General features: G+C 57.9%; 50 protein-coding genes, 3 tRNA genes and 1 other RNA gene (2 of these 54 cut by a window edge). 37 read left to right on the plus strand and 17 right to left on the minus strand.

The features are described 5' to 3' along the window. A protein-coding gene (locus ACYZTZ_RS00745) for a DUF2252 domain-containing protein (protein ID WP_461996923.1) crosses the window boundary here: on the minus strand, positions 1-511 show its 5' end (the start). The gene continues 896 nt to the left of window position 1, outside the view; only the first 511 of its 1,407 coding nucleotides appear in the window; it begins with the start codon at positions 509-511; its stop codon lies beyond the left edge, outside the window. A gap of 270 nt (positions 512-781) precedes the next feature. Between ACYZTZ_RS00745 and ACYZTZ_RS00750 the strand changes: the two genes are divergently transcribed. Continuing rightward, positions 782-1,906 (plus strand): M50 family metallopeptidase, encoded by a 1,125-nt coding sequence (locus ACYZTZ_RS00750; protein WP_461996924.1) that lies wholly within the window; start codon positions 782-784, stop codon positions 1,904-1,906. A gap of 152 nt (positions 1,907-2,058) precedes the next feature. On the opposite strand, the gene ACYZTZ_RS00755 is transcribed toward ACYZTZ_RS00750, so the two are convergent. The 9 genes from ACYZTZ_RS00755 to ACYZTZ_RS00795 all read right to left on the minus strand — a co-directional run bounded on the left by ACYZTZ_RS00755 (position 2,059) and on the right by ACYZTZ_RS00795 (position 12,375). Further along, positions 2,059-2,979, minus strand: a complete 921-nt coding sequence (locus tag ACYZTZ_RS00755; RefSeq protein WP_461996925.1) for a hypothetical protein — start codon at positions 2,977-2,979, stop codon at positions 2,059-2,061. A gap of 298 nt (positions 2,980-3,277) precedes the next feature. Then, positions 3,278-3,675: a transfer-messenger RNA gene (gene ssrA / locus ACYZTZ_RS00760) on the minus strand. Positions 3,676-3,770: 95 nt separating this feature from the next. Next, the gene (locus ACYZTZ_RS00765; protein ID WP_461996926.1) at positions 3,771-4,049 is read right to left on the minus strand and encodes a hypothetical protein; all 279 of its coding nucleotides are present in this window, start codon (positions 4,047-4,049) and stop codon (positions 3,771-3,773) included. Between the two features lie 328 nt (positions 4,050-4,377). Further along, positions 4,378-4,650, minus strand: a complete 273-nt coding sequence (locus ACYZTZ_RS00770) for a hypothetical protein (protein WP_461996927.1) — start codon at positions 4,648-4,650, stop codon at positions 4,378-4,380. A gap of 119 nt (positions 4,651-4,769) precedes the next feature. Beyond that, on the minus strand, positions 4,770-7,589 hold the full coding sequence (locus ACYZTZ_RS00775) for an FAD-binding and (Fe-S)-binding domain-containing protein (protein ID WP_461996928.1): 2,820 nt from the start codon (positions 7,587-7,589) through the stop codon (positions 4,770-4,772). Then, positions 7,586-8,257, minus strand: a complete 672-nt coding sequence (locus ACYZTZ_RS00780; RefSeq protein WP_461996929.1) for a LutC/YkgG family protein — start codon at positions 8,255-8,257, stop codon at positions 7,586-7,588. Before ACYZTZ_RS00780 ends, ACYZTZ_RS00775 begins: the two co-directional genes overlap by 4 nt. Then, entirely contained in the window at positions 8,257-9,711 is a 1,455-nt protein-coding gene (locus ACYZTZ_RS00785) for a LutB/LldF family L-lactate oxidation iron-sulfur protein (RefSeq protein ID WP_046045775.1), read from the minus strand. Before ACYZTZ_RS00785 ends, ACYZTZ_RS00780 begins: the two co-directional genes overlap by 1 nt. Continuing rightward, positions 9,708-10,532 (minus strand): (Fe-S)-binding protein, encoded by an 825-nt coding sequence (locus ACYZTZ_RS00790; protein WP_461996930.1) that lies wholly within the window; start codon positions 10,530-10,532, stop codon positions 9,708-9,710. Before ACYZTZ_RS00790 ends, ACYZTZ_RS00785 begins: the two co-directional genes overlap by 4 nt. A 151-nt stretch (positions 10,533-10,683) precedes the next feature. Continuing rightward, positions 10,684-12,375 carry a lactate permease LctP family transporter gene (locus tag ACYZTZ_RS00795; protein ID WP_461996931.1) on the minus strand — a complete coding sequence of 564 codons (1,692 nt, stop codon included), beginning with the start codon at positions 12,373-12,375 and terminating at the stop codon, positions 10,684-10,686. Between the two features lie 262 nt (positions 12,376-12,637). Between ACYZTZ_RS00795 and ACYZTZ_RS00800 the strand changes: the two genes are divergently transcribed. Further along, positions 12,638-13,405: a GntR family transcriptional regulator gene (locus ACYZTZ_RS00800; protein WP_008149047.1), complete on the plus strand. Its 768-nt coding sequence runs from the start codon at positions 12,638-12,640 to the stop codon at positions 13,403-13,405. A 115-nt stretch (positions 13,406-13,520) separates the two neighbouring features. Here ACYZTZ_RS00800 and smpB read toward each other — a convergent pair whose 3' ends face one another. Then, on the minus strand, positions 13,521-14,003 hold the full coding sequence (gene smpB, locus ACYZTZ_RS00805) for an SsrA-binding protein SmpB (protein WP_008149046.1): 483 nt from the start codon (positions 14,001-14,003) through the stop codon (positions 13,521-13,523). 118 nt (positions 14,004-14,121) lie between these two features. Between smpB and ACYZTZ_RS00810 the strand changes: the two genes are divergently transcribed. From ACYZTZ_RS00810 to ACYZTZ_RS00820, 3 genes are read left to right on the plus strand one after another with little or no spacing between them, the layout of a single operon-like run. Then, the gene (locus tag ACYZTZ_RS00810; protein ID WP_046045778.1) at positions 14,122-15,525 is read left to right on the plus strand and encodes a sodium-dependent transporter; all 1,404 of its coding nucleotides are present in this window, start codon (positions 14,122-14,124) and stop codon (positions 15,523-15,525) included. 7 nt (positions 15,526-15,532) lie between these two features. Then, positions 15,533-15,967, plus strand: a complete 435-nt coding sequence (locus ACYZTZ_RS00815) for a type II toxin-antitoxin system RatA family toxin (RefSeq protein ID WP_033058141.1) — start codon at positions 15,533-15,535, stop codon at positions 15,965-15,967. Further along, positions 15,960-16,274, plus strand: a complete 315-nt coding sequence (locus ACYZTZ_RS00820; protein ID WP_461996932.1) for an RnfH family protein — start codon at positions 15,960-15,962, stop codon at positions 16,272-16,274. The genes ACYZTZ_RS00815 and ACYZTZ_RS00820 overlap by 8 nt, the downstream gene beginning before the upstream one ends. Before the next feature lie 61 nt (positions 16,275-16,335). Here ACYZTZ_RS00820 and ACYZTZ_RS00825 read toward each other — a convergent pair whose 3' ends face one another. After that, complete coding sequence (locus ACYZTZ_RS00825; RefSeq protein ID WP_008149042.1) at positions 16,336-16,863, minus strand: outer membrane protein assembly factor BamE; 528 nt, start codon at positions 16,861-16,863, stop codon at positions 16,336-16,338. Between the two features lie 97 nt (positions 16,864-16,960). On the opposite strand from ACYZTZ_RS00825, the gene fur reads away from it, so the two are divergent. Beyond that, positions 16,961-17,365 (plus strand): ferric iron uptake transcriptional regulator, encoded by a 405-nt coding sequence (gene fur / locus ACYZTZ_RS00830; RefSeq protein ID WP_003197684.1) that lies wholly within the window; start codon positions 16,961-16,963, stop codon positions 17,363-17,365. Between the two features lie 75 nt (positions 17,366-17,440). Here fur and recN read toward each other — a convergent pair whose 3' ends face one another. Beyond that, positions 17,441-19,114 (minus strand): DNA repair protein RecN, encoded by a 1,674-nt coding sequence (gene recN, locus ACYZTZ_RS00835; RefSeq protein ID WP_461996933.1) that lies wholly within the window; start codon positions 19,112-19,114, stop codon positions 17,441-17,443. Between the two features lie 241 nt (positions 19,115-19,355). On the opposite strand from recN, the gene grpE reads away from it, so the two are divergent. The 8 genes from grpE to ACYZTZ_RS00875 all read left to right on the plus strand — a co-directional run bounded on the left by grpE (position 19,356) and on the right by ACYZTZ_RS00875 (position 29,823). Then, positions 19,356-19,922, plus strand: coding sequence for a nucleotide exchange factor GrpE (gene grpE, locus ACYZTZ_RS00840; RefSeq protein WP_046045781.1), 567 nt, complete (start codon positions 19,356-19,358; stop codon positions 19,920-19,922). Between the two features lie 102 nt (positions 19,923-20,024). Further along, positions 20,025-21,941: a molecular chaperone DnaK gene (gene dnaK, locus ACYZTZ_RS00845; RefSeq protein WP_008149038.1), complete on the plus strand. Its 1,917-nt coding sequence runs from the start codon at positions 20,025-20,027 to the stop codon at positions 21,939-21,941. 297 nt (positions 21,942-22,238) lie between these two features. Next, positions 22,239-23,363 carry a molecular chaperone DnaJ gene (gene dnaJ, locus ACYZTZ_RS00850; RefSeq protein WP_461996934.1) on the plus strand — a complete coding sequence of 375 codons (1,125 nt, stop codon included), beginning with the start codon at positions 22,239-22,241 and terminating at the stop codon, positions 23,361-23,363. A gap of 9 nt (positions 23,364-23,372) precedes the next feature. Beyond that, positions 23,373-24,179 (plus strand): 4-hydroxy-tetrahydrodipicolinate reductase, encoded by an 807-nt coding sequence (gene dapB / locus ACYZTZ_RS00855; RefSeq protein ID WP_046045783.1) that lies wholly within the window; start codon positions 23,373-23,375, stop codon positions 24,177-24,179. Positions 24,180-24,438: 259 nt separating this feature from the next. Continuing rightward, positions 24,439-25,575, plus strand: coding sequence for a glutamine-hydrolyzing carbamoyl-phosphate synthase small subunit (gene carA / locus ACYZTZ_RS00860; protein ID WP_046045784.1), 1,137 nt, complete (start codon positions 24,439-24,441; stop codon positions 25,573-25,575). Between the two features lie 120 nt (positions 25,576-25,695). Beyond that, positions 25,696-28,917: a carbamoyl-phosphate synthase large subunit gene (gene carB / locus ACYZTZ_RS00865; RefSeq protein WP_461996935.1), complete on the plus strand. Its 3,222-nt coding sequence runs from the start codon at positions 25,696-25,698 to the stop codon at positions 28,915-28,917. Next, a complete protein-coding gene (gene greA, locus ACYZTZ_RS00870; RefSeq protein ID WP_461996936.1) occupies positions 28,914-29,390 on the plus strand; it encodes a transcription elongation factor GreA in 477 nt (158 codons plus the stop codon). Before carB ends, greA begins: the two co-directional genes overlap by 4 nt. A 28-nt stretch (positions 29,391-29,418) precedes the next feature. Next, a complete protein-coding gene (locus tag ACYZTZ_RS00875) occupies positions 29,419-29,823 on the plus strand; it encodes a hypothetical protein (RefSeq protein WP_056741068.1) in 405 nt (134 codons plus the stop codon). A gap of 9 nt (positions 29,824-29,832) precedes the next feature. Here the strand turns inward: ACYZTZ_RS00875 and ACYZTZ_RS00880 are convergent, their stop codons facing one another. Further along, complete coding sequence (locus tag ACYZTZ_RS00880) at positions 29,833-30,141, minus strand: YhbY family RNA-binding protein (RefSeq protein ID WP_008005472.1); 309 nt, start codon at positions 30,139-30,141, stop codon at positions 29,833-29,835. Positions 30,142-30,246: 105 nt separating this feature from the next. Here ACYZTZ_RS00880 and rlmE point away from each other — a divergent pair, with 105 nt between their 5' ends. The 17 genes from rlmE to ACYZTZ_RS00965 all read left to right on the plus strand — a co-directional run bounded on the left by rlmE (position 30,247) and on the right by ACYZTZ_RS00965 (position 46,203). After that, complete coding sequence (gene rlmE, locus ACYZTZ_RS00885; protein WP_008005470.1) at positions 30,247-30,876, plus strand: 23S rRNA (uridine(2552)-2'-O)-methyltransferase RlmE; 630 nt, start codon at positions 30,247-30,249, stop codon at positions 30,874-30,876. Positions 30,877-31,078: 202 nt separating this feature from the next. Beyond that, complete coding sequence (ftsH, locus tag ACYZTZ_RS00890) at positions 31,079-32,989, plus strand: ATP-dependent zinc metalloprotease FtsH (RefSeq protein WP_033053619.1); 1,911 nt, start codon at positions 31,079-31,081, stop codon at positions 32,987-32,989. A gap of 8 nt (positions 32,990-32,997) precedes the next feature. After that, complete coding sequence (folP, locus tag ACYZTZ_RS00895; protein ID WP_056741071.1) at positions 32,998-33,849, plus strand: dihydropteroate synthase; 852 nt, start codon at positions 32,998-33,000, stop codon at positions 33,847-33,849. Positions 33,850-33,865: 16 nt separating this feature from the next. Then, positions 33,866-35,203 carry a phosphoglucosamine mutase gene (gene glmM / locus ACYZTZ_RS00900; RefSeq protein ID WP_461996937.1) on the plus strand — a complete coding sequence of 446 codons (1,338 nt, stop codon included), beginning with the start codon at positions 33,866-33,868 and terminating at the stop codon, positions 35,201-35,203. Positions 35,204-35,269: 66 nt separating this feature from the next. After that, the gene (gene tpiA, locus ACYZTZ_RS00905) at positions 35,270-36,025 is read left to right on the plus strand and encodes a triose-phosphate isomerase (RefSeq protein WP_461996938.1); all 756 of its coding nucleotides are present in this window, start codon (positions 35,270-35,272) and stop codon (positions 36,023-36,025) included. Positions 36,026-36,029: 4 nt separating this feature from the next. Beyond that, the gene (gene secG / locus ACYZTZ_RS00910; protein WP_017336473.1) at positions 36,030-36,413 is read left to right on the plus strand and encodes a preprotein translocase subunit SecG; all 384 of its coding nucleotides are present in this window, start codon (positions 36,030-36,032) and stop codon (positions 36,411-36,413) included. 22 nt (positions 36,414-36,435) lie between these two features. Beyond that, positions 36,436-36,521, plus strand: a tRNA-Leu gene (locus ACYZTZ_RS00915). A gap of 96 nt (positions 36,522-36,617) precedes the next feature. Continuing rightward, positions 36,618-36,694 (plus strand) — tRNA-Met (locus tag ACYZTZ_RS00920). Between the two features lie 138 nt (positions 36,695-36,832). Continuing rightward, positions 36,833-37,291: a ribosome maturation factor RimP gene (rimP, locus tag ACYZTZ_RS00925; RefSeq protein ID WP_010463487.1), complete on the plus strand. Its 459-nt coding sequence runs from the start codon at positions 36,833-36,835 to the stop codon at positions 37,289-37,291. Positions 37,292-37,338: 47 nt separating this feature from the next. Further along, positions 37,339-38,820, plus strand: coding sequence for a transcription termination factor NusA (gene nusA / locus ACYZTZ_RS00930; protein ID WP_008024459.1), 1,482 nt, complete (start codon positions 37,339-37,341; stop codon positions 38,818-38,820). A gap of 27 nt (positions 38,821-38,847) precedes the next feature. Next, the gene (infB, locus tag ACYZTZ_RS00935) at positions 38,848-41,376 is read left to right on the plus strand and encodes a translation initiation factor IF-2 (protein ID WP_056741077.1); all 2,529 of its coding nucleotides are present in this window, start codon (positions 38,848-38,850) and stop codon (positions 41,374-41,376) included. A 159-nt stretch (positions 41,377-41,535) separates the two neighbouring features. Further along, complete coding sequence (gene rbfA / locus ACYZTZ_RS00940) at positions 41,536-41,937, plus strand: 30S ribosome-binding factor RbfA (protein WP_008149016.1); 402 nt, start codon at positions 41,536-41,538, stop codon at positions 41,935-41,937. Positions 41,938-41,940: 3 nt separating this feature from the next. Continuing rightward, on the plus strand, positions 41,941-42,858 hold the full coding sequence (gene truB / locus ACYZTZ_RS00945; protein ID WP_008149014.1) for a tRNA pseudouridine(55) synthase TruB: 918 nt from the start codon (positions 41,941-41,943) through the stop codon (positions 42,856-42,858). 117 nt (positions 42,859-42,975) lie between these two features. Continuing rightward, positions 42,976-43,245 carry a 30S ribosomal protein S15 gene (rpsO, locus tag ACYZTZ_RS00950; protein WP_003177875.1) on the plus strand — a complete coding sequence of 90 codons (270 nt, stop codon included), beginning with the start codon at positions 42,976-42,978 and terminating at the stop codon, positions 43,243-43,245. Positions 43,246-43,442: 197 nt separating this feature from the next. Continuing rightward, on the plus strand, positions 43,443-45,548 hold the full coding sequence (gene pnp, locus ACYZTZ_RS00955) for a polyribonucleotide nucleotidyltransferase (protein ID WP_046045794.1): 2,106 nt from the start codon (positions 43,443-43,445) through the stop codon (positions 45,546-45,548). Between the two features lie 139 nt (positions 45,549-45,687). Further along, positions 45,688-45,760: transfer RNA gene (locus tag ACYZTZ_RS00960), tRNA-Thr, on the plus strand. A gap of 137 nt (positions 45,761-45,897) precedes the next feature. Then, positions 45,898-46,203, plus strand: coding sequence for a DUF6388 family protein (locus tag ACYZTZ_RS00965; RefSeq protein WP_046046051.1), 306 nt, complete (start codon positions 45,898-45,900; stop codon positions 46,201-46,203). A 100-nt stretch (positions 46,204-46,303) separates the two neighbouring features. Here ACYZTZ_RS00965 and nadC read toward each other — a convergent pair whose 3' ends face one another. Beyond that, on the minus strand, positions 46,304-47,152 hold the full coding sequence (gene nadC, locus ACYZTZ_RS00970; RefSeq protein WP_461996939.1) for a carboxylating nicotinate-nucleotide diphosphorylase: 849 nt from the start codon (positions 47,150-47,152) through the stop codon (positions 46,304-46,306). A gap of 283 nt (positions 47,153-47,435) precedes the next feature. Here nadC and ACYZTZ_RS00975 point away from each other — a divergent pair, with 283 nt between their 5' ends. The 5 genes from ACYZTZ_RS00975 to ACYZTZ_RS00995 all read left to right on the plus strand — a co-directional run bounded on the left by ACYZTZ_RS00975 (position 47,436) and on the right by ACYZTZ_RS00995 (position 53,870). Continuing rightward, positions 47,436-49,646, plus strand: coding sequence for a DUF1631 domain-containing protein (locus tag ACYZTZ_RS00975; RefSeq protein WP_461996940.1), 2,211 nt, complete (start codon positions 47,436-47,438; stop codon positions 49,644-49,646). Between the two features lie 64 nt (positions 49,647-49,710). Next, positions 49,711-50,271: a 1,6-anhydro-N-acetylmuramyl-L-alanine amidase AmpD gene (gene ampD / locus ACYZTZ_RS00980; RefSeq protein WP_056741082.1), complete on the plus strand. Its 561-nt coding sequence runs from the start codon at positions 49,711-49,713 to the stop codon at positions 50,269-50,271. Next, complete coding sequence (gene ampE, locus ACYZTZ_RS00985; RefSeq protein WP_461996941.1) at positions 50,268-51,104, plus strand: regulatory signaling modulator protein AmpE; 837 nt, start codon at positions 50,268-50,270, stop codon at positions 51,102-51,104. The genes ampD and ampE overlap by 4 nt, the downstream gene beginning before the upstream one ends. A gap of 229 nt (positions 51,105-51,333) precedes the next feature. Continuing rightward, on the plus strand, positions 51,334-53,364 hold the full coding sequence (locus tag ACYZTZ_RS00990) for a methyl-accepting chemotaxis protein (RefSeq protein ID WP_461996942.1): 2,031 nt from the start codon (positions 51,334-51,336) through the stop codon (positions 53,362-53,364). Between the two features lie 116 nt (positions 53,365-53,480). Then, positions 53,481-53,870: a hypothetical protein gene (locus ACYZTZ_RS00995; protein WP_461996943.1), complete on the plus strand. Its 390-nt coding sequence runs from the start codon at positions 53,481-53,483 to the stop codon at positions 53,868-53,870. Here the strand turns inward: ACYZTZ_RS00995 and ACYZTZ_RS01000 are convergent, their stop codons facing one another. Together ACYZTZ_RS01000 and cra are read right to left on the minus strand one after the other, a co-directional pair. Beyond that, entirely contained in the window at positions 53,871-54,647 is a 777-nt protein-coding gene (locus tag ACYZTZ_RS01000; protein ID WP_461996944.1) for a TatD family hydrolase, read from the minus strand. 3 nt (positions 54,648-54,650) lie between these two features. Continuing rightward, on the minus strand, positions 54,651-55,646 hold the full coding sequence (gene cra / locus ACYZTZ_RS01005) for a catabolite repressor/activator (protein WP_056742871.1): 996 nt from the start codon (positions 55,644-55,646) through the stop codon (positions 54,651-54,653). A gap of 301 nt (positions 55,647-55,947) precedes the next feature. Between cra and ptsP the strand changes: the two genes are divergently transcribed. Then, positions 55,948-57,671 carry the 5' portion of a phosphoenolpyruvate--protein phosphotransferase gene (ptsP, locus tag ACYZTZ_RS01010; protein ID WP_461996945.1) on the plus strand. 1,138 nt of this gene lie beyond the right edge of the window, so the window shows 1,724 of its 2,862 coding nt (coding positions 1-1,724); its start codon is at positions 55,948-55,950; the stop codon falls past the right edge of the window.

A 57,671-nucleotide genomic window follows, 5' to 3' on the forward strand; every position in this document is an offset into this window, starting at 1 on the left:
CCATGGCGCTTTGTTCGGCGCATTCGAGCATGGTCTGTTGGTAGGCGCCGACCACCTGGCGGCAGACCGTTTCTTCGACCGTGTCGCCATGGCGCAGGTCGCGCGCCGCCACCACGAAACTTGCCACCAGCCGTTTCAAGTCCCATTCCCAAGGGCCGGGATGGGCTTCGTCGAAATCGTTGACGCTGAACAGCAGATTGCGTTCCGGCGTTGCAAAACCGCCGAAGTTCATCAGGTGACTGTCGCCGCAGATGGGCGATACCAGACCCATGTTGGACGTTGCGGCCAAGTCGTGGGCTTGCAGCAGCGCGTTGCCGCGATAGAAGGTGAAGGGCGAGACCAGCATGCGGCCGTAGCGCAACTCGACCAGCGACTTGATGCGGCCTTCACTGGACGTTTTGATCAATGGCAGAGGGTCGCGAGTTATTTTCCCCATGGACGCCTGCGAACTGCGGGAGCAGTTCTTGCGAGCATCCTTGCCTTGCTTCAAGCGGTCGTTGAGGGTGGTCATGTGGGCTCGTTTGGTGAGTGTTTTAGACGTGTGAGAGATGAGTGTAGAAGGGCTTCGGGTCTTCATCCGAAGAATGGATGGCGATGGGGGTATTTGCTGGTGGGAGTATTGATGGCAATTGGTGCATCGAAATAGTTGGCTGAGGTAAGAACGCTGTAGGACGTGACCTGCATTTTTGCGAGCTGATTCCTACGAAGTGCGGCGGTTGAAGGCGAAGATCGACATCACCTAAAGTTTCAGGCCTACCTCAGTCAATACAGTACGGGTTCAATGATTGGCAACAAATTGGTAATAGGCGTACTTCGACTGCTCTCGGCGGTGCAGATGTTGATCTCCATGTGTGGGGTGCTCGCTGCCACTACTCTTCTCGCCATTGGCATCGACTCGGATCTTGCACCCTTTTTGGCGTTGCTCATGGCATCTGTGTTGACCATTTTGAGCATCTGCGTCCATGAAGGCGGCCATTATCTAGGGGCAAAGTGGAGCCACATGACTGTGCTGGCAATGCGTATTGCGGCCGTAGAATTACTACCGCTTCGACGTGGGTGGCGTATGCGTTGGTCGCCTCGGCTAAAGCGATTGAATGTGGGTGGTTATGTGATGGCCGCGTCCGACCCTTATCGATCGATGCGTAGGCAGACCATTATGTTTACTGCCATGGGGCCCGTATTGAACCTGTTCGTTGGAGTTCTTTGCATTGCAGCAGGTCTGCTGTCGCAGGAGTCCATACGAATGTTTGCGCTGGCCTTCGGTGCCAGCAACATTGCCATGGGCATCTCCAATCTGATTCCCACTTATCTAGGGGGCATCAGTGATGGTGCCGGACTGATCGCATGGTGCTTTCTTAAGGATGAGCGAACTCCGCTGCTTGCGAACGCTCGATTGCTGTCACTTTCTGTTGCCGGGGTTCCCAGTGAAGAATTACCCGCTGGCGACATTGCTCAACTCTCATCTGAGCCCATGCCTGCGCCGTTGTTGGCTGTTTGGTATCGCTTGAACGCTCTGCAGAGTCGGGGCGATTGGCATGGCGCTGTGCAAGAAGGCGAAACCTTACATGCATTGCTGGAGACGCCATCTCAAAGCCCGGACTCAATGGCATTGTTAATTGCAATCCTGCAAGTTGAGTTGGGTTTCTCTCGAGCAATGCTTCGAAGGGAGGCGGGTGAGATGCGAGATGACTTATTGAGCGATGAAGTTGACTGGTGTTGTCCCGTCTTGCGACCCCGTTGTCTTGCGTTGCACGAAATCCTCAAGGGAAATCATTCGGCCGCTGAGCAATACCTCGACCGGTCACTGAGTATTGCGCGCAATGCTCGGGACCTTTCCCTTGGCAAGAGCGAATTGAAGTTGGCAGCCTATGTGCGAGAGCTTGGTGGCGGGACGGTCGAGCCGTAGCGCGCAGAAGGTGGTGTCATTCGGGGGCATTGAAAGTGAGAGGGTGACGGTACATGGGAAAAGTCTATTGGCTTTTTGATTTACTCACCAGTAAGTCACATTAAGTGAAACCTTCTGTTGAGTTATTGAGCCACTTCGCCAACGAGCATCCTTCAATACTCAGCCACCCCAAAAGCCCTCAAAACCCACCCGGCCTCACCAGGCATCAACGTGTACTGAACCTGCCGCATTTTTCCCGTCCTGCCCGCATCGGCATCCGTGCTGTCATAAACCGGGAACCGCTGCACCAACGCATTTTCCACCACAGCAAACTCATCCTCGCCCTGGTAGCCCACCGCTGTTTTCGGGTTCTCGCTGACAGGTGGTAGATAAATTTCGCTCAGCGACTTCTTGCGGTTGGCAGCGTAAGCAATGAGCTCGCCCGGCATCCCGCGCCCCGGAGACCTGATGAAGACGTAAATCTCTGGAGAGCCATTGCGATCAAGGTCGGCGACCTCTGCTCGAACGATGGTGCCGGTGAGGGGGCGTACGATCTCTGAGTTATCGATTTCCAGACCTTGGGGAGCAATGCGTAGAGCACGATTTCCAGCGACCGACACGCTCGTCACATGAAAGCCAATGCCCTGCAATTCAAGTGTCTGGTCGAACGGCTGGTTGCTGTCCGTCGCATCACCCGAGAGGCTCAATGAAAGGCTGTAGTTGGCCACTTCATTGCGCCGAGCGGCGTTGCGCATCAGGTATACCTGAACCGTATATTCGCCATCGGCGGGCAATGGTCCCAGAAAGTGATTGCCCATGATTGATCCGTTAAACAACGCGTAGTCCGCACCTTTCGCGGTGATGTTGAAGTAGGCAGAGGCGCTGGAAGACTTGAAGTCCACGGTCATCATTTCGCCAGCCTTCGCGTTTAGACGGTACTGCGCGGTGAGCGGGCCTTTGATGGATCGGGCGAACCTGATGGTGTCTGAGCCCTTTTTGAAGGTGACCTGCTCGACATGAGGGGCGATCTCAATCGCGGCGTGTACAGGCACAGAAACCATGGCGGCCAGGACGGCTGCGATCCATACGTTCATGTTGATCTTCCTGAGTGCGTTGGTTGCTCAAGCAGTTGCAGGTGCACCCGCAGCATAGGAGCTATTGAGGTGGGGCGCAGCTGGGCTGGACGTCTATGATGAGGAGGGCTTGGCGCATGGGCGTCTCCGTGGGGGGCGCGACGATGATGGCTTGGCCGCGGGGTTTTTTGTGGTGGTCTTGCGAGCCTTATCGCGGGCAGGCCTGCTTTTGCGGGGGATGGTGATGCTGCCTACAGAAATGACCAAACCCCAGATGCAACAAAACCCGCACTTGGCGGGTTTTGTTTTGCTTCGTATTTGGTGGAGCCGGGGGGATTTGAACCCCCGTCCGCCAGTACTCCGCTGTCGGTACTACATGCGTAGCCGTGTCTATTAAGTTAACCCTCAGCGACCCGACGGGCAGGGTGCTTTGGGCGAGTTGTGTAAGTTTTAGCCGCTTCGTCCACAACGTACTGCACGGCGATTCTGTTCTATATGACAATCACTTCGGGTTTACAGACATCCCCTAGTGATTGCTGGACCCGAAGGTACCAGAAGCTCAGGAGCTAAGGCTGCTTACGCAGCGAGAGCGAATTCCTGGCCGTAGGTTTCGTCATTGGCAACTATAAGTAGTTGCAACAGTGGATTTACGAGTTCTGTTACCAACTCGGCATGCACCTAAAGTTTCGCAACCGGCGTCGAATCCTAAACGGCCCCGAGCCTGTTGCTCTGTGAATCAAAGTGAGCAACAAGCCTGCGCAGTGTACGCCAACGTGGCTCAGAAGGCCAACCCGAAGGTTGGCCACCGCAGATTATGGGTTGGCCTGGTTGCTCTGATTGTTCGCGAGTGCCAATGCCTGGGTGGCCTCGGTGACGCATTTTTTGTCGTCCCCGGAGGCTTTTGACGCTTCGGCGCTGGACAGCAGCCTTTTGATCTCCATTGTGGTGTTTGTGGAGGTCGTTGGCAGTGAAGTCACTTTGTTTTTGAGCTCTTGTAGCTTGCTCGTACAAAGGTCGTTGTCCGCAGCAAATACGGGAGAGGCCAACATTGCAGCAGAAATGAAAAGACCAGCGAGTGCGGTACGTTTCATGGATATCTCCTTGAGCTGATGGTCTCGGTGCTGCCGTATGAGCAGGCGGCTCGGCCGAGGTCGAAAATAAGCCACGATTGATGGGGCCTACTTAAAAGACTACGGCGCGGCGAAGGAATTCGGTTTTAGCAGAGAGGCTATGAAAAAATTGTTTGATAGAAGCAATGGCATTAAAAGCGGGCGCAATCGCTTCTTTTCGCTGGTGACCTCTTCCACATGACCAACCCCAGATGCAACAAAACCCGCAATTGGCGGGTTTTGGTTTGCTTCATATTGGGTGGCACCGGGGGGGCCACAAGCCCAACTCGAAGGTTGGCATTGTGCGGGGTTACTTCCCGCCTTTGTTCGCGTTCTTGATTTCTTGGATAGTTTGGGTGGTCTCGGCGATGCAATCATCAGTCCCTTTCTTGGTGCCTTTTGCCTGATCGGCTTTGGCTTGCTTGACGCTGTCCATTACCTGATCAGTCATCTCCGGAGAAATCTGTGCTTTGGCATTTTCGATGGTTTTCAAGTTGACCGAACATAGGTCTTCGGCGGCAAACGAGGTGGACGCCATCAGCGAGACAGTAACGAACAGACCTAACAGTACAGAACGTTTCATGAGTATCTCCTTGAACTGAGGGTCCAGGCATCGCTGGCCATCAGGACGGGCTGCCGAGTTTGGGTAAAGCCCGGTAACGCCCGGGCTTATTCTGTGGACTATGGCAGCGCATCAGGGTTCTACTTTTCTTGCATAACCCTCGCCTGCGTTACCCGATCCACCAAATAGACTAGCCCGTGATAATCAATTCCGCCGTGCTGTGTCAGACCGATCTCACAAGTGCGGCTGGTCGAAATCCCCTCGCTACACTGCTGAACCGCATCCTTGAGCGTGCGCAATGAATGTGCGTTCAGTTCCGGCGTAGTAAAGCCCTTATCCCCCGCAAACCCGCAGCAATGAATGCCTTCAGGAATAACCACGTTTTTGCTGCACTTGCGCGCCAGATCGATCAACGCCTGGCTTTCCCCAAGGTGCTGGGTGCTACAGGTGACGTGCACTGCGATTGGCGCTTCCTGCGGCGTGAAATCCAGACGATCCATCAGATGCGTACGAATGAAACGCACCGGGTCGTACAGGTCCAGACGCACATCGCCCAGGTCCGGGGCCAGGCGCAAGGTGCAGGGGCTGGTGTCGCAATAGATCGGGTCGAGCCCGCCGCGACTGGCGTGCAGCAAGGCGCCGATCAGTTCCTGGCGTTTGTGTTCGGCCTGTTCGGCGTAGCCCTTGGAGGCGAACGGTTGCCCGCAGCAGAGGTTGTCCAGGTTGTCCGGGAAGACCACTTGGTAACCGGCCTTTTCCAGCAGCCCACGGGTTTTGTCGTACAGCGACATTTGCTCTTTATCACCCGCCGCCGGGCCCATTGCCCGCGACACGCAGGCCGCGAGGTACACCACTCGAGGGCGTTCGTCCGACACTGTCGGGCTGAAGCGAATGGCTTTTTCCGGTTGCGGCATGGCGTTGGTCCACTGTGGGACCTGACCTTTGGATAGGCGCGTCAATGTTGCCGAAAGCTTTGCCAATCGTGGCGCCCCCAGCAGCATCCGTGCACCGTTGGCCACGTGCAGGGTGAAGCGTGCACCTTGCAGTGCGGTGGCGAAATTGCCTTCCAGCCAATTGGCGGTTTTTGTATGAGTTGCCTTCCGGCTGCGGAGCTTTTTCACCAGCTCGCCGGTGTTGATTCCTACAGGGCAACGCTGCGCGCAGAGTCCCGTGGCGGCGCAGGTGTCGATGCCTTGGTATTCGTAAGCGGCTTCGAGTTCGCTGGTGTCCACGCCAGCGCGTCTCTTCGCCTGAATGTCACGCCAGATCACGATGCGCTGGCGCGGGCTCAGGGTCAGGCCTTTTGACGGGCAGACCGGTTCGCAAAAACCGCACTCAATGCACTTATCCACAATCTCATCGGCGGCCGGCAACGGCTTCAGGTGCTTGAGGTGGATCTGCGGATCTTCGCTGAGCACCACGTCCGGGTTGAGAATGCCGTTGGGGTCGAGCAGACGTTTTAGCTGCCACATCAACTGGTAGGCATCGCTGCCCCATTCCAGTTCGACAAAGGGCGCCATGTTGCGACCGGTGCCGTGTTCGGCTTTCAGCGAACCGCCGAATTCCACCGCTACCAGTTGCGCCACGTCGTCCATGAACGCCTGATAGCGTGCGACTTCTTCCGGGTTGTTGAAGCCTTGGGTGAAGACGAAGTGCAGATTCCCTTCCAGCGCGTGTCCGAAAAGGATCGCTTCGTCGTAGTGATGTTTGTCGAACAGTTCGATCAAGCGGTTTACGCCGATGGCCAGTTGTTCAACCGGGAAGGTCACGTCTTCGATGATCACCGTGGTACCGGTTTTGCGCACCGCGCCGACGGCAGGGAAGGTGTCTTTACGGATCGCCCAGAGCCGAGCGTTTTCCACCGGGTCTTCGGTGAAGTCGACCTGTTTTTCCACCGGGAACGAGGTCAACGACGCCATGATGTGCGCCAATTGTTCCTGTAGCAAAGTGGACGACGCGGCGCGGGATTCGATCAGCAAGGCGCAGGCATTGTTCGACAGTTGCTGTACGAAAGCGGGCATGCCGGGTTTGTCCTGCACCGAGCGCAGACTGCGCCGGTCCAGCAGTTCCACGGCTGACACCGGTTGGCTTTTCAGCACGGTGACGGCGTTGCAGCAGGTCTCCACGTCCGGAAACACGATCAGCGCCGAGGCCTTGTTCGGATGATCGATCACCGTGTCGTAAGTCACCGCGCTGATGAAACCGAGGGTGCCTTCGGAGCCCACCAGCAAGTGGCTCAAGATATCCACAGGCTCGTCGAAATCCACCAGCGCATTGAGTGACAGCCCGGTGGTATTTTTCAGACGGTATTTGTGGCGAATTCTCGCCGCCAGTTCGGCGTTGGCGCGGGTTTCGCGGCCCAACGTTGCCAGGCGTTCAAGCAGCGAAGCGTGGCTCTCATGAAACGCCGCAACACTCGCCGCATCTTCGGTATCGAGACGGCTGCCGTCGGCCAGCACCAGACGAATGCCAGCCAACGTGTGATAGGTGTTTTGCGCCGTGCCGCAGCACATGCCGCTGGCATTGTTGGCGACGATGCCGCCGATCTTGCAGGCATTGATCGACGCCGGGTCCGGGCCGATCTTGCGTCCGAACGGCGCTAGCCACGCGTTGGCCTGCGCGCCGATCACGCCGGGTTGCAGACGGATTTGCGTACCTTGCCCGCGAATCTCGCGACCGTTCCAGTTATCCCCCAGGACGATCAACACCGAGTCACTGATGGCCTGGCCGGACAGGCTGGTCCCGGCGGCGCGGAAGGTCACCGGGACGAGATCCCGTTGCGCCAGTTTCAGCAGCGCGACTACTTCATCTTCCGACTCGACACGAATCACCAGTTTCGGAATCAGTCGGTAGAAACTGGCGTCGGTGCCGAAGGCCAAGGTCGACAGCGGGTCGTCGAAACGTCGGTCCTGGGGAATCAGTTGCTGCGCATCACGCAGGAAAGCCGCGGGTAGATTCATTGGTCCTCCAGGATCAAAACCACCAGGTCTTTCGGACCGTGAGCGCCGTAAGCCAGAACTTGTTCGATGTCGGCGGTTTTCGACGGGCCGGACACCAGCAGGGCGTTGGTCGGCATGCCTTGGGCCCACTCGAATTCCTGCTGCACTTGATAGAAGTTGTCGCGGATTTCACTGGCCTTGAGCAGGGCGAAGTGCACCGGCGGCACCAGACTCATCAAGCGCGGTTCTTCCTTCGTAGGCCAGAGAATCAGACTACCTGTCGCAGCGATTGCACCGAGGGTGGTGGTCAGGCTGGCCGGCGTCTCGTTGAACAATTCGGTCTTCCATTCTTCAACCGGACGGTCGTAGGATTTGAGCGTTGGCAGATCAGGATTTTCCACCCAGTGCTGAGTGACACGTTGACCGTGAGGTGTAGTTGGTGCGATCAACAGACTCGGCAACTGGCGGTCCCGCAACAACTGAGCAAGCAACGAAGGCCAACCTTCGCCGGACGTCAGATGGATTTCGGTGTGCACCGCTTCCATCAGTTTGCGCAGCTGCGGGATGCGTTGCTCGGCGGTGTATGTGTAGGGCGCTGTCACCAGTTCGACGTCAAAATCGTCAGGCACCGGCGTGGTGCCGGTCAGACTTTTCCGTAACTTGGCGAGGATGTTTTGCTTGGCGCTCATCAGCGATCTCCCTGTTTGGCCAGATGTTCGCGGGCCATGTCATGCAGTGAGCGGGCAGCGGGTTTCGGTGCGCTGTGGTTTTGCGTCCAGGGGCCGACGTTGCTGGGTGCCAGTGCTCGCAAGCGAGTGGCAAAGAAGCCGAATAGTCGATAAAGCGCGGGTGAACTGTTGAGCTTTGCCCAGGCATTCCAGATAAACCGTTCTTTACGCGAGTACTTGCTGCCCTGGCCGCGCATCACTTGATGTGGGCTGTCCGGGGCTTTGACGTTCTCTTCCCGTAGGCGACGCAGCAGTGCCGGAATCGGAATTTTTACCGGACAGACTTCACCGCAGGCGCCACACAGCGACGAGGCACTCGGGTGGTCCGGGACTTTCGCCAGGCCGACCATGTGCGGGGTGATGATTTTTCCGATAGGCCCAGGGTAAACCTCCCCATAGGCGTGGCCGCCGATTCGGGTGTAGACCGGGCAATGATTCATACAGGCGCCGCAGCGGATGCAGTTCAGGGTCTGGCGTAACTCGCTGTCGGCGAAGGCCTGGCTGCGACCGTTGTCGAGCAATACCAGGTGCACTTCCTGAGGGCCGTCGAGTTCATGTTCCTTGCGCGGGCCGGAGATCATGTTGACGTAGGTGGTGATCGGCTGGCCGAGGGCTGAACGGGTCAGCAGTGACAGCAGCGGCACCACGTCGCGCAGGTTTTCCACGACTTTTTCGATGCCGGTGACGGCGATGTGCACCGGTGGCACCGTGGTGGTCATGCGCCCGTTGCCTTCGTTTTCCACCAGCAGCAAGGTGCCGGTTTCGGCCACGGCGAAGTTGACGCCGGAGACGCCGATGTCCGCTTCGAAGAATTTCTGCCGCAAGACCTTGCGACCGATCTGAATGAGTTGGTCAACGTCCTTGGTGTATTCCACGCCAAGTTTGTCGTGGAACAAGGACGCGACCTGACCGGCATTCTTGTGGATCGCCGGCATAATAATGTGTGAAGGCTTCTCGTGGTCGAGCTGGACGATGTACTCGCCCATGTCCGATTCCAGGCATTCAATGCCCTGTTCAGCGAGGAAGTGATTCATTTCCATCTCTTCGCTGACCATCGATTTGCCCTTGATCACTTGCCGCCCCTCGTGAGCGCGGATGATCGATAAGACGATGCCATTGGCCTCGTCCACCGTTTCCGCCCAGTGCACTGTCACACCGTTGCGGGTCAGGTTCTGTTCAAGCTGCTCGAGCAGGTCGGGCAACTTGGATAAAGCACGGGCGCGGACAGCATTGCCCAGCACTCGCAAATGTTCTCTTTCGTGGGCATCGCTGAAGGACGCTGCCCGTTTTGTCATCAGCGAATCCATCGCCGTGCGAAAGTTATTTCGCAGTTGCTTGTCATCCAATGCCTTGTGAGCCCGGATGCGAAAATCTTCTTCTACGGCAACCGTAGGAATAATCGCGGAAGCGTTCATAGAACACCTCCGGTTCGCTGCCAAAGAAAGCTGGCCAGGTGTTGGCCGCGCAATGCTTCCTTCTGTTTCTCCAGCGAGCCGTTGATGTTCATCAGACAACCGCAGTCGGCACTCAGTACCTTGTGCGCGCCGGATTCCTTCAGCGAGCGGGTCTTGTCAGCCACCATCGCGCCGGAAATGTCTGGCATACGGACGCTGAAAGTCCCGCCGAAGCCACAGCATTCACTTTCATGGCTGTGGTCGACTCGTTCCACGTTACGGAGCTGCGCCAACAACTCGCGGCCATGCAAGTGGGTGTTCATTTCACGGCGCGCCGAGCACGACGTGTGCAACGCCACTTTGACTGGCTCGCCACTGTCCTTGAGCTGCACCTTGCAGACAAACAATAGAAACTCGGCCAGTTCATAAGTCCGGGCAGCCAGCGCCTGAACCTGTTTCAAGGTTTCCGGTTCGTCCTTGAACAAGTCGGCGTAGTGCTCGCGCAACATCCCGGCACACGATCCCGATGGCACCACCACCGGATAGTCCCCGGCAAACAGCGCCAGTTGCGAGCGTGCCACGGTCCTCGCCTGCTCGGTGTAACCCGAGGTGTAGGCCGGTTGCCCGCAGCAGCTTTGCCCCTGCGGATACTCGACACGAATGCCTTCGCGTTCCAGCAAGTGAATCGCGTCCATCCCGGCTTCAGGGTAGAACAAATCCACCACGCAAGTTCCGAACAGGTAGACCCGTGACGGTTTCTCGCTGGGGTATTGCCGAGGCTCGGGCAGTGGCGGGGCGACGCGGGTCGCATTTGGCACAGCGTTGTAAAAAAGCTCGCTCATCAGGCGTGTCTCCGGGTGGTCCCGGTTATCCGTCTGTTGAGGCTGCTGAATATAGAGAGGCAAGCTTTCAGCAGCCTTACAGACCGGGTTGTGAATAGCTGACGCCGGAATCGTGGTCCGGCGTCGGTTTTTGCTTTTTTTCGTGTAGTACTTAGTGCACCAGCATGCCGGTGAGCCAATAGGCCTGGATGTAGGTAATCAGGCCGACGATCGTTGCGAAGAATAGGCTGTGCTTGAGGGTGAAGCGGAACAGATCCGATTCCTTGCCCACCAGACCGGTCGCGGCGCAGGCCACGGCGATCGATTGTGGCGAGATCATCTTGCCGGTCACGCCGCCGCTGGTGTTCGCCGCTACCAGCAACACGTCGCTGACGCCGATCTGGTGCGCGGTGGTCGCTTGCAGCGAGCTGAACAGTGCGTTGGAGGAGGTGTCGGAACCGGTCAGGAACACGCCCAGCCATCCCAGGAATGGCGAGAAGAACGGGAATGCTGCACCGGTGCCTGCCAGAACCAGCGCCATGGTCGAGGACATGCCCGAGTAGTTAGTGACGAAGGCAAAGGCGAGCACCATACCGATGGACAGAATCGGCCAGCGCAGCTCGTAGAAGGTCTCTTTCAAAGTGGTAAGACCAGTTTTTACATTGATCTTCAGTACCAGCATCGAGATCAACGCGGAGAAGAAAATCGCCGTGCCGGTCGCGGAAATCGGGTCGAGTTTGAACACCGCCGGCATCGCCGTCGGTGCGGTCACGATCGGTGCGATCTTGATCACCATTTGATCCAGGTGCGGGATAGCGAAGTTGAACACCCAGCTATACATCGAGCCACCTGCAGCGAACATGGCCTTGAACGGTTTCAGCGTCCAGATCGTGACCAGCACGGTGAGGATTAGAAACGGCGACCAGGCTTTGAAAATTTCCCCCAAGCTGTAAGGCGAAGCCACGGTGGTGCGCTTCTGGCCGAAACCACCGGTGCTGGCCACCACGGAAGCCGAGACGGCGCCGACGATGTGTGCGCCTGCGGCGCGTTTTGGCTGCCAGACTTTCAGGAACAGGGTCAGAGAAATCAGGCTGACCAGCGCCGAGGTGATGTCCGGCAGCTCCGGGCCAATGAAGTTCGAAGTGAAGTATTGGGTGACGGCAAAGCTCAAACCGGCCACCAGTGCGGCAGGCCAGGTTTCCCGAACTCCACGCAGGCCATCCATCATGAACACCAGCCAGAACGGCACGAACACCGACAACAATGGCAGTTGCCGACCGGCCATGGCGCCGATCTTGAACGCGTCGATACCGGTCACTTGCCCGGCGACGATGATTGGAATCCCCAGGGCACCGAACGCCACCGGCGCGGTGTTGGCGATCAGACACAGGCCTGCGGCGTACAGCGGGTTAAAGCCCAGTCCTACAAGCAGGGCGGCGGTAATCGCTACCGGCGCCCCGAAACCGGCGGCACCTTCCAGGAAGGCGCCGAAGCAGAAGCCGATCAGCAGCACTTGCAGGCGCTGGTCGTCGGTGATCGACAGCACCGAGCTGCGGATCACTTCGAACTGACCACTCTTGACCGTCAGTTTGTAGAGGAATACCGCCGCCACGATGATCCAGGCAATCGGCCACAGGCCGTAGGCGAAACCATAGCCGGCGGCGGCAAAGGCCATGTCGACCGGCATCTGGAAGGCGAAGATCGCCACGGCAATGGACAAGGCCAGCGTGATACTGCCGGCCACGTGTCCTTTGAGTCGGAACACGGCCAATGCCAGGAAGAAAAACACGATGGGGATAACGGCCGCGAGCGCGGACACGCCGAGACTGCCGAGCGGAGAATAGAGCTGTTGCCAGGTTTGCATATGGGGTGGCCCCTAATTGTTGTTGGTCAGGCACTGGTCAGCGTTCTTGGATAATTGGTAATACCAATTTACAATCGCTGTTGGCTAGGGTAAAAGCCTTGTAGGCGGCGTGTCAATTTGCCGCCCTAAAACTTTTGTCGAATACTCGGTGCAGAAGTCATCTGGTCCGCTCGACCAAATGCCATCTGGCAGGTGCTGACACAGCCCTGATAGGCCAGAATAGAGACCCCGGCGAGCCGTCGGGATCGTGGAGAAATGAGTTATGGGGTTTGATCAAATTCGTCAGCGCCGTTTGTCTGACGATATTGTCGAGCAGCTCGAGGGGATGATTCTCGAGGGCACGCTGAAGGCGGGTGAGCGCTTGCCGGCCGAACGTGCGTTGGCCGAGCAGTTCGGCGTGTCACGCCCTTCGTTGCGCGAAGCGATTCAGAAACTGGCGGCCAAGGGCTTGCTGGTCAGTCGCCAGGGAGGTGGCAATTATGTGGTGGAGTCGCTGGGGTCAACCTTCAGCGATCCGCTGCTGCATCTGCTGGAAAGCAACCCTGAAGCGCAGCGCGATCTGCTGGAATTTCGTCACACCCTGGAAGCCTCCTGCGCCTATTACGCCGCCATGCGTGCTACGGACGTTGATCGCGAGCGATTGACCGCGGCCTTCAATGAATTGCAAGACTGCTATACGCGTCACGACGAGGTAAGTCGGGCGGAAGAGGGGGCGGCGGATGCGAAATTCCATCTGGCGATTGCTGAGGCCAGTCACAACGCGGTGTTGCTGCACACCATTCGCGGGTTGTTCGATCTGCTCAAGCGTAACGTGGTAACCAACATCGGCGGTATGTACAAGCAGCGTACGGAAACCCGCGACATGCTTATCACGCAGCACCGGGAGTTGTACCTGGCGATTATTGAAGGAAGGGCCGAGCAGGCGCGGGAAGTCTCCAGTCGACACATTTTGTATGTGCAGGAAGTGCTGGAAGAAGTGCGTCAGGAAGTACAGCGCATGGCTCGGGCGGAGCGGCGCAAGGGAATGTGATTATTTAAAGCAAAAGATCGCAGCCTGCGGCAGCTCCTACATGGATACGCGATCTATGTAGGAGCTGCCGCAGGCTGCGATCTTTTCGCTGGCGCCAAACACTCAGGCAGAAAGATTAATCTTCCTTGCCCTTGTTGCGCACCGCACGCTGCAACTCGCGACCGGCGTCGCGTTCGCGTTCGGTATCACGCTTGTCGTATTCCTTCTTGCCCTTGCCCAGAGCGATCTCGCACTTGACCATGTGCTTGCTCCAGTACCAGGACAGGCACACGCAGGCGTAACCTTTTTGCTGCACAGCCGTGGCCAGCTTTTCCAGCTCGCGCCGGTTGAGCAGCAGTTTTCGGGTGCGGGTCGGATCAGCGATGACGTGGGTGCTGGCGGTCATCAGCGGCGTAATGTGGCTGCCGAGCAACCAGGCTTCGCCATCCTTGAGCAGTACGTAACTGTCAACCAGTTGCAGCTTGCTCGCCCGCAGACTTTTTACTTCCCAGCCGGCCAGGACCAGACCAGCCTCGAACTTGTGCTCGATGAAGTAATCGTGTCGCGCCTTTTTGTTTTGCGCGATGGTCCCTGTTGGGTGTTTCTTCTGTTTAGCCATAGGGGCGGCATTATAGGGAGTTGCACGCGAGTCGGCTACGGTATCGCTACGTGCTTGAGCAGGTTGATTGAATCCCGGACAATGCGGCCTCTTTTTTGAACGCTTGGGCGTGATAACGATGTCGACAGACAAGGTTTCTGTCCACGGCAGTTGGGCTAGCCGCTGGGTCTTCATACTCGCCGCGACCGGTTCGGCCGTGGGCCTGGGTAGTATCTGGAAATTCCCGTACATGGTCGGCGTCTACGGCGGCGGCGCCTTCGTGCTGATGTTCCTGGCCTGTATCGCGCTGATCGGTGTGCCGGTCATGCTGGCCGAAACCCTGATCGGCCGCCGTGCACGACAGAGCCCGGCCAACGCCCTGAAGGTATTGGCGCTGGAAGCCGGGCATTCAGGTAAATGGTCCTGGGGCGCATTCGCCGGGATGATCACGGCGTTGCTGATCTTGTCTTTCTATAGTGTGGTCGGCGGCTGGTCGCTGGATTACATCATCGACATGGGCCGTGGCGACTTCCAGGGGGTGACGGCTGACCAGGTTGGCGCCTACTTTGGCAATGTGATCGCCGATCCATGGCGCCTGACACTTTGGCACACAATATTTATGCTGCTGTCGGCGGTGGTGATTGCCAAAGGGGTGGTCGCCGGCCTGGAACGCAGCCTGCGGATCATGATGCCGCTACTGTTCGTGATGGTGATTGTTCTGCTGGGCTACAGCATGACCACCGGCCATTTCATGGAGGGCGTGCATTTCATGTTCGACTTCCACCCGGAAAAAGTACTCGACGGCTTGCTGCCCGCCATGGGGCACGCGTTTTTTTCCCTGAGCGTGGGCGTCGGCTCGATCATGATCTACGGCGCCTATATGCCGAAGAATTCATCGATTTCCGGCACCATCGTCGGCGTGGCACTGCTCGATACCTTCGTTTCCCTGGTAGCTGGTCTGGCATTGTTTCCGATCGTGTTCGCCGCGGGCCTGAACCCGAGCGAGGGCCCCGGCCTGATGTTCGTCAGCCTGCCATTTGCCTTTGGTAACGTAGCGTTTGGCCAGTTGATGGGCGTAGTGTTCTTCGTGCTCGTAGCGATTGCAGCCTGGAGCTCGGCGATTTCCTTGCTTGAGCCGATGGTGGCTTACCTGGTTGAACGCACGAAAGTCAGCCGCGCCTGGGTGACCTTTTGGCTGGCATTTATCTGCTGGTTTGTCGGTCTGGGCACGGTGTTCTCCTTCAATATCTGGAAGGAAGCCAAATTTTTCGTGAACGAAGGCGGGATGTTCCACCTCTATCAATGGGGTGCGGCCGGTGGCCTGGACTTCTTTGGTGTGATCGATTTCTTCACCTCGCGAATCATGTTGCCACTCGGTGGTTTGTGTTTCGTGGTGTTTGCAGGCTGGGTGATGGGGCGTGAAGCGGTGCGCGACGAGTTGTCGATCCGCAACCCTGCGTTGTTCGCCCTGTCCTTGTTCTTGATGCGCTATGTGGCGCCCATCGGCATTCTTGTAGTGTTTGCCGCCCAGCTGTGGAAGTGACGCTGACATGACGACACACATTCAACGTTCGGCCCTGCTGCCGTATCCGGCACAAGCGCTGTATGACCTGGTCAACGACGTGGCGCGTTACCCGGAATTTCTGCCGTGGTGCTCATCGGCCGAAGTCCTGGAAAGTTCTCCTGAGCATATGCGCGCTAGCGTCGGCGTGGCCAAGGGGGGACTCAGCCAGCATTTCGTAACGCGCAACACGTTGGTGCCTGGGCATTCGATCGAGATGAACCTCGAGGAAGGCCCATTCAATCAATTGCATGGCGTCTGGGTGTTCAAACCGTTGGGCGAGAAAGCCTGCAAGATCAGTCTGGACCTGTCGTTCGATTACGCCGGTCCGATTGTCCGCGCAACCTTGGGGCCGTTGTTCAATCAGGCGGCCAATACGCTGGTGGATGCCTTCTGCCAGCGCGCCAAGCAGATGCATGGTTGAGGCCGTGATCGACGTTGAGGTGGTGTATGCCGCCATTGATCGTCAGGTGCTCCTGTCGGTGTCGGTACCGGCAGGAACAACCGTGCGGGCGGCTTTGCTGATGTCAGGTGTCGGCGAGGCGTTTTCCGAGCTGGATCTGGCCGATTGCCCGGTAGGAATCTTCGGCAAAGTGATCGCTGATCCAGGCAAGCATCCTGTCCAGGCTGGAGATCGCATCGAGATATACCGGCCATTGCTGGCTGATCCGAAAGAGGTTCGTCGGTTGCGCGCAGCCAAGGCTGCTGAGGCCAAAACCCGGAATCAGTGATTCGCTCAAGCGCTGGACAATAAAAAACCCGGACATGCCGGGTTTTTTATTGCGTCGCAATTTATTGCGGCGAGGTTTCCAGAGGTTCTGGAGTCGGGACTGGAACGGTTTCTACACCGTCGACGTCCTTCTGGATCTGGTCCAGCAACGAACCTGGCTTGACCGGTTTTTCTGGTTTCGGCTTCTCGGCGTTTTCTGCTGGCGCAGCAACTGTAGTGCCGCTGTCCTTGCCGAGAATGGCTTCGTCGCGGCTCACGCCTGGCATGAAATCACCAGAGAGGCTGACAAGCTGGTCATTTGGGTTGAAGATAACGCTAATGCGTTCCTGTTGGCGTTCACCGCCACCCGGTTGCAGGCTGTACAGATAATCCCAGCGATCGGCATGGAACGTGTCGGTCAACAGAGGGTTGCCCATGATAAACCGTACTTGCTTGCGGGTCATTCCCGGGCGTAACTGGTCTATCATGTCCTGCGTGACGACATTGCCCTGCTGGATGTCGATTTTGTAAACCCCGGGGAATGAACAACCGGCGAGTGCGAGCAGTCCCACAAAGGTGAAACTGGTTAGCAAGAGCTTGGTGTTTTGCATCGGTGGGCGACTTCCACTATCTTGGCTGGGACAACGTAAACGCCGATCATACCCGCATTAAGAGAAGCTGCGAAGCAGCATCGCGAGAAAGCTGACCATGGTTGAAAATAGCGAACTACGCAAAGCCGGCCTCAAAGTGACCCTTCCACGGGTCAAAATTCTGCAAATGCTCGATTCCGCCGAGCAACGCCACATGAGTGCCGAGGATGTCTACAAGGCGCTGATGGAGGCTGGTGAGGACGTCGGTCTGGCCACGGTTTACCGTGTCCTGACCCAGTTCGAGGCAGCTGGCCTTGTGGTGCGGCACAACTTCGACGGGGGCCATGCGGTCTTCGAGCTGGACGACGGCAAGCATCACGACCATATGGTCAACGTCGAGACCAGTGAAGTGATCGAATTCTTCGACGAAGAAATCGAGCGACTGCAGAAGGCAATCGTCGACAAGTATGGCTTCGAGATGGTTGATCACAACCTTGTACTGTACGTACGCAAGAAAAAGTAAGCATGTCGCGCGAACTTAAGGTTCGCGAAACGAGCGAAGGCGACCCCAGGGTCGCCTTCGTGCTTTCTGTCGGTCTTAAATTTTTGCAGTGACGACCATTTTCCTGGCATGAGCCAGAGATTCCTTTGTAAGGTCGATGCCTCCCAGCATCCGCGCCACTTCTTCGACCCGATCGTTCTTGCTCAGCTTGGAGACGGCTGTGTGAGTGGCATCTTCGCCGCGCACTTTGTGTACGAATAGATGTTGATGTCCCTGCGCTGCTACTTGCGGCAAGTGAGTTACCGTCAATACCTGCCCGCGTTCCCCAAGTCGACGCAGCAATTGGCCCACGATTTCGGCGGTCGGACCGCCGATGCCCACGTCCACTTCGTCGAACACCAGGGTCGGTACGCGGGAGGTCTGTGCGGTGATCACTTGAATCGCGAGGCTGATCCGTGACAGTTCGCCGCCGGATGCCACTTTTGCCAGCGCTTTCAAAGGTTGGCCCGGGTTAGCACTCACCAGCAGCTCTACCTGCTCAAGGCCATTGGGTAGCAGTTCATCGCTACTGTTGGGGCGCAACTCGATAGTGAAGCGCCCACCAGGCATGCCCAGTCGCTGGATTTCATGCTCCACGGCGCTGGCCAGGCTGTTCGAGGCCTGATGGCGCAAATCGCTCAGCTCACGAGCCTTTTCCTGGTAATGACGGGCGTAGGAGGCCAGTTCATCGCTCAGTCGCTCGATGGATTCGTCGTTGGCATTCAGGGTTTCGATTTCATCCAGCAAGCGCTGCTGCATCTCGGCCACTTCGGTCGGCTGGATGCGGTGTTTGCGCGCCATGGTATAGATCGCATCAAGGCGTTCCTCCAGGTACTGAAGACGCGCTGGATCAGCATCGAAGTTATCAAGGAAGCGGTTCAGTTCTCCCACGGCTTCTTCGACCTGGATCTGCGCACTGGTCAGCAGGCTGCTGGCTTCACCCAGGGCCCCAATCGAGTTGTTGACGCTCGAAAGGCGATTGAGGCTGGCGGTGAGGGCATTCAGCACATTCCCGGAATCACTTTCGCTGCATTGCTCGACCACCTGCCGGCAAATGCCCAGCAGGGTTTCGGCGTTGGTCAGGTTCTTGTGTTCCTGTTCCAGCTGTTCTAGTTCACTTTCGCCGAGGCCGAGGTTTTCCAGCTCTTCGAGTTGATAGCTGAGCAATTGATGGCGAGCGCGCTGCTCGTCGCCGGAATTGGAAAGGCGTTCCAGCTCCTGGCGGGTCTGGCGCCAACGTTGGGCGGCCAGGTGTACCTGACGGGCAAGGTCCGTTGCGCCAGCGTACTCGTCGAGCAGACGGCGGTGTGTGTCGGTCTTGAGCAGGGATTGATGTTCATGCTGGCTGTGGATATCGATCAGCAGTTCACCCAGGGCTTTGAGGTCGCCGAGGGGGCAGGGCGTGCCGTTGATGTAGCCACGCGAGCGTCCTTCAGCAGTGATCACCCGGCGCAGGATGCACGGGCCGTCGCTCTCCAGATCGCGCTCGGCCAGCCAGGCGCTGGCTTCTGGAATATCGACCAGGTCGAAGGTTGCCAGGATATCGGCCTTGTCGGCGCCGGGACGGACCACGCCGCTGTCGGCGCGATCGCCCAGGGTCAGGCCGAGGGCGTCGAGCATGATCGACTTGCCGGCGCCGGTTTCCCCAGTGATCACGCTCATCCCGCGATCGAGTTCGAGATCGAGATGTTCAACGATGGCGTAGTTATGTACGGACAGGTGCACCAGCATAAAGGCCGCTCCCAGGCTTTAGGTCTGGTTATTTATACAGTGTTTTGTTTCTGGCTGACAATGCCCTCACTTAGCTCTATTTGCTTGATCCGACGAAATCCTTAGTGCGCCCGGGAATGACAATGCAGCTGTTTTTTGTAGGGTTAATAAATCAGCGCCCCTTGAAGCTGAATTTTGCGGCCCCATATAGCTGGGCAGAAGCGCGAGTTGAGCTCGCGGACGATATTGAAAGGAGAAATCTATGGCTGACGAACAGACAGTGGATACGCAAAATCTAGACGCCGATCAGGCTGCCCCGGATTCGGGTGATGAACTGGCGGCGCGTGTTCAAGTGCTCGAAGAGCAATTGGCTGGCGCTCATGATCAGGCTTTGCGTGTTGCGGCTGATCTGCAGAACGTCCGCCGTCGCGCCGAGCAGGATGTAGAAAAGGCTCACAAGTTCGCACTGGAGAAATTCGCCGGTGACTTGTTACCGATCATCGACAGCCTGGAGCGTGGTCTGGAGTTGTCCAGCCCGGACGACGAAAGCATTCGTCCAATGCGCGAAGGCATCGAGCTGACCCTGAAAATGTTCCAGGACACCCTGAAGCGTTATCAGCTGGAAGCGATCGACCCGCATGGCGAACCGTTCAACGCCGTTCAGCATCAGGCAATGGCCATGCAGGAAAGCGCCGACGTCGAGCCGAACAGCGTGCTCAAGGTGTTCCAGAAGGGCTATCAGCTCAACGGTCGCCTGCTGCGCCCGGCCATGGTCGTGGTCAGCAAGGCTCCAGCGCCGGTTTCGCCTTCGATTGACGAGCAGGCTTGAAATTAGCCGCAAGGCCCCCATTTAGAAGTCAAGCGTTTAAGTGCTACCGCAGTTAGCCACCACTGCTGCGGCAACCAAATCCAAAGTTTCGGGAGAGTGAACATGGGCAAAATTATCGGTATCGACCTGGGGACTACCAACTCCTGCGTCTCCGTGCTTGAAAACGGCGTAGCCAAAGTTATTGAAAACGCTGAAGGCACGCGTACCACGCCGTCGATCATCGCTTACGCCAACGATGGTGAAATCCTCGTCGGCCAATCGGCCAAGCGTCAGGCTGTGACCAATCCGCACAACACCCTGTATGCGGTGAAGCGTCTGATCGGTCGTAAGTTCGACGAAGAAGTCGTACAGAAAGACATCAAGATGGTCCCGTACAAAATCGCCAAGGCTGATAACGGCGACGCGTGGGTTGAAGTGAACGGCCAGAAAATGTCGCCGCCACAAATCTCGGCTGAAATTCTGAAGAAAATGAAGAAGACCGCCGAAGACTACCTCGGCGAGCCAGTGACCGAAGCGGTGATCACTGTTCCGGCCTACTTCAACGACAGCCAGCGTCAAGCCACCAAAGACGCCGGCCGCATTGCGGGCCTGGACGTAAAACGTATCATCAACGAACCAACCGCAGCCGCTCTGGCTTACGGTATGGACAAGGCGAAGGGCGATCACACCGTGATCGTTTACGACTTGGGCGGCGGTACTTTCGACGTTTCCGTGATCGAAATCGCTGAAGTCGATGGCGAGCACCAGTTCGAAGTACTGGCCACCAACGGTGACACGTTCCTGGGCGGTGAAGACTTTGACATTCGTCTGATCGACTACCTTGTTGACGAATTCAAGAAAGAAAGCGGCATGAACCTTAAGGGCGACCCGCTGGCCATGCAGCGCCTGAAAGAAGCCGCTGAAAAAGCCAAGATCGAACTGTCTTCGAGTAATTCGACCGACGTGAACCTGCCGTACATCACTGCAGACGCCACCGGTCCTAAGCACTTGAACGTGAAAATCTCCCGCGCCAAGCTCGAAGCGCTGGTAGAAGACCTGGTTCAACGCACCATCGAACCTTGCCGCATCGCTCTGAAAGACTCTGGCATCGACATTGGCGCCATCAACGACGTGATCCTGGTCGGCGGTCAGACCCGTATGCCACTGGTTCAGAAGCTGGTGACCGAGTTCTTCGGTAAAGAAGCACGTAAAGACGTGAACCCGGACGAAGCTGTTGCCATGGGTGCTGCTATCCAGGGCGCCGTATTGGCCGGTGACGTGAAAGACGTTCTGCTGCTGGACGTTAGCCCGCTGACTCTGGGTATCGAAACCATGGGCGGCGTGATGACTGCGCTGATCGAGAAAAACACCACGATTCCTACCAAGAAATCGCAAGTGTTCTCGACTGCCGACGACAACCAGGGCGCTGTGACCATTCACGTGCTGCAAGGTGAGCGTAAGCAAGCCGCTCAGAACAAGTCTTTGGGCAAGTTCGACCTGGCCGAGATTCCACCAGCACCACGTGGCGTGCCACAAATTGAAGTGACCTTCGACATCGACGCCAACGGCATTCTGCACGTAGGCGCCAAAGACAAGGCTACCGGCAAGACTCAGTCGATCGTGATCAAGGCCAACTCCGGTCTGTCCGAGGAAGAAATTCAGCAGATGATTCGCGATGCTGAAGCCAACGTCGACGCAGATCGCCAGTTCGAAGAGCTGGCAACCGCTCGCAACCAGGGCGATGCACTGGTTCACTCGACTCGCAAAATGGTCGCAGACGCTGGCGATAAAGTGACTGCTGAAGAGAAGACTGCAATCGAAGCTGCTGTTGTTGCGCTGGAAGCCGCTGTCAAAGGCGACGACAAAGCTGCAATCGAAGCCAAGGTTGAAGAGCTGTCGAAAGTCTCCGCTCCAGTAGCGCAGAAGATGTACGCCGAGCAGGCTCAACCTGCTGAAGGTGCTGCACCGCAAGGCGAATCGGCTGAGAAGGCTGACGACGTCGTCGACGCTGAGTTCGAAGAAGTCAAAGACCACAAGTAAGTTGTTGGTCGGCCGGTTGACTGCCTTTAGGCAGTGACTGGTAGGATGTCGCCGCGCGGGGGCTTGCTCCCGCGTTGGCGTGTCTGGAGTTAGCGAATTTTTACAGCATGCGACAACGCTCGGGTGCTGATGGTATGGCCGAGAATGCTCCTGCTTTTCGAGCCGAAAGTACCGCATCGAATCAAAGACCAGGATCGTTGAATTGACGTGAGTTGGGTCCGGGCCTGTATTGGGGCTCAACGAGTTTGGCAAGGCTCAGGAGAGGTTTGCCGAACGTCCTTAAGAGTGCAAAGACTTATGGCAAAGCGTGACTATTACGAAGTATTGGGTGTTGAGCGTGGCTCAAGCGAAGCAGACCTGAAAAAGGCCTACCGTCGCCTGGCGATGAAGCACCACCCGGACCGTAATCCCGATGACAAAGCGTCGGAAGATATGTTCAAGGAGGCCAACGAGGCCTACGAAGTGCTGTCTGATTCCAGCAAGCGCGCGGCCTACGACCAGTACGGTCATGCCGGTGTCGACCCGAGCATGGGTGGCGGCGGTGCCGGGTTTGGCGGTCAGAACTTCTCCGACATCTTTGGTGATGTCTTCAGTGACTTCTTCGGCGGTGGTCGCGGCGGTTCTCGTGGCGGCGCTCAGCGCGGCAGCGACCTGCGTTACACCCTGGAACTGAATCTGGAAGAAGCGGTGCGCGGTACGACCGTGAATATCCGTGTTCCGACATTGGTCAACTGCAAGCCGTGCGACGGTTCGGGTGCCAAGAAAGGCTCCTCGCCGGTGACCTGCCCGACGTGCGGCGGTATCGGCCAGGTTCGCATGCAGCAAGGCTTCTTCTCGGTGCAGCAAACCTGCCCGCGCTGCCATGGCCAAGGCAAGATCATTTCTGATCCGTGCAACTCCTGCGATGGCCAGGGCCGTGTCGAAGAGTACAAAACCCTCTCGGTGAAAGTGCCGGCTGGTGTCGATACCGGTGACCGCATTCGTCTGTCCGGCGAAGGCGAGGCGGGTGCTCAGGGTGGTCCGACTGGCGACCTGTACGTGGTGATCAACGTGCGTGAGCACGCGATCTTCCAGCGCGACGGCAAGCACCTGTTCTGCGAAGTGCCAATCAGCTTTGTTGATGCTGCGCTGGGTGGTGAGCTGGAGATTCCGACCCTTGATGGTCGAGTCAAACTGAAAATCCCTGAAGGGACTCAGACCGGCAAGCAGTTCCGTGTTCGCGGCAAGGGCGTTGCGCCAGTGCGCGGCGGCGGTGCTGGTGATTTGATGTGCCGTGTGGCGGTTGAAACCCCTGTCAATCTGGGGCGTCGTCAGCGCGAATTGCTGGAAGAGTTCCGTAGCTCGCTGGCAGATGACAACAGTCATTCGCCTAAAACCACTGGTTGGTTCGAAGGCGTGAAGCGCTTCTTCGGCGATTTGTAAGGAGTCGGCATGCGACGTATAGCTGTGATGGGCGCTGCCGGGCGCATGGGCAAGATCCTGGTCGAGGCGGTTCAGCAACGTGCGCCGCTGACCGGGTTGACGGCAGCCATCGTACGCCCCGGCAGTACGCTGATTGGCGTGGATGCTGGTGAACTGGCCTCACTGGGGCGTATCGGCGTTCCACTGTCCGGCAATCTGGACGCAGTGGCTGATGAGTTCGACGTGCTGATCGACTTCACGCTCCCGGAAGTCATGCTGAAAAACCTGGCATTCTGCCGTAAGGCGGGCAAAGCCATGGTGATCGGCACGACGGGGTTGGACGCTGCGCAGAAGCAGTTGCTGGCCGAGGCCGGCAAGGATATTCCGATCGTGTTCGCAGCCAATTTCAGTGTCGGTGTAAACCTGTCGCTGAAGCTGCTCGATATGGCTGCTCGTGTGTTGGGTGATGATGCGGATATCGAGATCATCGAGGCTCATCATCGGCACAAGATCGATGCACCTTCAGGTACGGCTCTGCGCATGGGTGAAGTCATCGCCAATGCGTTGGATCGTGATCTGCAAAAGGTCGCGGTCTATGGTCGTGAAGGTCACACCGGTGTGCGAGAGCGTGAAACGATCGGCTTCGCGACTGTTCGCGGTGGTGATGTGGTCGGCGATCATACGGTGCTGTTCGCCTGTGAGGGTGAGCGACTGGAGATCACGCATAAAGCGTCCAGTCGCATGACCTTCGCCAAGGGCGCGGTACGTGCTGCGTTGTGGCTGGACGGTCGTGAGCCGGGTCTTTACGACATGCAAGACGTGCTCGATCTGCGTTAAGATGCCCCCGAAATCGGGTTCCAACACAGTGTTTGGGCCCGGTTTTATTACGCCAAGCGACGTCCTGTCGCATTCCCCGGCCTTTAAGGCTCATTGGCGGTAGACCAAAAATGCCTTTTTCTGTAAGCTACAGCTTTAGTGTGTCCACTAAAAGCGCGCAGAATTATTCGGTGAAGAAGCGGGGTGACGTGTCCATACGTCACTCCGCTTTTTTACAACCTGCGATCGCCCTTTCAGGCTTTATTTACGGGAGGTCTTCTTGACTAAGCCAGCCATACTCGCCCTTGCTGATGGCAGCATTTTTCGCGGCGAAGCCATTGGAGCCGACGGTCAGACCGTTGGAGAGGTGGTGTTCAACACCGCCATGACCGGCTATCAGGAAATCCTTACCGATCCTTCCTACGCCCAACAGATCGTTACCCTGACTTACCCGCACATCGGCAACACCGGCACCACGCCGGAAGACGCCGAGTCCGACCGCGTCTGGTCCGCTGGCCTGGTTATCCGTGACCTGCCACTGGTTGCGAGCAACTGGCGTAACACGATGTCTCTGTCCGACTACCTGAAAGCCAACAACGTTGTGGCAATCGCTGGTATCGACACTCGCCGCCTGACGCGCATCCTGCGTGAAAAAGGCGCGCAGAACGGCTGCATCATGGCTGGTGACAACATTTCCGAAGAAGCCGCCATCGCCGCCGCTCAGGGTTTCCCTGGCCTCAAAGGCATGGACCTGGCGAAAGTCGTCAGCACCAAAGAGAAATACGAGTGGCGCTCGACTGTCTGGGATTTGAAAACCGACAGCCACGCAACCATCGAAGCCTCTGAGCTGCCGTACCACGTGGTTGCCTACGACTACGGCGTCAAGCTGAACATCCTGCGCATGCTGGTCGAGCGCGGTTGCCGCGTGACCGTAGTGCCGGCTCAAACTCCAGCTGCTGAAGCTCTGGCTCTGAAGCCGGACGGCGTGTTCCTGTCCAACGGCCCTGGTGACCCAGAGCCTTGCGACTACGCGATCCAGGCGATCAAAGATGTGCTGGAAACCGAAATTCCGGTCTTCGGTATCTGCCTTGGTCACCAACTGCTGGCCCTGGCCTCCGGTGCCAAGACCCTGAAAATGGGGCACGGCCACCACGGTGCCAACCACCCGGTCCAGGATCTGGATACTGGTGTGGTGATGATCACCAGCCAGAACCACGGTTTCGCGGTAGACGAAACGACCCTGCCAGCCAACGTCCGCGCGATCCACAAATCGCTGTTCGACGGCACCCTGCAAGGTATCGAGCGTACCGACAAGAGCGCCTTCAGCTTCCAGGGTCACCCGGAAGCAAGCCCTGGCCCGAACGACGTAGCACCACTGTTTGATCGCTTCATCAACGAAATGGCCAAGCGACGCTAATCGCTCGCCTTTGATGTAGCAAAGCTTGAGGGCGGTCCCGACACACGGTGACCCCCTCAAGTCTTCAAAGATTGAACAAGACGGCTTGCCGACTGACCTGCGGATTTGAGTGACAAACCCATGCCAAAACGTACAGACATTAAAAGCATCCTGATTCTCGGCGCTGGCCCGATCGTGATCGGCCAGGCCTGCGAATTCGACTACTCCGGCGCCCAGGCCTGTAAAGCCCTGCGCGAGGAGGGTTACCGCGTCATCCTGGTGAACTCCAACCCAGCAACCATCATGACCGACCCGGACATGGCCGACGCCACCTACATCGAGCCGATCAAGTGGCAGACCGTTGCCAAGATCATCGAGAAAGAGCGTCCGGACGCGTTGCTGCCGACCATGGGTGGCCAGACCGCTCTGAACTGCGCACTGGATCTGGAGCGCGAAGGCGTTCTGGAGAAGTTTGGCGTAGAGATGATCGGCGCCAACGCTGATACCATCGACAAGGCTGAAGACCGTTCGCGCTTCGACAAGGCGATGAAATCCATCGGCCTGGACTGCCCGCGTTCGGGTATCGCCCATAGCATGGAAGAGGCCAACGTGGTCCTCGAGAAGCTTGGCTTCCCGTGCATCATCCGTCCGTCCTTCACCATGGGCGGCACCGGTGGCGGTATCGCTTACAACCGTGAAGAGTTCGAAGAAATCTGCGCCCGCGGCCTCGACCTGTCGCCGACCAAAGAGCTGCTGATCGACGAATCCCTGATCGGCTGGAAAGAATACGAGATGGAGGTTGTCCGCGATAAGAAGGACAACTGCATCATCGTCTGCTCCATCGAAAACTTTGACCCGATGGGCGTGCACACCGGTGACTCGATCACCGTTGCTCCGGCACAAACCCTGACGGACAAGGAATACCAGATCATGCGTAACGCCTCGTTGGCGGTACTGCGTGAGATCGGCGTGGAAACCGGCGGCTCCAACGTTCAGTTTGGCATCTGCCCGGACACTGGCCGTATGGTCGTGATCGAGATGAACCCGCGTGTATCCCGCTCTTCGGCACTGGCCTCGAAAGCCACTGGTTTCCCGATTGCGCGTATCGCTGCCAAGCTGGCGATCGGCTACACCCTGGACGAACTGCAGAACGAAATCACCGGCGGCGCTACTCCGGCATCCTTCGAGCCGTCCATCGACTACGTCGTGACCAAGCTGCCACGCTTCGCCTTCGAGAAATTCCCGAAAGCCGACGCGCGCCTGACCACTCAAATGAAGTCGGTCGGTGAAGTCATGGCCATCGGCCGGACTTTCCAGGAATCCCTGCAGAAAGCGCTGCGCGGTCTGGAAGTGGGCGTTTGCGGCCTGGACGAGAAGCTCGACCTGAGCAATCCGGAAAGCATGAGCATCCTCAAGCGCGAACTGACCGTGCCGGGCGCCGAGCGTATCTGGTACGTGGCTGACGCCTTCCGTGCCGGCCTGTCGGTCGAAGACATCTTCGGCATGAACATGATCGACCCGTGGTTCCTGGTGCAGATCGAAGATCTGATCAAGGAAGAAGAGAAGGTCAAGACCCTGGGTCTGGCCAGCATCGACCGCGACTTGATGTTCCGTCTCAAGCGCAAAGGCTTCTCTGACATGCGTCTGGCCAAGCTGCTGGGCGTGACCGAGAAGGCTCTGCGTCGCCACCGTCACAAGCTTGAGATTTTCCCGGTCTACAAGCGCGTTGACACCTGCGCGGCCGAATTCGCCACCGACACCGCTTACCTCTACTCGACGTACGAGGAAGAGTGCGAAGCCGCGCCGTCGGGCCGCGACAAGATCATGATCCTCGGCGGCGGTCCAAACCGTATCGGCCAGGGCATCGAGTTTGACTACTGCTGCGTACACGCGGCGCTGGCCCTGCGTGAAGACGGTTACGAGACCATCATGGTCAACTGCAACCCGGAAACCGTTTCCACCGACTACGACACCTCCGATCGCCTGTACTTCGAACCAGTCACCCTGGAAGACGTACTGGAAATCGTCCGCGTCGAGAAGCCGAAAGGCGTGATCGTCCAGTACGGCGGCCAAACCCCGCTGAAACTGGCTCGTGCCCTGGAAGAAGCTGGCGTGCCGATCATCGGCACCAGCCCTGACGCCATCGACCGTGCCGAAGACCGTGAGCGCTTCCAGCAAATGGTCGAGCGCCTGAACCTGCGTCAGCCGCCAAACGCCACCGTGCGCAGCGAAGACGAAGCGATTCGTGCGGCCAGCAAGATCGGTTACCCGCTGGTCGTTCGTCCGTCCTACGTACTGGGCGGCCGCGCGATGGAAATCGTTTACGAAGAAGAAGAGCTCAAGCGCTACCTGCGTGATGCGGTGAAAGTGTCCAACGACAGCCCGGTGCTGCTCGATCACTTCCTCAACTGCGCCATCGAAATGGACGTGGATGCGGTCTGCGACGGCACCGACGTGGTAATCGGCGCGATCATGCAGCACATCGAGCAGGCTGGCGTTCACTCCGGTGACTCCGCGTGTTCCCTGCCGCCGTACTCGCTGCCTGCACACATCCAGGACGAGATGCGCGAACAGGTCAAGAAAATGGCCCTGGAGCTGGGCGTTGTCGGCCTGATGAACGTTCAGTTGGCGCTGCAAGGCGAAGACATCTACGTCATCGAAGTCAACCCGCGCGCTTCCCGTACCGTACCGTTCGTGTCCAAGTGCATCGGCGTTTCCCTGGCGATGATCGCGGCTCGCGTGATGGCCGGTAAAACCCTGAAGGAAATCGGTTTCACCAAAGAAATCATTCCGAACTTCTACAGTGTGAAAGAGGCGGTGTTCCCATTCGCCAAATTCCCTGGCGTGGACCCGATCCTGGGCCCAGAGATGAAGTCCACGGGTGAAGTGATGGGCGTGGGCGACACCTTCGGTGAGGCGTTTGCCAAAGCCCAAATGGGTGCCAGCGAAGTGCTGCCGACCGGCGGTACAGCGTTCATCAGTGTGCGTGATGACGACAAGCCACTGGTTGCAGGCGTGGCCCGTGATCTGATCAACTTGGGCTTCGAAGTGGTCGCCACTGCCGGTACTGCCAAGCTGATCGAAGCCGCAGGCTTGAAAGTGCGTCGTGTGAACAAGGTGACCGAGGGTCGTCCGCACGTGGTCGACATGATCAAGAATGACGAAGTCACCCTGATCATCAACACCACCGAAGGTCGTCAATCGATCGCTGATTCGTACTCCATTCGTCGTAATGCCTTGCAGCACAAAATTTACTGCACCACTACCATTGCTGCTGGCGAAGCTATCTGCGAAGCGCTGAAGTTCGGTCCCGAGAAGACCGTGCGCCGCTTGCAGGATCTACACGCAGGATTGAAGGCATGATCAAATACCCAATGACCGTCAAGGGCGCAAAAGCCCTGGAAGAAGAACACGCACACCTGACCAAGGTCGTCCGTCCGAAGCTCAGCCAGGACATCGGTACGGCCCGCGAGTTGGGTGACTTGAAAGAAAACGCCGAATACCACGCTGCTCGCGAGCAGCAAGGTATGGTCGAGGCGCGGATCCGCGACATCGAAGGCCGCATGCAAAATGCGGTGATCATCGATGTCACGACCATTCCTCACACCGGCAAAGTGATCTTCGGCACCACCGTTGAAATCGCCAACGTCGAGACGGATGAAAGCGTCACTTACCACATTGTTGGTGAGGATGAGGCTGACTTCAAACTCGGCAAGATTTCGGTCGGCTCGCCATTGGCCCGCGCCTTGATTGCCAAGGAAGAGGGTGATGTGGTTGCCGTGAAAACGCCTGGCGGCGTTATCGAGTACCAGATTGTCGAAGTTCGCCACATCTGAGCGCAGGCGCCCGCTACGTGCGGGCGCCATGCTTTGGCAACTGACTCAGATGTTGTGGGTTGGCGGCCTGTGGCTGTTGCACATCGGTCTGCTGCCGGTGCTGGGCAAGATTGGCCTGGCACCGCTGCTGATCGACGAAATCGCAGGCATGCTTGATGCGCTGATGGTGGGGTTCGCCGCAGCGTGTGTGATTTTTCAGGCTTTGGTGCTGGTTCAGGCCGAGGGCCTTGCCAGTCTATGGCGCGATATTCGCGGGCAACTGCTGATGATGGCGCTGTATGCGTGTGCGATGTATGCCGCGGTGCGTATCGGCTGGCCGGATGCCGTGCGTTGGCAGGTGTTCAGCTATCTTGTTCTGGGCTTTTCCGGGCTGGTGCTGGTGTTGCAGCCGGTGCCTGGATGGAGTGGCAGGGTGCGCGAAGCACACCCTTGACCCTTGCCATCACTTGAAGCGATGGACGTTCGACAGCTGCTTGTTGACGCTGAAGTTCTTGCGGTAAATCAGTGCCATCTTGCCGATGACCTGAACCAGGTCCGCTTTACCGACCTTGCACAGTTCTGCAATGTTCGCCAGGCGTGACTCGCGATCGAGGATGTTGAGCTTGATTTTAATCAGCTCGTGATCCGCCAAAGCGCGTTCAAGTTCGGCTAACACACCTTCAGTCAAACCGTTGTCAGCCACAGTCAAAACTGGTTTCAGATGGTGGCCAATGGATTTGTACTGTTTCTTCTGCTCTTGAGTGAGCGGCATAATCTGACCCCTGCGTCTGATCTTGTAAAAAGCGGCGGCCAGTTTACCCGAGCGAGTCCGGGACCGCCCAGTTAATCACGACCCGTTTTATTTTCGAGGTGGCCCGTGGCCCGTTCCAAGACAAGCCTTAAGTGGCTGCAAAGACATGTCAATGATCCCTATGTGAAGCAGGCGCAGAAGGATGGTTACCGCTCGCGTGCGAGTTACAAGCTTCTGGAGGTCCAGGAGAAATACAAACTGATCCGTCCAGGTATGAGTGTTGTCGACCTGGGAGCGGCGCCCGGCGGCTGGTCGCAGGTCACTAGTCGGCTGATCGGTGGTCAGGGGCGTCTGATCGCCTCGGACATCCTGGAAATGGACAGCATTCCGGACGTGACTTTCATCCAGGGTGACTTCACCCAGGACGAAGTGCTCGCTCAGATCCTTGAAGCCGTGGGTAATTCGCAGGTGGACCTTGTGATTTCCGATATGGCCCCCAATATGAGTGGTACGCCTGAGGTGGACATGCCAAAAGCCATGTTTCTATGTGAGCTGGCTCTTGATCTGGCGGCTCGGATACTCAAGCCGGGTGGTAATTTCGTGATCAAGGTGTTTCAGGGCGAAGGGTTTGATGCTTACGTGAAGGACGCTCGTCAGAAATTCGACAAGGTCCAGATGATCAAGCCGGACTCTTCCCGTGGCAGTTCCCGCGAGCAATACATGCTGGCTTGGGGTTACCGCGGCCGTAGTGAGTAAATCGAGGTTTTTTTGCGGGTCGATAGGATTTTCGTATTTCGCCCCGTGAGCATTAGCGAATATTGTGTAGAAAGTGTTTCACAAAGGGTTACAGACGGCGCCTGCCAGAGCCGTAGGTAATGTAGTAAGTTAGGCCGGTGAATATCATGCGAAGCGCGCGCCATTAGCGGAGCTTGCTTCAGAGGGTAGTTAATTGAACGATATGGCAAAGAATCTGATCCTGTGGTTGATCATCGCGGCTGTCCTGGTGACGGTGATGAACAACTTCTCCAGCCCTAACGAGCCGCAGACCCTCAACTATTCCGACTTCATCCAGCAGGTCAAGGATGGAAAGGTCGAGCGCGTAGCGGTTGACGGCTATGTGATTACCGGCAAACGCAACGATGGCGACAGCTTCAAGACCATTCGTCCGGCAATCCAGGACAACGGTCTGATCGGCGACCTGGTGGACAACCATGTCGTAGTCGAAGGCAAGCAGCCTGAACAGCAAAGCATCTGGACTCAGCTCCTGGTCGCAAGCTTCCCGATCCTGGTGATCATCGCCGTGTTCATGTTCTTCATGCGGCAGATGCAGGGTGGCGCCGGTGGCAAGGGCGGGCCAATGAGCTTCGGCAAGAGCAAGGCGCGCCTGCTCTCCGAGGATCAGGTGAAAACCACCTTGGGTGACGTTGCCGGTTGTGACGAAGCCAAGGAAGAAGTCGGTGAGCTGGTCGAGTTCCTGCGTGATCCGGGCAAGTTCCAGCGTCTGGGCGGCCGCATTCCACGCGGTGTGCTGATGGTGGGACCTCCAGGTACCGGTAAAACGTTGCTGGCCAAAGCGATTGCAGGCGAAGCAAAAGTACCGTTCTTCACCATTTCCGGTTCCGATTTTGTCGAAATGTTCGTCGGTGTTGGTGCCAGCCGTGTTCGTGACATGTTCGAGCAGGCCAAGAAGCACGCGCCATGCATCATCTTCATCGATGAAATCGACGCCGTCGGTCGCCACCGTGGTGCTGGTATGGGCGGCGGTCATGACGAACGCGAGCAGACTCTCAACCAGTTGCTGGTAGAGATGGACGGCTTCGAAATGAACGACGGCATCATCGTCATCGCTGCAACCAACCGTCCGGACGTACTGGACCCTGCGTTGCTGCGTCCGGGCCGTTTCGACCGTCAGGTTGTCGTCGGTCTGCCAGATATCCGTGGTCGCGAGCAGATTCTCAAGGTTCACATGCGAAAAGTGCCAATGGGTGACGACGTCGCTCCGGCCGTGATCGCTCGTGGTACCCCAGGTTTCTCCGGTGCCGACCTGGCTAACCTGGTGAACGAAGCGTCGTTGTTCGCGGCCCGTGCCGGCAAGCGCATCGTCGAAATGAAAGAGTTCGAATTGGCCAAAGACAAGATCATGATGGGCGCCGAGCGCAAGTCCATGGTCATGTCCGAGAAAGAGAAGCAGAACACCGCTTACCACGAAGCAGGTCACGCTATTGTTGGGCGCGTCGTGCCTGAGCATGACCCGGTCTACAAGGTGTCGATCATCCCGCGCGGTCGTGCGCTGGGTGTAACCATGTTTCTGCCGGAAGAAGATCGCTACAGCCTGTCCAAGCGTGCGTTGATCAGTCAGATCTGCTCGTTGTACGGCGGCCGTATTGCTGAAGAAATGACCTTGGGCTTCGACGGCGTCACCACCGGTGCGTCAAACGACATCATGCGTGCCAGCCAGATTGCACGGAACATGGTAACCAAGTGGGGCTTGTCGGAAAAACTCGGCCCGTTGATGTACGCAGAAGAAGAGGGCGAAGTGTTCCTCGGTCGCGGCGGCGGTGGTCAGGGTGCAAGCTTCTCCGGTGAGACGGCCAAGTTGATCGACTCCGAAGTGCGCAGCATCATTGATCAGTGCTACGGCACGGCCAAGCAGATCCTCACCGATAACCGTGACAAGCTCGACGCCATGGCTGACGCCTTGATGAAGTACGAAACCATCGATGCTGATCAGATCGACGACATCATGGCGGGTCGTACGCCTCGTGAACCTCGCGACTGGTCAGGCGGCACCGGTACCTCCGGAACTCCTCCGGTGGCGCAGGATCCGCGTCCGGAAACACCGATCGGCGGTCCGGCTGCTGACGTTTAAGGTTTGAAATGACTTCTGTTCAGTCCTCGACCCGGTTGCCTTGCGGCAATCGGGTTCTTGATTTAGCCCTGACGCACGTCATGGGCATTCTCAATGTCACTCCCGATTCCTTCTCTGATGGCGGCCAATATAGCCAGCTCGATGCGGCCTTGCGCCACGCTGAGGCTATGGTGGCGGCCGGCGCGACGTTGATCGATGTCGGTGGCGAATCGACCCGACCGGGTGCCAGGGTGGTTTCACCGCTGGAAGAGCTTGAGCGCGTAGCTCCGGTCGTTGAGCGAATACACCGCGAGCTGGATGTAATTATCTCGGTCGACACGTCCACGCCAGCTGTCATGCGCGAAGCCGCACGACTTGGTGCGGGGTTGATCAATGACGTGCGCTCGCTGCGGCGCGATGGTGCTCTGGATGCGGCCGCAGCCACTGGCCTGCCGGTCTGTCTGATGCATATGCTTGGTGAGCCGGGCGACATGCAGGACAATCCGCAGTATCAGGACGTCACGAAGGAGGTGGGCGAGTTTCTCGCCGAGCGCATGGCTCAGTGTGCGTCGGTAGGAATTACAGCGGACCGGATCATCCTTGATCCGGGCTTTGGCTTCGCAAAAACCTTGCAGCACAATCTAAGCTTGTTCAAGCATATGGAGGCCCTGCATGCCTTGGGGCGGCCCCTGTTGGTCGGGGTTTCGCGAAAGAGCATGATAGGTCAGGCATTGAATCGTCCGGTTGGCGAGCGTCTGCATGGTGGTCTGGCGCTTGCAGCGCTGGCTTCGGTCAAAGGCGCGCGTATATTGCGCGTCCATGATGTGGCCGAAACCGTCGATGTGGTGCGGATGATCGCAGCAGTGGAATCAGCCGAATAAGAATGATGGAGTACTTATGACTAAGAAATACTTTGGCACCGACGGCATTCGTGGTCGGGTCGGCGAATATCCGATTACGCCTGACTTCATGCTCAAGCTCGGTTGGGCTGCTGGTATGGCGTTCCGCAAAATGGGCGCCTGCAAGGTGTTGGTGGGCAAGGACACTCGGATCTCCGGCTATATGTTCGAATCTGCGCTCGAGGCCGGACTTACGTCGGCAGGTGCCGATGTCATGCTCCTGGGCCCGATGCCGACACCGGCCATCGCCTACCTGACTCGTACCTTTCAGGCCGAAGCGGGCATCGTGATCAGTGCCTCGCACAACCCTCACGATGACAACGGCATCAAGTTTTTCTCCGGGAAGGGCACCAAGCTTCCTGATGAAGTCGAGCATATGATCGAAGAGTTGCTCGACACCCCGATGACTGTGGTTGAGTCGAGCAAGATCGGCAAGGTATCGCGCATCAATGATGCTTCAGGCCGCTATATCGAATTCTGCAAAAGCAGCGTCCCGACCGGCACCAGCTTCGCGGGCCTGAAGATCGTGATCGACTGCGCTCACGGTGCGACCTACAAGGTGGCGCCTAGTGTATTCCGTGAGCTGGGGGCCGATGTCGTTGTGCTTTCCGCTCAGCCTAACGGGCTGAACATCAATGAAAATTGTGGTTCGACCCATATGGGGCAGCTGCAAGCCGCCGTATTGGCAGAACACGCTGATCTGGGTATTGCCTTCGACGGTGATGGTGATCGTGTTCTGATGGTTGATCATACCGGTACTGTTGTCGACGGTGATGAGTTGCTGTTCATCATTGCTCGCGACCTGCATGAGCAGGGTAAGTTGCAGGGCGGTGTGGTCGGTACGCTGATGAGTAACCTGGGGTTGGAATTGGCCCTGGCGGATCTGGCAATTCCTTTTGTGCGGGCTAATGTTGGTGACCGTTACGTAATCTCCGAGTTGCTGGAGCGCAATTGGCTGGTGGGTGGTGAAAATTCGGGGCACATCGTCTGCTTCAACCACACCACCACCGGTGACGCGATCATTGCCGCATTGCAGGTGTTGATGGCGCTGAAGACCCGCTCCGAGGGGCTGGCGCAATCGCGTCAGGCGCTGCGCAAGTGCCCTCAGGTGCTGATCAATGTACGATTCGGCGGCGGTGCGAGCCCTCTTGATCATCCATCCGTCAAGGAGGCAAGCGAGCGCGTTACCAAGGCTATGGCTGGTCGTGGGCGCGTGCTGTTGCGCAAGTCCGGGACGGAGCCGCTGGTGCGGGTCATGGTCGAAGGCGAGGACGAAACACAGGTTCGCGGCTACGCCGAAGAGCTGGCAAAACTGGTTACTGAAGTTTCTGCCTGATTACGGCTTGCCAGCCATGATTGTGTTGGGTAACATCTGCGCCCACTTTGACCGACGAGGTACAGCATGCGTCGCCCTATGGTAGCTGGTAACTGGAAGATGCACGGTACCCGCGCCAGCGTCGCTGAGCTGATCAATGGCCTTCGTCATCTGGCCTTGCCGAGCGATGTTGATGTAGCGGTATTCCCGCCTTGCTTGCATATCAATCAAGTGATTGATGGCCTGGAAGGAAAGTCGATTTCGGTCGGCGCGCAGAACTCTGCGGTGGAATCCATGCAAGGTGCGTTGACCGGTGAAGTTGCGCCGAGTCAGTTGGTGGATGCAGGTTGTTCCTTGGTACTTGTCGGGCACTCCGAGCGCCGCCAGATAATGGGCGAGCAGGACGGAATGCTGATTCGTAAGTTCGCAGCGGCACAGGCATGTGGCTTGATTCCGGTGTTGTGCGTAGGGGAGACCCTTGAAGAGCGCGAGGCTGGAAAAACTCTTGATGTTGTCGGGCGTCAGCTAGGCAGTATCATAGGGGAGCTGGGTGTTGGTGTCTTTGCAAAGGCAGTAATCGCTTACGAGCCGGTCTGGGCCATTGGTACCGGGCTGACTGCTTCGCCGCAACAGGCGCAGGATGTGCATGCAGCCATTCGCGCTCAGTTGGCGGCAGAGAATTCTGAGGTCGCACAAGGTGTGCGGCTTCTATACGGCGGCAGCGTGAAGGCGGCCAATGCGGTCGAACTGTTCGGCATGCCGGATATCGATGGGGGGCTCATTGGTGGGGCTTCCCTGAATGCAGATGAGTTCGGTGCGATTTGTCGCGCCGCGGGAAACTGAAAAAATGCTGGAAACAGTCGTAGTCGTTTTTCATCTGCTGGGTGCATTGGGCGTAGTTGCTCTGGTATTGCTGCAGCAGGGTAAAGGTGCGGATGCTGGCGCGTCTTTCGGAGCAGGTGCTTCAAATACTGTGTTCGGAAGCCAAGGTTCCTCTACCTTTCTTAGTAAGTTTACTGCTATACTTGCCGCCGGTTTCTTCATAACCAGCTTAGGGTTAGGTTACTTTGCTAAAGAGAAGGCTCACCAGCTGACTCAAGTAGGTTTGCCAAATCCAGCAGTGTTGGAAGTTCCAAAGCAACAACCGGCTTCTGATGATGTACCGGTGCTTCAAGAGCAAAAGTCGGCTACTCCAGCGACTGACGTGCCTCCAGCTCAAGAGCAAAAGTAAGAAGGGTTTCAAACGTAGTATTGCCGAGGTGGTGGAATTGGTAGACACGCAACCTTGAGGTGGTTGTGCCCATAGGGTGTAGGGGTTCGAGTCCCCTTCTCGGTACCAATTATCAGGAGAGCCCGCTGTTGCGGGCTTTCTTGTAGGTGGAAGGTTACATTGACCCTGTCAGGGATCGGTCGTATACTTCCGCCCCAGCTTTGTCGCGGGGTGGAGCAGTCTGGTAGCTCGTCGGGCTCATAACCCGAAGGTCGTCGGTTCAAATCCGGCCCCCGCAACCAGTTTAAGGAGCCCCTTTTAAGGGGCTTTTTGTTAGCTGGACACTTTCAACGCCGCTGTTCGACGGCGTTTCAAGGATGGGCGTTTCGCCCATTTTTTTATTTTGCACAGCATGCACATACATGCACGAGGGGGTTCAGGTGTCGAGCAAGCTAGAAGAGTTGCAGGCCTTGCTGGCCCCGGTGGTCGTGGCCCTAGGCTATGAATGCTGGGGTATTGAGTTTTCGGCTCAAGGTCGCCACTCAATGTTGCGCGTTTATATCGATAAAGAGGGCGGCGTGCTGGTGGACGATTGTGCCATTGTCAGCCGTCAGATCAGCGGTGTTCTGGATGTTGAAGATCCAATCGCCGTTGAATACACCCTTGAAGTTTCCTCGCCTGGCATGGAACGCCCGCTGTTCACTATTGAGCAGTTTGCAAAATTTGCCGGTGAACAAGTGAAGATCAAGCTGCGCTCGCCTTTTGAAGGCCGACGCAACTTTCAGGGCCTTCTGCGCGGTGTAGAAGAGCAGGACGTCGTGGTGCAGGTAGAAGACCATGAGTTCCTGTTGCCGATCGATATGATCGACAAGGCCAACATTATTCCCAGTTTTGACTGAGACGCGGATCCCGCGGATCCAATGGCTTGCGAAAGGCGAGGCGTACGATGAGCAAAGAAGTACTGCTGGTTGTTGAGTCGGTATCCAATGAAAAGGGCGTACCGGCAAACGTAATTTTTGAAGCGCTGGAGCTGGCTCTGGCCACTGCTACCAAAAAGCGTTTCGAGGACGAAGTCGATCTGCGTGTGGAAATCAATCGCCACACCGGTGCTTACGAGACATTCCGTCGCTGGACTGTCGTCGAAGAAGCAGACCTGGACGATCCGGCCATCGAAACCTGGCCGAGCAAGGTTGCAGAAACGCATCCTGGTGCTCAGGTTGGTGATGTAGTCGAAGAAAAGATCGAGTCCATTGAGTTCGGCCGCATCGCTGCACAGACTGCCAAGCAAGTCATCGTGCAGAAAGTTCGCGAAGCCGAGCGTGCTCAAGTCGTTGATGCCTATCGCGAGCGCCTGGGGGAAATCATCTCCGGCACCGTGAAGAAAGTGACCCGCGACAACGTGATCGTCGACCTGGGCAACAACGCTGAAGCGTTGCTGGCTCGCGAAGACATCATTTCTCGCGAAACCTTCCGGGTTGGCGTGCGTCTGCGTGCGCTGCTCAAGGAAATCCGCACCGAGAACCGCGGCCCGCAGCTGATCCTGTCGCGTACTGCGCCGGAAATGCTGATCGAGTTGTTCCGCATCGAAGTGCCGGAAATCGCTGAAGGCCTGATCGAAGTAATGGCAGCATCCCGTGACCCGGGTTCGCGCGCCAAGATCGCGGTCCGCTCCAAGGACAAACGCATCGACCCGCAAGGCGCTTGCATCGGTATGCGCGGTTCGCGCGTCCAGGCAGTGTCGGGTGAGTTGGGCGGTGAGCGTGTGGACATCGTCCTGTGGGACGACAACCCGGCTCAGTTTGTGATCAATGCAATGTCGCCGGCTGAAGTGGCGGCAATTATCGTTGACGAAGATGCCCATGCAATGGACATCGCCGTTGGCGCAGACAATCTGGCTCAGGCCATTGGTCGGGGTGGTCAGAACGTGCGTCTGGCTAGCCAGTTGACTGGCTGGACCCTGAACGTGATGACCGAATCGGACATCCAGGCTAAGCAGCAAGCAGAAACCGGCGACATCCTGCGCAACTTCATCGACGAGCTGGAAGTCGACGAAGACCTGGCACAGGTGCTGGTAGATGAAGGCTTTACCAGCCTGGAAGAGATTGCCTACGTACCGTTGGAAGAAATGCTCAACATCGACGGCTTTGACGAAGAAACCGTCAACGAGCTTCGCGCTCGCGCCAAGGATCGTTTGTTGACCAAAGCCATCGCTACTGAGGAAAAGCTGGCAGACGCCCATCCGGCCGAAGACCTGCTCTCGCTTGAGGGTATGGACAAGGATTTGGCGATGGAACTGGCGGTGCGCGGCGTAATTACCCGCGAAGACCTGGCCGAGCAGTCTATTGACGACCTGCTCGACATCGACGGCATTGACGATGATCGTGCCGGCAAGTTGATCATGGCCGCCCGAGCCCACTGGTTCGAGTAATTAGGCGCGGCCTGAGGAGAGAAGTGCATGACGCAAGTCACGGTGAAACAACTGGCCGATGAGGTCAAAACACCGGTAGAGCGCCTGTTGCAGCAGATGCGTGAGGCAGGTCTGCCGCACACCGCCGCCGAAGAACATGTGACTGACAGTGAGAAGCAATCTTTGCTGACTCACTTGAAAAGCAGCCACAAGGCGAAAGTGGAAGAACCACGCAAGATCACACTGCAGCGTAAAACCACCAGCACCCTGCGTGTTGCTGGCAGCAAAAGCATCAGTGTTGAAGTACGCAAAAAGAAAGTTTTCGTACAGCGCAGCCCGGAAGAAATTGAAGCCGAGCGCAAACGCGAACTGGACGAACGTCGCGCAGTAGAAAATGCTGCACGTCAGAAGGCTGAAGAAGAAGCCAAGCGTCGCGCCGAAGAAGACGCGCGTCGTCAGCCTGCTGCTGCGCAATCCGCTACTAACGACGCCGTTGCAGCACCTGCTGCAGTTGCCGAGCCAGTACGTGAAAGCGCGCCGGTTGTGGCTGCTGCACCAGCGCCGTCTGCCGATGTTCGCAACAAGCAGAACGAACAGCGCCGTCCGGACAAACCACGTGCCGATGATAACAGTCGTCGTGGCAGTAGCGATGGCGAGCGCAAAAACGCTCCGCATCGTGCTTCGGTCAAAGAGAAAGCGCCTGCTCCACGCGTTGCCCCACGTACTACCGACGAAGAAAGCGATGGCTTCCGTCGTGGTGGTCGCGGCAAGGCCAAGCTGAAGAAACGCAACGCTCACGGTTTCCAGAGCCCAACCGGCCCTGTCGTGCGTGATGTGCAAATTGGCGAGACCATCACTGTTGGCGATCTCGCCAACCAGATGTCGGTCAAGGCTGCTGAAATCATCAAGTTCATGTTCAAACTGGGTACCCCAGCGACCATCAACCAGGTGCTTGATCAGGAAACTGCTCAGCTGGTAGCCGAAGAACTGGGCCACAAAGTGACCCTGGTCAGCGACACCGCCCTGGAAGATTCCCTGGCCGAGTCCCTGAAGTTTGAAGGTGAGACGTTCTCCCGTGCACCGGTTGTGACCGTAATGGGCCACGTTGACCACGGTAAAACCTCGCTGCTCGACTACATCCGTCGTGCCAAGGTAGCTGCTGGCGAAGCCGGCGGTATCACCCAGCACATCGGTGCATACCACGTTGAAACTGATCGCGGCATGGTCACTTTCCTCGATACCCCGGGTCACGCTGCGTTTACCGCAATGCGTGCTCGTGGTGCCAAGGCGACTGACATCGTGATCCTGGTCGTTGCAGCGGACGACGGCGTAATGCCGCAGACCATTGAAGCGGTTCAGCACGCCAAAGCTGCCGGTGTTCCACTGGTGGTTGCAGTGAACAAAATCGACAAGCCGGGCGCTGATCTCGATCGCATCCGTAGCGAACTGTCGGTTCACGGCGTGACCTCGGAAGAGTGGGGCGGCGACACCCCGTTCGTATCGGTTTCGGCGAAAGTCGGTACTGGCGTGGACGAATTGCTCGAAGCTGTTCTGCTGCAAGCTGAAGTCCTCGAACTGAAAGCGACTCCATCGGCCCCAGGCCGTGGCGTCGTGGTTGAATCGCGTCTCGACAAAGGTCGTGGCCCGGTTGCTACCGTTCTGGTTCAAGACGGTACCCTGCGCCAAGGCGACATGGTTCTGGTTGGTTCGAACTATGGCCGTGTACGTGCCATGCTCGACGAGAACGGCAAGCCAATCAAGGAAGCCGGTCCTTCCATCCCTGTCGAGATCCTCGGCCTGGACGGTACCCCGGACGCTGGCGATGAGATGAGTGTGCTGTCGGACGAGAAGAAAGCCCGTGAAGTGGCTCTGTTCCGTCAAGGCAAGTTCCGCGAAGTCAAGCTGGCCCGCGCTCACGCTGGCAAGCTTGAAAACATCTTCGAGAACATGGGTCAGGCAGAGAAGAAGACGCTCAACATCGTCCTCAAATCCGACGTCCGTGGTTCGCTGGAAGCGTTGAACGGTGCCTTGAATGGCCTGGGTAACGATGAAGTGCAAGTGCGTGTAGTCGGTGGCGGTGTCGGTGGTATCACCGAGTCCGACGCTAATCTGGCACTGGCCTCCAACGCTGTACTGTTCGGCTTCAACGTGCGTGCCGATGCTGGCGCTCGCAAGATCGTCGAGCAGGAAGGTCTGGATATGCGTTACTACAACGTGATCTACGACATCATCGAAGACGTCAAGAAAGCCCTCACCGGTATGCTGGGCAGCGATGTTCGCGAGAACATCCTGGGTACCGCTGAAGTGCGTGACGTGTTCCGTTCGCCGAAGTTTGGCGCGATCGCCGGTTGCATGGTTATCGAAGGTGTTGTTCACCGTAACCGTCCAATCCGTGTACTGCGTGAAGACATCGTTATCTTCGAAGGCGAGCTGGAATCCCTGCGCCGCTTCAAGGATGACGCTTCCGAAGTACGTGCCGGCATGGAATGCGGTATCGGCGTCAAGAGCTACAACGACGTCAAAGCTGGCGACAAGATCGAAGTCTACGAGAAGGTCCAGGTTGCTCGCAGCCTCTAACTCGCGCACTTCAAGGGCCACGGCGAGCCGCCGCATGCAAGTGCGCGGCACGGCGTCAGGACTCTAAACGCAACGCCCGGTCTGGCTTTTGTCAGGCCGGGCGTTTGCCGCTTTCAGACCCCACGGGTTTCACCGTGTGGCAGTAACAGGTAACAAGACATGGCAAAAGAATACAGCCGTACCCAACGTATCGGCGATCAGATGCAGCGTGAGCTGGCACAGCTGATCCGTCGTGAAGTCAAAGACCCGCGCGTCGGCCTGGTCACCATTACCGCTGTTGAAGTCAGCCGTGACGTTGGTCACGCCAAGATCTTCATCACCGTGATGGGTCAGGACAACGCTGAAGACATCGCGCAAAGCATCAAGGTGCTCAACTCCGCCGCCGGTTTCCTGCGCATGCAGTTGGCTCGTGAAATGAAGTTGCGCAGCGTTCCACAGTTGCACTTCCACTACGACGAAAGCGTCGTGCGTGGTGCTCATCTGTCGGCATTGATCGAACGTGCGGTAGCTGAAGACAATCAGCATCCGGTTGCGGCAGAAGCCGAAGACACCAAGGAGTAATCGGTGGCTCAGGTCAAACGTATCCGTCGTAACGTCAGCGGCATCATCCTGCTCGACAAACCACTGGGGTTCACCTCCAATGCGGCGTTGCAGAAGGTTCGCTGGTTGCTGAACGCCGAGAAGGCCGGGCACACCGGCAGTCTCGATCCGCTGGCCACCGGCGTGTTGCCGTTGTGCTTCGGTGAGGCCACCAAGTTTTCGCAATACCTGCTCGATTCCGACAAGGGTTACGAAACCCTGGCGCAACTGGGCAAGACCACCACCACGGCCGATGCCGAGGGTGATGTTTTGCTGGAGCGCCCGGTGACCGTTGGTCGCGCCGATGTCGAAGCGGTGCTGCCGAAATTTCGTGGGCAAATCAGTCAGATACCGCCCATGTACTCGGCGCTCAAACGTGATGGCCAGCCGTTGTACAAGCTGGCCAGGGCAGGTGAAGTAGTGGAGCGCGAACCGCGTTCTGTTACTATTACGCGCTTGGAATTACTGGCCTTTGAAGGCGATACTGCGCGGCTTGCAGTGGATTGCACCAAAGGTACCTATATCCGCACCCTGGTGGAGGATATCGGTGAGCAACTCGGTTGTGGCGCTTACGTTGCTGAACTGCGACGTACCCAGGCCGGGCCTTTCACGCTTGCCCAGACGGTCACGCTTGAAGAGTTGGAAGCGGTACATGCCGAAGGCGGCAACGAAGCGGTCGACCGCTTCCTGATGCCATCGGACAGCGGCCTGCTGGATTGGCCACTGTTGCAGTTCTCGGAGCACAGCTCGTTCTACTGGCTTAACGGCCAACCGGTACGAGCCCCGGATGCACCGAAGTTCGGCATGGTACGGGTACAGGATCACAATGGTCGCTTCATCGGTATCGGTGAAGTGAGCGAAGACGGGCGCATCGCGCCACGTCGACTGATTCGGTCAGAATGACCGGACGAGGGTGGCTGTTAACAGGCACGGTCACTACTCATTTTTAGATACAGGGATTTGTCCCTGGCCTGTTGAAGCTGTTTCTTTGAAACAGTTTCCTGATAAAAGGATTGCCTCATGGCTCTCGACGTTCAAGAAAAAGCTCAAATCGTAGCTGACTACCAGCAAGCTGTTGGTGACACTGGTTCGCCAGAAGTGCAAGTTGCACTGCTGACCCACAACATCAACAAGCTGCAAGGTCACTTCAAGGCCAACGGTAAAGATCACCACTCCCGTCGTGGTCTGATCCGCATGGTAAACCAGCGTCGTAAGCTGCTGGACTACCTGAAAGGCAAGGATCTGGGTCGTTACCAGACTCTGATCGGTCGCCTGGGTCTGCGTCGCTAATAAGCGATTGCGCTAGAGGTTGGTTGTCTGTCGTACGTCAGTGGGTTTCCCGCTGGCGCATGGCAGGCTCCCAGCCTCAAGTTTTATCTGGATACCTGCTTTACCTGGACAATGACAGTCGGGCCGATTCCCGGCGTTGCCCAAGAATTTCGCAAGAAGACAAGTTCCCCAAGAGCCACAAAAGAAGGTAGGACACCGTGAACCCGGTAATCAAAAAATTCCAGTTCGGTCAGTCGACCGTTACCCTCGAGACTGGCCGTATCGCCCGTCAGGCCTCCGGCGCAGTATTGGTCACCGTTGACGACGACGTCAGCGTATTGGTGACTGTGGTCGGCGCCAAGCAAGCCGATCCAGGCAAGGGCTTCTTCCCTCTGTCCGTTCACTACCAGGAAAAAACTTACGCTGCCGGTAAGATCCCTGGCGGTTTCTTCAAGCGTGAAGGCCGTCCTTCCGAGAAAGAAACCCTGACTTCCCGACTGATCGACCGTCCGATCCGTCCGCTGTTCCCAGAAGGCTTCATGAACGAAGTGCAGGTTGTCTGCACCGTCGTTTCCACCAGCAAGAAAACCGATCCGGACATCGCTGCGATGATCGGTACCTCGGCTGCCCTGGCTATCTCCGGCATTCCTTTCGATGGCCCTATCGGCTGTGCACGCGTTGCGTTCCACGAAAGCACCGGCTACCTGCTGAACCCGACTTACGAACAACAGAAAGCTTCGAGCCTGGACATGGTCGTTGCCGGTACGTCGGAAGCCGTGTTGATGGTTGAATCGGAAGCCAAAGAGCTGACCGAAGACCAGATGCTGGGCGCGGTACTGTTTGCTCACGACGAGTTCCAGGTTGTGATCAACGCCGTTAAAGAACTGGCTGCCGAAGCGGCCAAGCCAACCTGGACCTGGACTCCACAGCCAGAAGCCACCGCTCTGCTGGGCGCCATCCGTGCCGAGTTCGGCGACGCGATCTCCCAGGCTTACACCATCACCATCAAGGCCGACCGTTACGCTCGCCTGGGTGAGCTGAAAGACCAGGTCGTTGCCAAGCTGTCCGGTGAAGAAGGCCAGCCTTCCTCTAGCGAAGTCAAAGCGGCTTTCGGCGAAATCGAATACCGCACCGTTCGCGAAAACATCGTAAACGGCAAGCCACGTATCGACGGTCGCGACACCAAGACCGTACGTCCTTTGAACATCGAAGTTGGCGTTCTGCCTAAGACCCACGGTTCGGCACTGTTCACCCGTGGCGAAACCCAGGCTCTGGTTGTTGCAACACTGGGCACCGCCCGTGACGCACAACTGCTGGACACCCTGGAAGGCGAGAAAAAAGACCCGTTCATGCTGCACTACAACTTCCCTCCGTTCTCGGTAGGTGAGTGTGGTCGCATGGGTGGCGCTGGTCGTCGCGAAATCGGTCACGGCCGTTTGGCCCGTCGTTCGATTGCAGCCATGTTGCCTGCTGCCGACGTGTTCCCGTACACCATCCGCGTGGTGTCGGAAATCACCGAATCCAACGGTTCGAGCTCCATGGCTTCGGTCTGCGGCGCTTCCCTGGCCCTGATGGATGCCGGCGTTCCGATGAAGGCACCGGTTGCCGGTATCGCCATGGGTCTGGTTAAAGAAGGCGAGAAATTCGCCATCCTGACCGACATCCTGGGTGACGAAGACCACCTGGGCGACATGGACTTCAAAGTAGCCGGTACCGCCAAAGGTGTTACCGCGCTGCAGATGGACATCAAGATCAAAGGCATCACCGAAGAAATCATGGAAATCGCTCTGGGCCAAGCCCTGGAAGCGCGCCTGAACATCCTCGGTCAGATGAACCAGATCATTGGCCAGTCGCGTACCGAACTGTCGGAAAACGCTCCGACCATGATCGCGATGAAAATCGACACCGACAAAATCCGTGATGTCATCGGTAAAGGCGGCGCGACCATTCGTGCGATCTGTGAAGAGACCAAGGCTTCGATCGACATCGAAGACGACGGCTCGATCAAGATCTTCGGCGAAACCAAGGAAGCGGCTGAAGCGGCACGTCAGCGCGTTCTGGGAATCACCGCTGAAGCTGAAATCGGCAAGATCTACGTCGGTAAGGTTGAGCGCATCGTCGACTTCGGCGCATTCGTCAACATCCTGCCTGGCAAGGACGGTCTGGTTCACATCTCGATGTTGAGCGACGCTCGCGTTGAGAAAGTGACCGACATCCTGAAAGAAGGCCAGGAAGTGGAAGTACTGGTACTGGACGTGGACAACCGCGGCCGTATCAAGCTGTCCATCAAAGACGTAGCAGCAGCCAAGGCTTCGGGCGTTTAATCACTCCCTACGCCTGACCGCTTCAACGTTATAAAAAATGCCCCGCAGTGAACGCTGCGGGGCATTTTTTTGCCTGCAAAAAAATGAGACGAGCCATGAAGTTGCCTGACCCCAAAGTCAGTGCTAGGTTTAGCCCACTGCCCGTGTAGCTCAGTTGGTAGAGCAGCGCACTCGTAACGCGAAGGTCGCAGGTTCGATTCCTGTCTCGGGCACGAGCGACACGTTGTTTTCATATGATCCCGAATGGTTCTGAAGGCCAGACAAACCGGGCTTCAAACGGTTTTTTTGCGTCAGAGAGATCCTTGATGATCCAGATCCATCTTCCATTCCCCAGATCAAAGAGAACGCCATGACCGTTAAAGAATTGACCCAAGAAGCCAGACACGCAGAAGCGCTGAAGAAGTACTTGCTGGAATCGCCTCAGCTAGCCGAAGAGATCAAGGACTTGCCCGCCGACGATCAGAAAGACCAGATCCAGTGGGCATTCGAGGATGAAGCAGAGTCTCAGGGCTTGCAGCCGTGGGAACTGACGCTCAAGTACACCTCAACCCCTGAAGAGTTCGAGGCTGCGCGCCTTGTTCTGCACAAGGAGGCTGCCGAGGTGTTGGGCGTCGAGTGGGAAGAGTACTGCGAGATGAACAATCTGGTGGTCTGACCTGTGGGAGTGAGCTTGCTCGCGATAGCGGACTAACATTCAACATTGATGTTGGCTGAAAAGGCCTCATCGCGAGCAAGCTCGCTCCCACATTTTTCAATCAAAGGCTCAGGCGCATCGACAGATCGACAGCCTTCACATCCTTGGTCATCGCACCAATCGAGATGTAATCCACCCCGGTTTCGGCAATCGGTAGCAGCGTGCTTTCGTTGATACCGCCGCTGGCCTCCAGTTTCGCCTTGCCGCCGTTCAGGCGCACGGCTTCGCGCATGTCATCCAGACTCAACTCATCGAGCATGATGATGTCGGCACCGGCCGCCAGGGCTTCCTTCAGCTCGTCCAGGCTTTCCACTTCGATCTCCACCGGTTTGCCCGGGGCGATCTTGTGCGCGGCTTTGATCGCCTCCGGGATGCCACCGCAGGCGGCAATATGGTTTTCCTTGATCAGGAAGGCGTCGTACAGGCCGATGCGGTGGTTGTGGCAACCGCCGCAGGTCACGGCGTACTTCTGCGCCAGACGCAGCCCCGGCAAGGTTTTACGGGTGTCGAGCAACTTCACCTGAGTCTCGGCAACGTAATCCGCCAGGTGCTGCGTGCGCGTGGCCACGCCAGACAGCAACTGCAGGAAGTTCAGTGCACTGCGCTCGCCCGTCAGTAGCGAGCGCGCCGGGCCTTCGAGGTGGAACAGCACCTGATTGGGTTTCACCCGCTCGCCATCGCGCACCTCCCAGTGCACCGCAACACGTGGATCCAGCTGCCGAAACACTGCATCAACCCAGGCTGTGCCGCAGATGACGGCAGCGTCGCGGGTGATGATCGTGGCTTTGGCCAGGCGTTCGGCCGGGATCAGCTGTGCGGTGATGTCGCCGCTGCCGATGTCTTCGAGCAACGCACGGCGCACGTTGGCTTCGATTTCGGCGGTCAAATCGGCGAGACGTAGATTCGGCATAACGGACTCCACAAACAAAGTGGCCCGATTATAGGGCCATGGCACTGGGCAACCCAAGGCATCAGAGGCGTTCCCATCGCTCTGAAACCTGCATTTGGTCGATTCACCTGAGTAATCGGCACTCAGTCAGCGTCTGCCATAAGCGTCTATTTCAATGGGAAACGCAGAGTCTGCTGGTAGAGGGGACATCTTTTGCAAGATAATCCGCCTTGCTTTTGACGTCATGGCTTTGACGTGGATTTGGATTGACGACTTCGAAGACTCACCGTTTCAGGAGGCCTGAATGCACAACGACGGGAATGTAGTGCCTTTGCACAAGGTCGCTACCGACCAGGCGACTCCCTCGCCGCTCGCCCGCCTGCCTGTGATTCTGCTTCAGGTTCGCGACAAGGCCGCCCAACAGCTCAGGCATGGTTTGCAGGAACTGTTCGATAATGCCGACGACACGCTGTTCGAAATGGCCGACCGGGCCCGCAATGACGTCGAACAGAACCTCTTCTTCGAAGCCATGCGCGACTTGCGCCTCAAGCGCAAAAACATCGAACGCGGCTTTCTTGAACAATTCTTCGAGGCTTTTGTCAGCCTTACCCAGTGCGACATCATTCAGTCTGCCTTGCCCCAGGCGTTGACCTTCGACGCCTCGGTGGCGCTGCCCGATGACGACGTGGAGCGCAGCGTGGCAGTGGAGGCGATGGTCAGCAAAGTGCTGAACCGCGACGGCTTCGCCCTGGACCAACTGACTGCCCGACTCAGCGCACTGCTGGGCAGGGAACTGCTCGATCAGCACAATCCCATGGGGCCGGCGATGCTCTGCGAGTACTTTATGCAGGCCGGGCGCAACCTGGGGGTGGAGATCAAGGTCAAGCTGATCATCCTCAAACTGTTCGAACGCTATGTGCTCAGGGATGCCAATCAGCTCTACGCCGAAGCCAATCAGTTGCTGATCGCCACCGGTGTTCTGCCCGACCTTAAGCCCGCCCCTGCGCGTCGGGTCACGGATCGTGCAACTGCCGGCGTTGGTACTGAACCCGCACAGGCCAACACTCGCGTCGGTGGCCCGCCGACCGACGACAGCGTGCAGGAAGCCTTCGCGGCGTTGCAGGAGTTGCTGTTTCACGTGCGTGGCAGTGTCGCGCCAACCCTTGAAGCCAGTGCCCAGACACAGCCGATTTCCACCCATGACCTAATGCGCCTGCTCTCGCACTTGCAGCAATACGTGCCGGCGCCGGCAGCCCAGGACGACTTCGATCTGCGAAACCAGCTCGAACAACTGCTGACCCGGGTCAGCGTCAAAAGTGGCAAGTCCCGCGTGGTTGGAGTGGCTGACGAAGACGTGATCAACCTGATCGCCATGCTCTTCGAATGCATCCTCGATGACCGCAACCTGCCGGACTCGCTCAAGGCGTTGATCGGCCGCTTGCAGATCCCGATGCTGAAAGTGGCGGTGCTCGACAAGAGCTTCTTCAGCCGCAGCAGTCACCCGGCCCGGCGCCTGCTCAATGAAATCGCCACCGCTGCCATGGGCTGGGGCGAGTGCGATGACCATGAGCGTGGCAGCCTGTATCTGCGCATCGAGCAAGTGGTGCAACGGTTGCTGAACGATTTTGTCGATGATCCGGCGGTCTTTTCCGAATTGCTCGCGGATTTTCTCGCCTTCACCAGCGACGAACGCCGTCGCTGCGAGCTGCTGGAGCAACGTACCCGTGACGCCGAAGAAGGCCGCGCCAGGACTGATCTGGCCCGCCAGCGCGTCGAGCAGGTGCTGAATCAGGCCTTGTTGGGCAAAGTGTTGCCGCAACGGGTGGTGGTGTTTGTCCAGGAAGCGTGGAGCCAGGTACTGCTGCTGACCTGTCTCAAGCACGGCGATCAGTCGGCTGAGTGGCACTCTGATGTGCGGTCCATGGAGCAATTGATCTGGAGCGTGCAACGTCATGATGAATCCGATGCGAGCTTGCGCTTGTTGGCGCTGGTGCCCGGCTTGCTCAAGTCGTTGCGCGACGGGCTGAGCAGTTCGGCCTTTGATCCGTTCGCCACCAGCGAATTTTTCAGTGAGCTGGAAGCCTTGCACGTTCAGCTGTTCGAACGTCCAGGGCAAAAGCTTGAGCAGTCTGTCGATACACCGGTAATGGTCGAAGTGCTGCAGGGAATCGTCCTGCGAACCGCCGACGAAGGGCCGGTCGATACGGCGTCAGTGCGCTTGCCGGAGGACGATGCCGGTCTGCTTCAGGTTGATCAACTGCGGATGGGGTGCTGGGTCGAGTTTCAGGAAGACGAGGAAAACACCCTTCGCTGCAAGCTGGCGGCGATCATTGAAGCCACCGGCAAGTACATTTTCGTCAATCGCACCGGGATGAAAGTGCTGGAGCGCAGCCGCACCGGTCTGGCGCTGGAATTCCGGCGTGGCGCGGCGCACGCGCTGGACGACACCTTGTTGTTCGACCGGGCGCTGGAGTCGGTGATCGGCAACCTGCGGCGCCTCAATCGCGGCAAGTGATCGCGCCACGAGGGTCTATCACGGCATACTGGGCGCCAACACAGTCGTCGTTGAAGGAACCTGTATGCAGTTGGACCCCGCGAGCGGTTGGTGTCAGGGCGTAGATATTTGCCCCTCGCCCAACTTCAATGCGCGCCCCTCGGGCGAAATTTCCCTGCTGGTGATCCACAACATCAGCCTGCCGCCAGCGCAGTTCGCTACCGGTAAGGTGCAGGAATTTTTCCAGAATCGTCTGGATGTCACGGAGCACCCCTACTTTGAAGGGATCGCCGACCTGCGTGTGTCTGCGCATTTTCTGATCGAACGTGACGGCACTGTCACTCAGTTTGTCTCTTGTCTTGAACGTGCCTGGCATGCCGGCGTCTCGAGTTTCGAAGGGCGGGAAACCTGTAACGATTTTTCCGTGGGCATCGAACTTGAAGGCACGGATGATCTGCCGTTCACCGATGCTCAGTATCAAGCGTTGACGACCCTGACCCGGCAGCTGCAAAGCACGTTCACGGGTATCACCGCACAACGCATCTGTGGGCATAGCGACATCGCACCCGGGCGTAAAACCGATCCGGGGCCGGCGTTCGACTGGGCACGCTATCGCGCTGCCCTGGCACAAGAGGAACAACAATGAGTTTTCTGGTGTTGCTGTTGGCGGTCTGGATCGAGAAGTTCTCGGCCCTGCGTCATCGGATTCAGCGCGATGGTGGATGGGTTCGCGAGCTGAACAAGCTTGAGGTCAGCCCGCGTCTGGCGAAAAGTCCGTGGCTGATCTTGGTGATCCTGGTGTTGTTGCCAGTGGCACTGTTGGGTTTGCTGCTGTTGGTACTGAACCCGGTGGCTTACGGTCTGCTGGCGTTGCCGGTGCACCTGCTGGTGGTGATTTACAGTCTCGGCCGCGGTGATCTGCTGGCCGGTCTCGGGCCGTTTCGCGATGCCTGGCGCCGGGAAGACCTGGAAGCGGCCGCTCTTGTGGCGAACCGCGACCTGGGTATCTGCGCCGATAGCGGCGAGCAACTGCTGGAACGGGTCCAAGGGCATCTGCTGTGGGAGGCGTATCAGAGCTTTTTTGCGGTGATTTTCTGGTACTTCCTGTTGGGTCCGGTCGCAGCCCTGAGCTATCGACTGCTGGCCCTGGCCGAAGAACATGGGCAGAACCAGGCCGTGGTCGAGCGCGCGGCAAAACTGCGTCATGCGTTCGACTGGGTGCCGGTGCGTTTGCTGGCGGCGAGTTTTGCGTTGGTCGGCAACTTTGTCGCGGTCAGCCGGGTGATGCTGCACGAACTGCTGAACTGGAACATCAGCGCCGCCCAATTGATCGAGAAGGTCGGGCTGGTGGCCGGTGAAATCCCGGCACCGGTGGTCGGGCCTGACGGCATCAACAGCCTTGACCGGATCTGGGAACTGCTGCTGCGCGCGGCGGTGCTCTGGTACGCCGGTTTTGCGTTGTGGACAGTCCTTCCTTGATATCTGCTTAAAGCCTAAAAGATCGCAGCCTTCGGCAGCTCCTACAGATTTATACGATCCCTGTAGGAGATGCCGAAGGTTCAGGCCGCGTTCGGACGATCTTTTTCGTTAACCTTAAGTTACAAAACCTCCCGCCGATTTGAGCTATACAGAGACAGCGCCGAATAGTGGCTATCTGCTGTCGACCCGCGCCTGCCAATAAAAATAAGAAATCAAAGGGAGACTTCCAGTGAAGAGCTTGCTCTATCCCGCCGTCGCGCTGATGAACCGCCTGAGCTTTGGCATGAAGTTCAGCCTGATCAGCGTGCTGTTCCTTGTGCCGATGCTGGTGACCAACTTCTATCTGGTGCGCGATTCTTATCGAGAGTTCCAGGGCACCCGGGTCGAACTGCAAAGCCTCGACCTGCTGGGCAGCAGCCTGACGTTACGGCGCGATCTGGAAACCCTGAACAACCTGGTGCAGATCAACGTCACCCTCGGTCAGTCTGGCAAGGCCGGCAATGTCGAGTCGCAGATCAGTACCCTGGGGCAAAGTGTGCTGACCCGTTTGCAAGGGCTGACGGCGATGACCGCGGACCCCGAGCAAATCATGGTTTTCGATGGCAAGCGCGATGAAATGATCGCCGCGTTCAAGGCCCAGCAAGCGGAAAACTCCCTGCAAAGCAAAAGCGCGATGATCGGCAAGTTGCTCGGCAATGCGCAAATTTTCAGCCAGATCATCGCCACTCAGGCCGGCCTCAGCCGCGATACCCAGAGCGACATGCGCCAGCTGAGCGAACTCATCACCAATGTCACCCCGCCAGTGACCCAGCTTCTGGGTGAAGGTCGGGCGATGGGCTCTTTTTCGCTGGGACAGGGCTTTCTCAACTCGGCATCGAGTACCCGTTTTGATGAGTTGCTGGCACAGATCGAAAAACTGCAGGCCGAATATGCCCTGAAGTTGCAGGACGCAATGGGCTCTAGCAAAGCGGCACGGGAAACCCTGGCCGCTCAGGCCGATAGCAGCAAGGCGTCGTTGAAAAAGGCCAGTGAGCTGTTCGAAGAGCAGGTAGTGATGGCCGACACGCTGGATGCGCCGTGGCAGGGCTTTTACGATCAGGTCACAGGCCTGATGGATCAGACCTACCAACTCAATGAAGCCACCCTGAAGTTTCTCGGCACCCAGCTGCAACAGCGACTGGAGCAGAATCGCACCCATATGGTTTTGCAGGCCGTGGCGCTGTCGGTGGTGTTTGTGTTGATTTTTTACCTCTATGGCGGCTTCTACGCCTCGACCCGCACCACCCTCAAGCGTCTTGGCGCGGTGATGGACAAAGTCGCAGCCGGCGACATGACGGTGACCTTCAGCGCCAACAGCCGCGATGAACTGGGCGAGTTGGGCGAGGTGTTCAACGGCACCGTGAAGAAAATCCATGACCTGATCGAGCGGGTCGGCCAGACCGTCTGTGAGGTCGAGCGCCAGGCCGGGCAGGTGGAGAACGTTTCCGCCCAGAGCAACCAGGCAGTGGCGGGGCAGCGCACGCAGATCGAGCAGGTTGCCACGGCCATGAACCAGATGTCGGCCACCTCACTTGAGGTTGCACGCAGTGCCGCGGCAGCGGTCAGCAGCGCCCATAGCGTCAACGATGAGACCATCAGCGGGCGCGGGCTGGTGGAGTCCCAGCAGGGCAGCATCGCTGCACTGGCCAGTGAGATCGATCAGTCGGTGCTGGTGATCAATCAACTGGCCAGCGACAGCCAGTCCATCAGCCGTGTGCTGGAGGTGATCAAGAGCATCGCCGAACAGACCAACCTCTTGGCCCTCAACGCGGCCATCGAAGCCGCTCGGGCCGGTGAGCAGGGCCGTGGTTTTGCGGTGGTGGCGGACGAGGTCCGGACACTGGCCAAGCGCACCCAGCAATCGACCGAGGAAATCGAGCAGATGATTGCCAAGCTGCACAGCGGTGTCGGCGCTGCGGTGAAGGCGATGGGGACCAGTCATCAGATGGCCAACGGCACGGTGGGGCAGTCGGAAAAGGTTCAGCAAGCGCTGGAAAACATCCTCGGTGCAGTCGGCATGATCGTCGATCAGAACCAGCAAATCGCCGCCGCGGTAGAGCAGCAGACCGCCGTGGCCCATGACATCGACCAGAATATTGTCGAAATCAACCGCGCCGGTGAGCGTACTGCCGAAGGTGCGCACCAGACTGAGGATGCCAGCCGTGCGTTGTCGGCTCAGGTGGTGGAGCTCAAGCAACTGATCAGCGCGTTCCGGGTCTGAAAAACACCCCGGCTCCTACAATTTGAACGGGCGGGCAATTTTTCCTCCGCCGTCTGGTTTTTGGTCTTTAATGAAGGCAGATCAATCACTTGGACCCGCCCTGAGGAGGCTCGGTTATGTCTGCGGTAACGATTGGAATCCAGGGTCATTGCGCTCATTGCGGGAGCACACTCCTGCTCAAACCCTGGCAACTCAACGCCATTGCGATCAATGAAGCGTTCACGTGTTCCCACTGCCAGAAAGCTTTACAGCTGAACGATCCGAAACAGATCAAGCGCTTCAAGTCCCTCGACTCCCTGGCATTGCTGCGGGCGAGCACGATGGTCATGGTTTGCACCGCGTTGCTGGTGGCGTTGGTGTTGGAGTGGATCGGGATGTTCAGCGTCGTGGAGCAGCTGAATTTTTCGCTGTTGGCGATTTTCGTCTATTTCGCCGTCATGCGGTTTGCCCGGCACCGGCAACACATGACGCTGACGCTGGAAGCCGCCAAGGCCCATGCCGACTGATTACCAGTTGAACAGCTCACAAGCGTTGGCAGTGCTGGCGGCGGCCAATTGCTCAGGACTGATCGCCATGATCCCGGCCAGTGCCGAACAGATGGCCGGCAGATGCGCCGGGCTGTTGCGTTGGCCGGGGAACATGGCAGGCGCCATGTCCGGCGAATCGGTTTCAAGTACCACCGATTCAAGCGGCAAATCGGCAAGCACACGGTGCATGCGCAGCGCCTGAGGCCAGGTCGCGGCACCGCCCAGGCCCAGTTTGAAACCAAGCTTGATGTATTCGCGGGCTTCTTCTTTGCTGCCAGCGAAGGCATGAATGATTCCCGCGCGTTTCAAGTGAAACCGTTTAAGCGTGGCAATCACCGCCGCGTGGCTGCGTCGCACATGAATCAGCGCGGGAAGATTGAAATCCGCCGCCAGTTGCAGTTGAGCGTCGAACAGTACCTGTTGGCGTTCACGGTCCAGGGTTTCGATAAAGTAATCCAGACCGATCTCGCCCACCGCGCACAGCTGTCGATGGCCGGCTAACCGAGTCAGCCAGTCACCGAGTTCCGTCAGGTCTTCGGGACGATGATCATCCAGATAGACCGGATGCAGACCGAACGCCGCATGCAGGTCAGGATCGCTTTGCACCAGATCCCAGACCCGCTGCCAATTGCCCTGATAAACCCCCAGCACCACCATCCGCCGCACCCCGAGGGCGCGGCTCTCGGCCAACAACGCCGTGCGATCCTCGTCGAAGTCCGGAAAATCCAGATGAGTGTGGCTGTCGATCAGCTCCACGGTTCAGTCCTGGCGAATACGCTGCTTAAAGGTCCGCGCGATGGCCTGCACGCCGGGTCGGTAATCCGATTGCTCGATGGCGGCCAGGGCCAGTTCCAGCGCTTTGTCGGCGATAAGCTGATGCTGCTGGGCCATGGCGTTGACCGGCAGCGGCAGGAAATCCAGCAGCTGCGTGTCGCCGAATGTGCCGAGGCGCAGCGGGCGGGTTTTGAGCGGGAAGTCGTGCAAGGCATCGAATACGCCCTGAAGCAGCACGTAGGAAGTCGTCACCAGCGCATCCGGCAAATGGCCCAGACGCTGTAGCAGTTCTTCCATCAACTGTTTGCCGCATTCACGGCTGAACGACTCGCCGTGTTCGATCAGCACCTCGCCTTTGAACCCGTCCAACGCTTCTTTGAAACCGCCCGCCCGCTCCTGGCTGATGCTCAGTTCGGGGCGTGCGCCGATCAGTGCGATCTGCTTGGGCAGCGGGTCTAGTAGACTGCGGGTCAGTTGCAGGCTGGCCTCGCGGTCATCGCTGATCACCGAACAGAAATGCTCAGGCTCCATGACCCGGTCGATCGCGATGATCGGAATGCCCTTGGCCTGCAATTGGCGATAGCTGTCATCGCCGGCCGGCAGGCAACTGGCAACGATCAATGCATCGCAGCGCCGGGCTCGGAACAGTTTCAGCAATTGCCGTTCGCTGTCCGGCGCATCGTCGGAGCTGGCGATCAGCAGCTGATAGCCGCGAGCGCGGGCGCCTTGTTCCAGCAGTTTGGCGATTCGCGCGTAACTGGGGTTTTCCAGGTCCGGCAGAATGAAACCCAGGGTTCGGGTATGCCGACTGCGCAGCCCGGCAGCTTGGGGATTGGGCGTAAAGCCATGTTGTTCGACGACCGCGCGCACGCGCTCGACGGTGGCACTGCTGATACGTTGTTGTTCTGCCTTGCCATTGATGACGTAGCTGGCGGTGGTAACGGACACACCGGCCAACTGGGCGATATCACTGAGTTTCAACCCGGGTTTTCCTTGTTTTTTCGAGCTTGCCTCGACATTTTCGCCAATCCTACCCGATTAAGGCAGACGACCATCGTCGCGACGCATCCGACAATTGGACTTCAAGGATGAGACATTATCGAGTAACGTGCCAATCATTCTAGATTAAACGTTTCAGCAGGCGTATTTTCTACGTTACAGGCTCCTTTGTCGGTTCTGCCGCGAAACCGCCAAAACTGCCCCTGAAAAGGTGTGTCTAAGAGCCTAAGCTGAATCATTCAAAACAATACCTGGCGTCACAAGGCGCCAAAAAGGAGAAAGCATGCTCGAGCTCACCATAGAGCAGATATCCATGGGCCAATCGGCTGTGGATAAGTCCGCAGCGTTGCACCTGCTGGCGCAGCATCTGGTCACCGATGGCCTGGTGGCCGAGGGTTATCTCGCCGGGTTGCAGGCGCGCGAAGCCCAGGGCTCGACCTTTCTCGGTCAAGGTATTGCCATCCCCCACGGTACGCCGGAAACCCGCGATCTGGTGTTTTCCACCGGCGTGCGGCTGATGCAGTTCCCTGAAGGCGTGGATTGGGGCGACGGTCAGATCGTCTACCTGGCGATTGGTATTGCGGCCAAATCCGACGAACACCTGCGCCTGTTGCAATTGCTGACCCGTGCCCTCGGCGAAACCGACCTGGGCCAGGCGCTGCGCCGCGCCAGTTCCGCCGAAGCCTTGTTGAAGCTGTTGCAAGGCGCGCCGCAAGAACTGGCGCTGGATGCACAGATGATCGGCCTCGGTGTGTCTGCCGATGACTTCGAAGAGTTGGTCTGGCGTGGTGCACGTTTGCTGCGTCAGGCCGATTGTGTGAGCAACGGTTTCTCGGCCGTGTTGCAGCAGGTCGACGCGCTACCACTGGGCGATGGCCTGTGGTGGTTGCACAGTGAGCAAACGGTCAAGCGTCCGGGCCTGGCCTTCGTCACGCCGGACAAACCCATGCGCTACCTCGGTCAGCCGCTCAGCGGTCTGTTCTGTCTGGCCAGCCTCGGTGAAGCCCATCAGGCCTTGCTCGAACGCCTTTGTGCGTTGCTGATCGAAGGTCGCGGCCACGAATTGGGCCGCGCCACCAGCAGCCGTAAAGTCCTCGAAGTCCTGGGCGGTGAGCTGCCGGCGGATTGGCCCAGCGCTCGTATCGCCCTGGCCAATGCCCACGGCTTGCATGCGCGCCCGGCGAAGATCCTCGCACAACTGGCGAAAAGTTTTGAAGGTGAAATCCGCGTACGCATCGTCGATGGCCAGGACAGCGCCGTGTCGGTGAAGAGCTTGAGCAAACTGCTCAGCCTCGGTGCTCGTCGCGGTCAGGTGCTGGAGTTTGTCGCGGAACCGAGCATCGCCGCCGATGCCTTGCCAGCCTTGCTGGCCGCCATCGAAGAAGGCCTCGGTGAAGAAGTCGAACCGCTGCCCGCCGTGAGCCAACAACGCGAAGTGATCGCCGATGTGGCCGAGGTAATCCTAGCGCCAGCCTCTGGCAGTCTGATTCAGGCCATCGCCGCCGCACCGGGCATCGCCATCGGCCCGGCGCACATACAAGTGCTGCAAACCATTGAATACCCGCTGCGCGGTGAGTCTGCCGCCATCGAACGCGAGCGTCTCCAACAGGCGTTGGCGGACGTGCGTCGTGACATCGAAGGCTTGATCGAACGCAGCAAGTCCAAGGCCATCCGCGAAATTTTCATCACCCACCAGGAAATGCTCGACGACCCGGAATTGACCGATGAAGTCGACACCCGTCTCAAGCAGGGCGAAAGCGCCGAAGCGGCTTGGATGGCGGTGATTGAAGCGGCGGCCAAACAACAGGAATCGCTGCAGGACGCCTTGCTCGCCGAACGCGCCGCCGACTTGCGTGATATCGGCCGTCGAGTGCTGGCGCAACTGAGTGGCGTCGAAACCCCGAGCGAGCCTGAGCAACCGTACATTCTGGTGATGGATGAAGTCGGCCCGTCTGACGTCGCCCGCCTTGATCCGGCGCGCGTCGCCGGCATCCTCACCGCCCGTGG

Source organism: Pseudomonas sp. LB3P58 (assembly GCF_054897895.1).

Bases quoted from the DNA above. Each gene is read 5' to 3' on its own strand.
- ACYZTZ_RS00795 (WP_461996931.1), bottom strand. From the start codon at position 12,375: ATGCAAACCTGGCAACAGCTCTATTCTCCGCTCGGCAGTCTCGGCGTG.
- ACYZTZ_RS00765 (WP_461996926.1), bottom strand. From the start codon at position 4,049: ATGAAACGTACCGCACTCGCTGGTCTTTTCATTTCTGCTGCAATGTTG.
- ACYZTZ_RS00815 (WP_033058141.1), top strand. From the start codon at position 15,533: ATGACGACACACATTCAACGTTCGGCCCTGCTGCCGTATCCGGCACAA.
- nusA (WP_008024459.1), top strand. From the start codon at position 37,339: ATGAGCAAAGAAGTACTGCTGGTTGTTGAGTCGGTATCCAATGAAAAG.
- rbfA (WP_008149016.1), top strand. From the start codon at position 41,536: ATGGCAAAAGAATACAGCCGTACCCAACGTATCGGCGATCAGATGCAG.
- ACYZTZ_RS00880 (WP_008005472.1), bottom strand. From the start codon at position 30,141: ATGCCGCTCACTCAAGAGCAGAAGAAACAGTACAAATCCATTGGCCAC.
- dnaK (WP_008149038.1), top strand. From the start codon at position 20,025: ATGGGCAAAATTATCGGTATCGACCTGGGGACTACCAACTCCTGCGTC.
- nadC (WP_461996939.1), bottom strand. From the start codon at position 47,152: ATGCCGAATCTACGTCTCGCCGATTTGACCGCCGAAATCGAAGCCAAC.
- ACYZTZ_RS00800 (WP_008149047.1), top strand. From the start codon at position 12,638: ATGGGGTTTGATCAAATTCGTCAGCGCCGTTTGTCTGACGATATTGTC.
- smpB (WP_008149046.1), bottom strand. From the start codon at position 14,003: ATGGCTAAACAGAAGAAACACCCAACAGGGACCATCGCGCAAAACAAA.
- ACYZTZ_RS00750 (WP_461996924.1), top strand. From the start codon at position 782: ATGATTGGCAACAAATTGGTAATAGGCGTACTTCGACTGCTCTCGGCG.
- folP (WP_056741071.1), top strand. From the start codon at position 32,998: ATGACTTCTGTTCAGTCCTCGACCCGGTTGCCTTGCGGCAATCGGGTT.
- infB (WP_056741077.1), top strand. From the start codon at position 38,848: ATGACGCAAGTCACGGTGAAACAACTGGCCGATGAGGTCAAAACACCG.
- ACYZTZ_RS00785 (WP_046045775.1), bottom strand. From the start codon at position 9,711: ATGAACGCTTCCGCGATTATTCCTACGGTTGCCGTAGAAGAAGATTTT.
- ACYZTZ_RS00780 (WP_461996929.1), bottom strand. From the start codon at position 8,257: ATGAGCGCCAAGCAAAACATCCTCGCCAAGTTACGGAAAAGTCTGACC.
- ftsH (WP_033053619.1), top strand. From the start codon at position 31,079: ATGGCAAAGAATCTGATCCTGTGGTTGATCATCGCGGCTGTCCTGGTG.
- ampD (WP_056741082.1), top strand. From the start codon at position 49,711: ATGCAGTTGGACCCCGCGAGCGGTTGGTGTCAGGGCGTAGATATTTGC.
- ACYZTZ_RS00820 (WP_461996932.1), top strand. From the start codon at position 15,960: ATGGTTGAGGCCGTGATCGACGTTGAGGTGGTGTATGCCGCCATTGAT.
- ampE (WP_461996941.1), top strand. From the start codon at position 50,268: ATGAGTTTTCTGGTGTTGCTGTTGGCGGTCTGGATCGAGAAGTTCTCG.
- carB (WP_461996935.1), top strand. From the start codon at position 25,696: ATGCCAAAACGTACAGACATTAAAAGCATCCTGATTCTCGGCGCTGGC.
- recN (WP_461996933.1), bottom strand. From the start codon at position 19,114: ATGCTGGTGCACCTGTCCGTACATAACTACGCCATCGTTGAACATCTC.
- ACYZTZ_RS00825 (WP_008149042.1), bottom strand. From the start codon at position 16,863: ATGCAAAACACCAAGCTCTTGCTAACCAGTTTCACCTTTGTGGGACTG.
- ACYZTZ_RS00775 (WP_461996928.1), bottom strand. From the start codon at position 7,589: ATGAATCTACCCGCGGCTTTCCTGCGTGATGCGCAGCAACTGATTCCC.
- dapB (WP_046045783.1), top strand. From the start codon at position 23,373: ATGCGACGTATAGCTGTGATGGGCGCTGCCGGGCGCATGGGCAAGATC.
- ACYZTZ_RS00875 (WP_056741068.1), top strand. From the start codon at position 29,419: ATGCTTTGGCAACTGACTCAGATGTTGTGGGTTGGCGGCCTGTGGCTG.
- ACYZTZ_RS00995 (WP_461996943.1), top strand. From the start codon at position 53,481: ATGTCTGCGGTAACGATTGGAATCCAGGGTCATTGCGCTCATTGCGGG.
- grpE (WP_046045781.1), top strand. From the start codon at position 19,356: ATGGCTGACGAACAGACAGTGGATACGCAAAATCTAGACGCCGATCAG.
- fur (WP_003197684.1), top strand. From the start codon at position 16,961: ATGGTTGAAAATAGCGAACTACGCAAAGCCGGCCTCAAAGTGACCCTT.
- tpiA (WP_461996938.1), top strand. From the start codon at position 35,270: ATGCGTCGCCCTATGGTAGCTGGTAACTGGAAGATGCACGGTACCCGC.
- ACYZTZ_RS00810 (WP_046045778.1), top strand. From the start codon at position 14,122: ATGTCGACAGACAAGGTTTCTGTCCACGGCAGTTGGGCTAGCCGCTGG.
- greA (WP_461996936.1), top strand. From the start codon at position 28,914: ATGATCAAATACCCAATGACCGTCAAGGGCGCAAAAGCCCTGGAAGAA.
- ACYZTZ_RS00975 (WP_461996940.1), top strand. From the start codon at position 47,436: ATGCACAACGACGGGAATGTAGTGCCTTTGCACAAGGTCGCTACCGAC.
- ACYZTZ_RS00770 (WP_461996927.1), bottom strand. From the start codon at position 4,650: ATGAAACGTTCTGTACTGTTAGGTCTGTTCGTTACTGTCTCGCTGATG.
- rpsO (WP_003177875.1), top strand. From the start codon at position 42,976: ATGGCTCTCGACGTTCAAGAAAAAGCTCAAATCGTAGCTGACTACCAG.
- ACYZTZ_RS00965 (WP_046046051.1), top strand. From the start codon at position 45,898: ATGACCGTTAAAGAATTGACCCAAGAAGCCAGACACGCAGAAGCGCTG.
- secG (WP_017336473.1), top strand. From the start codon at position 36,030: ATGCTGGAAACAGTCGTAGTCGTTTTTCATCTGCTGGGTGCATTGGGC.
- ACYZTZ_RS00790 (WP_461996930.1), bottom strand. From the start codon at position 10,532: ATGAGCGAGCTTTTTTACAACGCTGTGCCAAATGCGACCCGCGTCGCC.
- glmM (WP_461996937.1), top strand. From the start codon at position 33,866: ATGACTAAGAAATACTTTGGCACCGACGGCATTCGTGGTCGGGTCGGC.
- ACYZTZ_RS00755 (WP_461996925.1), bottom strand. From the start codon at position 2,979: ATGAACGTATGGATCGCAGCCGTCCTGGCCGCCATGGTTTCTGTGCCT.
- dnaJ (WP_461996934.1), top strand. From the start codon at position 22,239: ATGGCAAAGCGTGACTATTACGAAGTATTGGGTGTTGAGCGTGGCTCA.